The 54,898-nt window shown below is 60.8% G+C and carries 57 protein-coding genes, 3 tRNA genes and 6 pseudogenes (1 of these 66 cut by a window edge); 36 read left to right on the forward strand and 30 right to left on the reverse strand.

All coding sequences use genetic code 11. The annotated features are described in order from the left end of the window. Window positions 1-165: 165 nt before the first annotated feature. The 6 genes from SLW74_RS20675 to SLW74_RS20700 all read right to left on the reverse strand — a co-directional run bounded on the left by SLW74_RS20675 (window position 166) and on the right by SLW74_RS20700 (window position 6,798). A complete protein-coding gene (locus SLW74_RS20675; RefSeq protein ID WP_065990568.1) occupies window positions 166-870 on the reverse strand; it encodes a YebC/PmpR family DNA-binding transcriptional regulator in 705 nt (234 codons plus the stop codon). A gap of 192 nt (window positions 871-1,062) precedes the next feature. After that, on the reverse strand, window positions 1,063-1,836 hold the full coding sequence (locus SLW74_RS20680; protein WP_369319051.1) for an enoyl-CoA hydratase: 774 nt from the start codon (window positions 1,834-1,836) through the stop codon (window positions 1,063-1,065). An 85-nt stretch (window positions 1,837-1,921) separates the two neighbouring features. Then, on the reverse strand, window positions 1,922-3,133 hold the full coding sequence (locus SLW74_RS20685; RefSeq protein WP_410929938.1) for an acetyl-CoA C-acyltransferase: 1,212 nt from the start codon (window positions 3,131-3,133) through the stop codon (window positions 1,922-1,924). 16 nt (window positions 3,134-3,149) lie between these two features. Next, window positions 3,150-3,917, reverse strand: coding sequence for a 3-hydroxyacyl-CoA dehydrogenase (locus tag SLW74_RS20690; protein WP_410929939.1), 768 nt, complete (start codon window positions 3,915-3,917; stop codon window positions 3,150-3,152). A 135-nt stretch (window positions 3,918-4,052) separates the two neighbouring features. Then, window positions 4,053-4,766, reverse strand: a complete 714-nt coding sequence (locus SLW74_RS20695; protein WP_410929940.1) for a TetR/AcrR family transcriptional regulator — start codon at window positions 4,764-4,766, stop codon at window positions 4,053-4,055. Window positions 4,767-4,854: 88 nt separating this feature from the next. Next, window positions 4,855-6,798, reverse strand: a complete 1,944-nt coding sequence (locus SLW74_RS20700) for a bifunctional sugar phosphate isomerase/epimerase/4-hydroxyphenylpyruvate dioxygenase family protein (RefSeq protein WP_410929941.1) — start codon at window positions 6,796-6,798, stop codon at window positions 4,855-4,857. A 265-nt stretch (window positions 6,799-7,063) separates the two neighbouring features. Here SLW74_RS20700 and SLW74_RS20705 point away from each other — a divergent pair, with 265 nt between their 5' ends. Continuing rightward, window positions 7,064-8,341: an MFS transporter gene (locus SLW74_RS20705; RefSeq protein ID WP_410930012.1), complete on the forward strand. Its 1,278-nt coding sequence runs from the start codon at window positions 7,064-7,066 to the stop codon at window positions 8,339-8,341. A gap of 11 nt (window positions 8,342-8,352) precedes the next feature. On the opposite strand, the gene SLW74_RS20710 is transcribed toward SLW74_RS20705, so the two are convergent. Further along, window positions 8,353-9,240, reverse strand: coding sequence for a DMT family transporter (locus tag SLW74_RS20710; protein WP_065990546.1), 888 nt, complete (start codon window positions 9,238-9,240; stop codon window positions 8,353-8,355). Between the two features lie 222 nt (window positions 9,241-9,462). On the opposite strand from SLW74_RS20710, the gene SLW74_RS20715 reads away from it, so the two are divergent. Together SLW74_RS20715 and SLW74_RS20720 are read left to right on the forward strand one after the other, a co-directional pair. Then, a complete protein-coding gene (locus SLW74_RS20715; protein WP_410929942.1) occupies window positions 9,463-10,374 on the forward strand; it encodes a LysR family transcriptional regulator in 912 nt (303 codons plus the stop codon). A 139-nt stretch (window positions 10,375-10,513) separates the two neighbouring features. Next, window positions 10,514-11,278 carry a 2-keto-4-pentenoate hydratase gene (locus SLW74_RS20720; protein ID WP_192131810.1) on the forward strand — a complete coding sequence of 255 codons (765 nt, stop codon included), beginning with the start codon at window positions 10,514-10,516 and terminating at the stop codon, window positions 11,276-11,278. Window positions 11,279-11,485: 207 nt separating this feature from the next. On the opposite strand, the gene SLW74_RS20725 is transcribed toward SLW74_RS20720, so the two are convergent. Beyond that, entirely contained in the window at window positions 11,486-12,394 is a 909-nt protein-coding gene (locus SLW74_RS20725) for a LysR family transcriptional regulator (RefSeq protein WP_410929943.1), read from the reverse strand. Window positions 12,395-12,502: 108 nt separating this feature from the next. On the opposite strand from SLW74_RS20725, the gene gcl reads away from it, so the two are divergent. The 3 genes from gcl to SLW74_RS20740 all read left to right on the forward strand — a co-directional run bounded on the left by gcl (window position 12,503) and on the right by SLW74_RS20740 (window position 16,144). Further along, window positions 12,503-14,278: a glyoxylate carboligase gene (gene gcl / locus SLW74_RS20730; protein ID WP_410929944.1), complete on the forward strand. Its 1,776-nt coding sequence runs from the start codon at window positions 12,503-12,505 to the stop codon at window positions 14,276-14,278. A gap of 50 nt (window positions 14,279-14,328) precedes the next feature. Further along, on the forward strand, window positions 14,329-15,111 hold the full coding sequence (hyi, locus tag SLW74_RS20735; protein WP_410929945.1) for a hydroxypyruvate isomerase: 783 nt from the start codon (window positions 14,329-14,331) through the stop codon (window positions 15,109-15,111). A 130-nt stretch (window positions 15,112-15,241) separates the two neighbouring features. Beyond that, window positions 15,242-16,144, forward strand: coding sequence for a 2-hydroxy-3-oxopropionate reductase (locus SLW74_RS20740; protein WP_192131818.1), 903 nt, complete (start codon window positions 15,242-15,244; stop codon window positions 16,142-16,144). 220 nt (window positions 16,145-16,364) lie between these two features. Here SLW74_RS20740 and SLW74_RS20745 read toward each other — a convergent pair whose 3' ends face one another. After that, window positions 16,365-17,687, reverse strand: coding sequence for an OprD family porin (locus SLW74_RS20745; RefSeq protein WP_410929946.1), 1,323 nt, complete (start codon window positions 17,685-17,687; stop codon window positions 16,365-16,367). A 635-nt stretch (window positions 17,688-18,322) separates the two neighbouring features. Between SLW74_RS20745 and SLW74_RS20750 the strand changes: the two are divergent. The 5 genes and pseudogenes from SLW74_RS20750 to ada all read left to right on the forward strand — a co-directional run. Then, window positions 18,323-18,832: pseudogene (locus SLW74_RS20750) on the forward strand (MCP four helix bundle domain-containing protein); the annotation flags it as partial. Window positions 18,833-19,255: 423 nt separating this feature from the next. Then, the gene (locus SLW74_RS20755) at window positions 19,256-19,960 is read left to right on the forward strand and encodes a methyl-accepting chemotaxis protein (RefSeq protein WP_410930013.1); all 705 of its coding nucleotides are present in this window, start codon (window positions 19,256-19,258) and stop codon (window positions 19,958-19,960) included. Window positions 19,961-20,191: 231 nt separating this feature from the next. After that, the gene (gene copC, locus SLW74_RS20760) at window positions 20,192-20,578 is read left to right on the forward strand and encodes a copper homeostasis periplasmic binding protein CopC (RefSeq protein WP_065990527.1); all 387 of its coding nucleotides are present in this window, start codon (window positions 20,192-20,194) and stop codon (window positions 20,576-20,578) included. Between the two features lie 4 nt (window positions 20,579-20,582). Continuing rightward, a complete protein-coding gene (copD, locus tag SLW74_RS20765) occupies window positions 20,583-21,446 on the forward strand; it encodes a copper homeostasis membrane protein CopD (RefSeq protein WP_410929947.1) in 864 nt (287 codons plus the stop codon). Between the two features lie 107 nt (window positions 21,447-21,553). Further along, window positions 21,554-22,651: a bifunctional DNA-binding transcriptional regulator/O6-methylguanine-DNA methyltransferase Ada gene (gene ada / locus SLW74_RS20770; protein WP_410929948.1), complete on the forward strand. Its 1,098-nt coding sequence runs from the start codon at window positions 21,554-21,556 to the stop codon at window positions 22,649-22,651. A gap of 56 nt (window positions 22,652-22,707) precedes the next feature. Here ada and SLW74_RS20775 read toward each other — a convergent pair whose 3' ends face one another. Together SLW74_RS20775 and SLW74_RS20780 are read right to left on the reverse strand one after the other, a co-directional pair. Next, the gene (locus SLW74_RS20775) at window positions 22,708-22,983 is read right to left on the reverse strand and encodes a type II toxin-antitoxin system RelE/ParE family toxin (RefSeq protein WP_065990514.1); all 276 of its coding nucleotides are present in this window, start codon (window positions 22,981-22,983) and stop codon (window positions 22,708-22,710) included. After that, window positions 22,983-23,255 carry a CopG family ribbon-helix-helix protein gene (locus tag SLW74_RS20780; protein WP_065990867.1) on the reverse strand — a complete coding sequence of 91 codons (273 nt, stop codon included), beginning with the start codon at window positions 23,253-23,255 and terminating at the stop codon, window positions 22,983-22,985. The genes SLW74_RS20775 and SLW74_RS20780 overlap by 1 nt, the downstream gene beginning before the upstream one ends. A gap of 235 nt (window positions 23,256-23,490) precedes the next feature. Between SLW74_RS20780 and SLW74_RS20785 the strand changes: the two genes are divergently transcribed. Beyond that, the gene (locus SLW74_RS20785; RefSeq protein ID WP_410929949.1) at window positions 23,491-23,940 is read left to right on the forward strand and encodes an antitoxin Xre/MbcA/ParS toxin-binding domain-containing protein; all 450 of its coding nucleotides are present in this window, start codon (window positions 23,491-23,493) and stop codon (window positions 23,938-23,940) included. Next, window positions 23,940-24,383, forward strand: coding sequence for an RES family NAD+ phosphorylase (locus SLW74_RS20790; RefSeq protein WP_192131828.1), 444 nt, complete (start codon window positions 23,940-23,942; stop codon window positions 24,381-24,383). The genes SLW74_RS20785 and SLW74_RS20790 overlap by 1 nt, the downstream gene beginning before the upstream one ends. Here the strand turns inward: SLW74_RS20790 and SLW74_RS20795 are convergent, their stop codons facing one another. Next, window positions 24,384-25,367, reverse strand: coding sequence for an MDR family oxidoreductase (locus SLW74_RS20795; RefSeq protein WP_410929950.1), 984 nt, complete (start codon window positions 25,365-25,367; stop codon window positions 24,384-24,386). Window positions 25,368-25,416: 49 nt separating this feature from the next. After that, a complete protein-coding gene (locus tag SLW74_RS20800; RefSeq protein ID WP_410929951.1) occupies window positions 25,417-26,055 on the reverse strand; it encodes a TetR/AcrR family transcriptional regulator in 639 nt (212 codons plus the stop codon). A 92-nt stretch (window positions 26,056-26,147) separates the two neighbouring features. Here SLW74_RS20800 and SLW74_RS20805 point away from each other — a divergent pair, with 92 nt between their 5' ends. The 8 genes from SLW74_RS20805 to SLW74_RS20840 all read left to right on the forward strand — a co-directional run bounded on the left by SLW74_RS20805 (window position 26,148) and on the right by SLW74_RS20840 (window position 35,331). Further along, entirely contained in the window at window positions 26,148-27,224 is a 1,077-nt protein-coding gene (locus tag SLW74_RS20805) for an NAD(P)H-dependent flavin oxidoreductase (protein WP_410929952.1), read from the forward strand. 149 nt (window positions 27,225-27,373) lie between these two features. Beyond that, window positions 27,374-28,141 carry a molybdate ABC transporter substrate-binding protein gene (gene modA / locus SLW74_RS20810; RefSeq protein WP_065990503.1) on the forward strand — a complete coding sequence of 256 codons (768 nt, stop codon included), beginning with the start codon at window positions 27,374-27,376 and terminating at the stop codon, window positions 28,139-28,141. Next, window positions 28,142-28,828, forward strand: coding sequence for a molybdate ABC transporter permease subunit (modB, locus tag SLW74_RS20815; RefSeq protein ID WP_065990502.1), 687 nt, complete (start codon window positions 28,142-28,144; stop codon window positions 28,826-28,828). Continuing rightward, window positions 28,825-29,913 carry a molybdenum ABC transporter ATP-binding protein gene (gene modC, locus SLW74_RS20820; RefSeq protein ID WP_410929953.1) on the forward strand — a complete coding sequence of 363 codons (1,089 nt, stop codon included), beginning with the start codon at window positions 28,825-28,827 and terminating at the stop codon, window positions 29,911-29,913. Before modB ends, modC begins: the two co-directional genes overlap by 4 nt. A 101-nt stretch (window positions 29,914-30,014) precedes the next feature. Beyond that, entirely contained in the window at window positions 30,015-31,085 is a 1,071-nt protein-coding gene (locus tag SLW74_RS20825; protein WP_410929954.1) for a DNA topoisomerase IB, read from the forward strand. Then, window positions 31,082-31,255, forward strand: coding sequence for a hypothetical protein (locus tag SLW74_RS20830; RefSeq protein WP_167355806.1), 174 nt, complete (start codon window positions 31,082-31,084; stop codon window positions 31,253-31,255). Before SLW74_RS20825 ends, SLW74_RS20830 begins: the two co-directional genes overlap by 4 nt. 36 nt (window positions 31,256-31,291) lie before the next feature. Continuing rightward, window positions 31,292-33,958: an excinuclease ABC subunit A gene (locus SLW74_RS20835; RefSeq protein WP_410929955.1), complete on the forward strand. Its 2,667-nt coding sequence runs from the start codon at window positions 31,292-31,294 to the stop codon at window positions 33,956-33,958. A gap of 1,034 nt (window positions 33,959-34,992) precedes the next feature. Continuing rightward, complete coding sequence (locus SLW74_RS20840; RefSeq protein ID WP_410929956.1) at window positions 34,993-35,331, forward strand: hypothetical protein; 339 nt, start codon at window positions 34,993-34,995, stop codon at window positions 35,329-35,331. Window positions 35,332-35,401: 70 nt separating this feature from the next. Here the strand turns inward: SLW74_RS20840 and rz1 are convergent. Further along, a pseudogene (rz1, locus tag SLW74_RS20845) lies at window positions 35,402-35,548 on the reverse strand (lysis system o-spanin lipoprotein Rz1); the annotation flags it as partial. Next, window positions 35,517-35,621 (reverse strand): annotated as a pseudogene (locus SLW74_RS20850) (hypothetical protein); the annotation flags it as partial. The pseudogenes rz1 and SLW74_RS20850, both read right to left, overlap by 32 nt. A 140-nt stretch (window positions 35,622-35,761) precedes the next feature. Here SLW74_RS20850 and SLW74_RS20855 point away from each other — a divergent pair. Beyond that, entirely contained in the window at window positions 35,762-35,944 is a 183-nt protein-coding gene (locus SLW74_RS20855) for a hypothetical protein (RefSeq protein WP_410930021.1), read from the forward strand. Between the two features lie 95 nt (window positions 35,945-36,039). Then, window positions 36,040-36,243 (forward strand): LexA family protein, encoded by a 204-nt coding sequence (locus SLW74_RS20860; RefSeq protein ID WP_410929957.1) that lies wholly within the window; start codon window positions 36,040-36,042, stop codon window positions 36,241-36,243. Window positions 36,244-36,297: 54 nt separating this feature from the next. On the opposite strand, the gene SLW74_RS20865 is transcribed toward SLW74_RS20860, so the two are convergent. Together SLW74_RS20865 and SLW74_RS20870 are read right to left on the reverse strand one after the other, a co-directional pair. Continuing rightward, window positions 36,298-36,519, reverse strand: coding sequence for a hypothetical protein (locus SLW74_RS20865; RefSeq protein ID WP_410929958.1), 222 nt, complete (start codon window positions 36,517-36,519; stop codon window positions 36,298-36,300). Between the two features lie 325 nt (window positions 36,520-36,844). Then, a complete protein-coding gene (locus tag SLW74_RS20870) occupies window positions 36,845-37,582 on the reverse strand; it encodes a hypothetical protein (protein ID WP_410929959.1) in 738 nt (245 codons plus the stop codon). Between the two features lie 112 nt (window positions 37,583-37,694). Between SLW74_RS20870 and SLW74_RS20875 the strand changes: the two genes are divergently transcribed. Next, on the forward strand, window positions 37,695-37,904 hold the full coding sequence (locus tag SLW74_RS20875; RefSeq protein WP_410929960.1) for a hypothetical protein: 210 nt from the start codon (window positions 37,695-37,697) through the stop codon (window positions 37,902-37,904). 386 nt (window positions 37,905-38,290) lie between these two features. On the opposite strand, the gene SLW74_RS20880 is transcribed toward SLW74_RS20875, so the two are convergent. After that, a complete protein-coding gene (locus tag SLW74_RS20880; protein WP_410929961.1) occupies window positions 38,291-38,962 on the reverse strand; it encodes a hypothetical protein in 672 nt (223 codons plus the stop codon). Between SLW74_RS20880 and SLW74_RS20885 the strand changes: the two genes are divergently transcribed. Further along, on the forward strand, window positions 38,956-39,093 hold the full coding sequence (locus tag SLW74_RS20885) for a hypothetical protein (RefSeq protein ID WP_410929962.1): 138 nt from the start codon (window positions 38,956-38,958) through the stop codon (window positions 39,091-39,093). The genes SLW74_RS20880 and SLW74_RS20885 overlap by 7 nt on opposite strands. 196 nt (window positions 39,094-39,289) lie before the next feature. Continuing rightward, entirely contained in the window at window positions 39,290-39,778 is a 489-nt protein-coding gene (locus tag SLW74_RS20890; protein ID WP_410929963.1) for a hypothetical protein, read from the forward strand. Here SLW74_RS20890 and SLW74_RS20895 read toward each other — a convergent pair. After that, the gene (locus SLW74_RS20895; protein ID WP_410929964.1) at window positions 39,717-40,625 is read right to left on the reverse strand and encodes a hypothetical protein; all 909 of its coding nucleotides are present in this window, start codon (window positions 40,623-40,625) and stop codon (window positions 39,717-39,719) included. The two genes, SLW74_RS20890 and SLW74_RS20895, sit on opposite strands and share 62 nt — an antisense overlap. Before the next feature lie 437 nt (window positions 40,626-41,062). Between SLW74_RS20895 and SLW74_RS20900 the strand changes: the two are divergent. Both SLW74_RS20900 and SLW74_RS20905 read left to right on the forward strand, forming a co-directional pair. Further along, window positions 41,063-41,741 (forward strand): annotated as a pseudogene (locus SLW74_RS20900) (DNA cytosine methyltransferase); the annotation flags it as partial. A 561-nt stretch (window positions 41,742-42,302) separates the two neighbouring features. Further along, window positions 42,303-42,600, forward strand: a pseudogene (locus SLW74_RS20905) (hypothetical protein). A 469-nt stretch (window positions 42,601-43,069) separates the two neighbouring features. Here the strand turns inward: SLW74_RS20905 and SLW74_RS20910 are convergent. Further along, entirely contained in the window at window positions 43,070-44,557 is a 1,488-nt protein-coding gene (locus SLW74_RS20910; RefSeq protein ID WP_410929965.1) for a glycosyl hydrolase family 28-related protein, read from the reverse strand. A gap of 291 nt (window positions 44,558-44,848) precedes the next feature. On the opposite strand from SLW74_RS20910, the gene SLW74_RS20915 reads away from it, so the two are divergent. From SLW74_RS20915 to SLW74_RS20925, 3 genes are all read left to right on the forward strand, one after another. Next, entirely contained in the window at window positions 44,849-45,037 is a 189-nt protein-coding gene (locus SLW74_RS20915; RefSeq protein ID WP_410929966.1) for a hypothetical protein, read from the forward strand. A 54-nt stretch (window positions 45,038-45,091) separates the two neighbouring features. Then, complete coding sequence (locus SLW74_RS20920; RefSeq protein ID WP_410929967.1) at window positions 45,092-45,244, forward strand: hypothetical protein; 153 nt, start codon at window positions 45,092-45,094, stop codon at window positions 45,242-45,244. Between the two features lie 172 nt (window positions 45,245-45,416). Then, window positions 45,417-45,632, forward strand: a complete 216-nt coding sequence (locus SLW74_RS20925; protein WP_410929968.1) for a helix-turn-helix transcriptional regulator — start codon at window positions 45,417-45,419, stop codon at window positions 45,630-45,632. Here the strand turns inward: SLW74_RS20925 and SLW74_RS20930 are convergent. From SLW74_RS20930 to SLW74_RS20945, 4 genes and pseudogenes are all read right to left on the reverse strand, one after another. After that, window positions 45,629-46,135 carry a tyrosine-type recombinase/integrase gene (locus tag SLW74_RS20930; RefSeq protein ID WP_410929969.1) on the reverse strand — a complete coding sequence of 169 codons (507 nt, stop codon included), beginning with the start codon at window positions 46,133-46,135 and terminating at the stop codon, window positions 45,629-45,631. The genes SLW74_RS20925 and SLW74_RS20930 overlap by 4 nt on opposite strands. An 11-nt stretch (window positions 46,136-46,146) precedes the next feature. Then, window positions 46,147-46,551: a tyrosine-type recombinase/integrase gene (locus SLW74_RS20935; RefSeq protein WP_410929970.1), complete on the reverse strand. Its 405-nt coding sequence runs from the start codon at window positions 46,549-46,551 to the stop codon at window positions 46,147-46,149. A gap of 84 nt (window positions 46,552-46,635) precedes the next feature. After that, window positions 46,636-46,698 (reverse strand): annotated as a pseudogene (locus SLW74_RS20940) (integrase); the annotation flags it as partial. Window positions 46,699-46,929: 231 nt separating this feature from the next. Further along, window positions 46,930-47,016: transfer RNA gene (locus SLW74_RS20945), tRNA-Leu, on the reverse strand. 231 nt (window positions 47,017-47,247) lie between these two features. Here SLW74_RS20945 and sodC point away from each other — a divergent pair. After that, entirely contained in the window at window positions 47,248-47,766 is a 519-nt protein-coding gene (sodC, locus tag SLW74_RS20950) for a superoxide dismutase [Cu-Zn] SodC (RefSeq protein ID WP_410929971.1), read from the forward strand. Between the two features lie 174 nt (window positions 47,767-47,940). Here sodC and SLW74_RS20955 read toward each other — a convergent pair. The 6 genes from SLW74_RS20955 to SLW74_RS20980 form a co-directional block, all read right to left on the reverse strand. Continuing rightward, window positions 47,941-48,014 (reverse strand) — tRNA-Cys (locus tag SLW74_RS20955). Between the two features lie 45 nt (window positions 48,015-48,059). Further along, window positions 48,060-48,135, reverse strand: a tRNA-Gly gene (locus tag SLW74_RS20960). A gap of 61 nt (window positions 48,136-48,196) precedes the next feature. Further along, the gene (pgsA, locus tag SLW74_RS20965; protein ID WP_065990459.1) at window positions 48,197-48,757 is read right to left on the reverse strand and encodes a CDP-diacylglycerol--glycerol-3-phosphate 3-phosphatidyltransferase; all 561 of its coding nucleotides are present in this window, start codon (window positions 48,755-48,757) and stop codon (window positions 48,197-48,199) included. Between the two features lie 32 nt (window positions 48,758-48,789). After that, window positions 48,790-50,613: an excinuclease ABC subunit UvrC gene (gene uvrC / locus SLW74_RS20970; protein ID WP_296309801.1), complete on the reverse strand. Its 1,824-nt coding sequence runs from the start codon at window positions 50,611-50,613 to the stop codon at window positions 48,790-48,792. Further along, window positions 50,614-51,258, reverse strand: coding sequence for a UvrY/SirA/GacA family response regulator transcription factor (gene uvrY, locus SLW74_RS20975; protein WP_065990451.1), 645 nt, complete (start codon window positions 51,256-51,258; stop codon window positions 50,614-50,616). A gap of 192 nt (window positions 51,259-51,450) precedes the next feature. Next, the gene (locus SLW74_RS20980; RefSeq protein ID WP_065990449.1) at window positions 51,451-51,801 is read right to left on the reverse strand and encodes a helix-turn-helix domain-containing protein; all 351 of its coding nucleotides are present in this window, start codon (window positions 51,799-51,801) and stop codon (window positions 51,451-51,453) included. An 81-nt stretch (window positions 51,802-51,882) separates the two neighbouring features. On the opposite strand from SLW74_RS20980, the gene SLW74_RS20985 reads away from it, so the two are divergent. From SLW74_RS20985 to SLW74_RS21000, 4 genes are all read left to right on the forward strand, one after another. Further along, complete coding sequence (locus tag SLW74_RS20985) at window positions 51,883-52,110, forward strand: DNA-binding protein (RefSeq protein ID WP_192131880.1); 228 nt, start codon at window positions 51,883-51,885, stop codon at window positions 52,108-52,110. Between the two features lie 399 nt (window positions 52,111-52,509). Beyond that, window positions 52,510-52,659 carry a hypothetical protein gene (locus SLW74_RS20990; RefSeq protein WP_410929972.1) on the forward strand — a complete coding sequence of 50 codons (150 nt, stop codon included), beginning with the start codon at window positions 52,510-52,512 and terminating at the stop codon, window positions 52,657-52,659. A gap of 38 nt (window positions 52,660-52,697) precedes the next feature. Next, entirely contained in the window at window positions 52,698-53,783 is a 1,086-nt protein-coding gene (locus SLW74_RS20995; RefSeq protein ID WP_410929973.1) for a 3-deoxy-7-phosphoheptulonate synthase, read from the forward strand. A gap of 301 nt (window positions 53,784-54,084) precedes the next feature. After that, on the forward strand, window positions 54,085-54,898 hold the 5' portion of the coding sequence (locus SLW74_RS21000) for an esterase/lipase family protein (RefSeq protein ID WP_410929974.1). 68 nt of this gene lie beyond the right edge of the window; the window shows 814 of its 882 coding nt (coding positions 1-814); its start codon is at window positions 54,085-54,087; its stop codon lies beyond the right edge, outside the window.

Raw genomic sequence — 54,898 nt, forward strand, 5'->3', positions numbered from 1 at the left:
CTTTTGATCGTATGCTTTTTCATGGGCTCGCCCTCGCTGTCGTTGGCTTCTTAAGAATGCCACCGTGGCGCTACTGACGCCTCGGCTTGGGCGAGTCCATCCAATTACGAAGCGTGCGCGGTGGATCAGCAGGACCGGCTTCAGCCGGAAATAGAGCTGAAAACCTTACCCCGCCAAACCCACGTACACGTTTTGCACGTCATCGTGGCTGTCGATCGCTTCGAGGAAGGCTTCGACCTCGGCCATCTGCTCTTCGCTCAGGCCTTCAACCGGGTTTTTCGGGCGGTAGCCGATCTTGGCGGACTCGACGGTGAAGCCGAACTCAGGCAGCGCCTTGCACACGGCGTCGAGGTCGGTGGTGTCGGTGTAAAACGTTGCAACGCCTTCGTCGCCCTGTTCAACGTCTTGAGCACCGGCTTCGATGGCGGCTTCGTCGGCGTCTGCATCGTCTTTGGCGGCGACGGCGTCAATCATGCCCAGGTGGTCGAAATCCCAAGTGATCGAACCCTCGGCACCCAGCTGGCCCTTGCGGAACAGCACGCGGATCTCGGACACGGTACGGTTGATGTTGTCAGTCAGGCACTCGACGATGACCGGGACTTTGTGCGGGGCGAAGCCTTCGTAGGTCAATTTTTCGAAGTGCACGTGCTCGCCGAGCAAACCGGCGCCTTTCTTGATGGCGCGTTCCAGTGTCTCGCGGGGCATGGAGGCTTTCTTGGCCTGCTCGACCACCAGTCGCAGGCGCGCGTTCATGTCGGGGTCAGGGCCGGAGCGCGCGGCAATCATGATTTCCTTGGACAGCTTGCCGAAAATACGCCCCTTGGCGTTGGCTGCCGCTTCTTTGTGTTTGACCTTCCACTGTGCGCCCATGATTGCTCTCTTGTTCCGGTGGCGATGAATCGCTCGGATCCGACGTGTCTTGCACGCCGGGCCCATGACGATAAACGCTGAAAATAGGGTGATCGATAATGACAGGCCGGGGGTGAACCGCGGCGACCGGCGCATTTTATACACGCTGGCGCCAGAAGACACCCCTGAGACGCGCCGGCGCCCTGACCTGGATCAGCGATGCTTGAACACCGGCTCGCGCTTCTCGATGAACGCCGCCATGCCTTCCTTCTGGTCCTCGCTGGCAAACGCCGCATGGAACACCCGGCGTTCGAAACGAATCCCTTCGGCCAGGCTGACTTCAAAGGCGCGGTTCACGCTTTCCTTGACCATCATGGCTGCCGGCAGCGACTTCGCCGCGATACCGGCCGCGACGTTCATTGCCTCATCCAGCAGTTGGTCCTGCGGCACGATGCGCGCCACCAACCCGGCCCGCTCCGCTTCGACGGCGTCGATCAGGCGCCCGGTCAGACACATTTCCATGGCCTTGGCCTTGCCCACCGCCCGGGTCAGACGCTGGGTGCCGCCCATGCCGGGCAGCACGCCCAGCTTGATTTCCGGCTGACCGAAGCGCGCGTTGTCGGCCGCCAGAATGAAGTCGCACATCAGCGCCAGTTCGCAGCCGCCACCGAGGGCAAACCCCGAGACGGCGGCGATGATCGGTTTGCGGCGATTGGCCACCCGATCGCTGTCGCTGAACAGGTCATCCAGATAGATCTGCGGGTATTTCAGCTCGGCCATTTCCTTGATGTCAGCCCCGGCGGCGAACGCTTTTGCCGAGCCGGTCAGCACAATGCAGCCGATGCCGTGATCGCCCTCCAGCTCGTCGAGGGCGTGGTTGAGTTCGCTGATGAGCTGCGCATTCAAGGCGTTAAGCGCCTCTGGGCGATTGAGGGTCAAGAGTGCAACCCGACCTCGAACCTCTTTGAGGATAGTCATGTAATTCATTGTTTTATATACCTTTTATTATCGCGGAAGGCAGTCAGCCGCTATCGTAGATTTAACATGCGAAACACAGCACAAGACATTGATATTAAAGAATAAGCTCAACGGCCATCGCGGTCGCTTCGCCGCCGCCGATGCAAATGGCTGCGACCCCTCGCTTAAGACCCCGCTGCTTCAACGCCGACAGCAACGTCACCAGAATTCTCGCCCCTGATGCGCCAATGGGATGGCCCAATGCGCAGGCGCCGCCATGCACGTTGACCTTGTGATGGGGCAGTTCCAAGCGGGCCATGGTGACAAGCGCGACGACCGCGAACGCTTCGTTGATCTCGAACAGGTCCACGTCTGCCAGGGACCAGCCGGTCTTGCTCATCAGCTTGTCGATGGCGCCTACCGGTGCGGTCGGAAACAACCCCGGCTCATTGGCATAAGCGGCGTGGCCATGGATGACCGCCAACGGCGTGATCCCACGTCGTTGTGCTTCGGACTGGCGCATCAGGGTCAGGGCTGCAGCGCCGTCGGAGATCGAGCTTGAGTTGGCTGCTGTCACGGTGCCGCCTTCGCGGAACGCCGGTTTGAGCAGCGGGATCTTGTCCAACTTCGCTTTGGGTGGCTGCTCGTCCTGGCGAATGGTCTTGCGCGCCTTGCCCACCGTGGCCTCCACCGGGACAATTTCAGCGTCGAACCAGCCGCGCGTCATGGCTTCCTGCGCCCGGGTCAGCGAGGCGACCGCAAAACCGTCCTGGGCTTCCCGACTGAAATTTTCCAGCCCGGCGCACTCCTCGGCGAAGGTGCCCATCAGTCGACCACGGTCGTAGGCATCTTCAAGGCCGTCGAGAAACATGTGGTCGATGATCTGGCCGTGGCCCACGCGGTAACCGCTGCGGGCCTTCTCCAGCAAATACGGCGCGTTGGACATGCTCTCCATGCCACCGGCGATGACCACGTCGGCGCTGCCGGCCAGCAGCATGTCGTGGCCGAGGATGGCCGCCTGCATGCCCGACCCGCACATCTTGTTCAAGGTGGTGCAGGTGGTGGCGTCGCTGAGCCCGGCGCCCAATGCCGCCTGACGCGCAGGCGCCTGGCCCAGCCCGGCCGGCAACACACAACCGAACAGCACTTCATCGACCTGCGCTGGATCAATGCCCGCGCGCTCAACCGCGGCGCGTATGGCAGCGGCGCCCAATTGCGGCGCAGTCAGGCTTTTGAGATCACCCTGAAAGGCGCCCATGGGCGTGCGCGCAGCACTCACGATTACCACAGGGTCGTCGTTCAACGTCTGACGTTTGTTCAAAGACATGATGGAATTTCCTCGATTAGCGAGCCGCCATGCGCAAGGCGCCGTCCAGACGGATCACCTCGCCGTTGAGCATGCTGTTTTCGATGATGTGGCGTGCCAGCGCGGCGTATTCCTCGGGCTTGCCCAGGCGTGGCGGGAATGGCACGCCGGCGGACAGGCTCTCGCGCACCTGGGGGGTCATGCCGGCCATCATCGGCGTTTCGAAAATGCCCGGGGCGATGGTCATGACGCGGATGCCGTAACGCGCCAGTTCACGGGCGGCGGGCAGGGTCAGGCTGACAATGGCGCCCTTGGAGGCCGCATACGCCGCCTGGCCGATCTGGCCGTCATAGGCGGCGACCGATGCGGTGTTGATGATGACGCCACGCTCGCCGCCGGCGTCGGCCGTGCTTTCGGCGATGGCCACGGCAGCGAGGCGCAGCAGGTTGAAGCTGCCGATGAGGTTGACGTTGATCACCCGGCTGAAACTGTCGAGGCCGTGAGGGCCTTCTTTGCCAAGGATTTTCTCGGCGCCGACGATGCCGGCGCAGTTGATGACGCCATTGATCTGGCCAAACGCACTCAGCGCCGCATCCACTGCGGCCTGAACGTCGCTCTCCCGGGTGATGTCGCTGACGCTGGCCCGGGCCTTGCCGCCCAGTTTTTCCACGTGCGCCGCGAGCGCCTCGGCGTTGACGTCCACCAGCATCACGCTGGCCCCGGCGTCGATGAGCATCTGTGCGCTGGCCGCACCCAGCCCGGACGCGCCGCCACTGACCAGGAATACCTTGCCGCCGATCTGCATGATTGTGTCGTCCTTACACTTTTATTGTTGGGGGGCGAAATACTCCGCTCTGCCGCGTGGATGGGCAATAGTCAAAGCGCGCAGAACGCGTGGTGGTTTTGGCCAGTGGCGATCGTCGCGGCATCGTTCGGGTCTTCAGGCCGGCGTGGCGTTGAACTCGCCCGGTGACGGCAGCAGGTAACGCATCACCGAATCACAGATCATCGCTTTCTGCCGCGCCTTGACCCCTTCGTCCTCCAGGTCGATCTGGAAAATCTCGGCAAACGTGTGACGGTTGGACACGCGGTAGAAACAGAACGAGCTCATCAGCATGTGCAGGTCAACGGCCTGCACGCTTGGCCGGAAAACGCCGGCCTGCTCACCGCGCCGCAAGGTTTCGTCCAGCGCCTGCAGGACGTTCCGGCTCAGCTCGCGGATGGTCGCGGACTGTTTGACGTTGGCGCCGTTGTGGATGTTTTCGATGCAGACGATGCGCACGAAATCGACGTTGCGGTCGTGGTGATCGAAGGTGAATTCCACCAGCCGCCTGATCGCTGCTTCCGGTGCGAGCACGTCCAGGTCAAGGCTGCTTTCCGTGGTGCGGATGTCGCCGTAAAGTTTCTCCAGCACCTCGGTGTACAGCTGCTCTTTGCTGTTGAAGTAGTAATAGATCATCCGCTTGGAGGTTTGCGTGCGCTCGGCAATCGCATCGACGCGTGCGCCGGAGAGGCCCTGGGCGACGAACTCGGCGACGGCCGCCTGAAGGATGCCGTCACGGGTTTTTTCCGGATTGTTCTTGCGGGACTTGCGCGGCGACTGAGCGCGTTCATCTGGGCGCGCTTCGGCGAGGCTGTCGTCAACGGTTTTCATGCGGGGCTCACGACCACGGTGGAATCGCGGGATTATGGGCCGCACCGGTGCGTTACGGAAGCGGCTCGTCACCAGGCGCCATGGGCGATCACGCCCGTCCCGAGCCGCTGCGGGCCCGGGCCATCGCCGCCAGGCGTACCGCGGCGTTCGCCTCGCCATTACCCGCATAGCCGTTGCTGCGCTGGAGGATTTCAAAGAAAAAACGCTCGTCGAACGCTTGGGTGTAGGCGTGAAACAGCTCGCCACCGTGGGCGTCACGGTCATACAGCACGTGGTGCTGCGCCAGTTTGTCGAGGAACCCGTCGTCGAAACCGAAGCGCGCTCCCAAGTCGTCGTAGTAGTTCTGGGGAATATCCAGCCACTGCACGCCTGCCGCTTCGGCGCGGGCGACCTGGACAAAGATGTCGTCGCAGGCAAAGGCGACGTGATCAACGCCTGCGCCGCCGTGGCTCGCCAACCCGCGGGCGATGGCCGTGTCGCCATGATCCGGGGTGTTCAGCGACAGGCGCACGGTGCCGCAACGGCTGCGCAGCGCCCGGGTTTTCACCAGCCCGTAAGGGTCGGGCAGCAGCGCATCGGCATCGGCCTCGAAATCCAGCACGGCTTTGTAGAACAGCTCCGCGCTGTCGAGCCTGTCGGCAGGCAAGGCCATGGCAACGTGATCGATGCGCTGCAAACCGCTTGGCGTGAAGGGTGGCGGGCTCAGGGTGAAGTCGCTGTCCCAGCTCGATTGCCCCGGTGCGGCGGCCTCGATCAGATACATCAGGCTGCCGTCCGGCGCGCGCACTGCCGGGACCGCTCGAGCATCAGGGCCCACCGGGCCGCGATGGGTTTCGGCATTGAGCTGACTCGCCCGCTCCAGCGCAGCAGCGCTGTCGTTCACCCGCAACGCCATGGCGCGCAGCGACGGGGCGGGAGTTTCGAGGGCGGAGTTCATGAAAGAAGGGGCAGCGAAAGAAGCCGCAGCGGAAGACATCGGAGGTGAGGAGAAGCGCTCGGCGTTCAACAGTATCTTGATATCGCCCTGCCCCAGCAGGGTCACGGCTTTGCTGCGGTGCTGACCCAAGGTGTCGAGCCCCAGGCCATGCAGCCAGCTGCCCAGCCGTGCACCCTGGGCATCGTCCACGGCGAACTCGATAAACGCCGCGCCGTTGCAGGCGCTGGGCGCCGGCGGATGGAACAACATTGACGGTGCAGCGGGTTGAGACTGCTGCTCCAGCAGCGCGCGGGTTTGCTCCTCCAGGTGCAGCAACGAACGCAGGCCATCGGCGGCGTTGGCCCGAGTGGGTGCGGCGCGAAACACGTCATTGAAAATCTCCAGCGACAGCGGGCCGGTGTAACCGCTGCGCAGGACCGCCGCGAGGAAACCCGCGCAATCGAATTCGCCCTGCCCCGGGAAACACCGGAAATGCCGACTCCACTCCAGCACGCCCATGTTCAGCAGCGGCGCGTCGGCCATTTGCACGAAGAAGATCTTGTCGCCGGGAATCTGCGCAATCCCGCTCGGATCCCCCTTGAGCGACAGCGTGTGGAAACTGTCGAGCAGCACGCCGAGGGCCGGATGGTCGACCTGCCGGACCAAATCCCAGACCTGCTGCCAGGTGTTGACGTGACGTCCCCATGCCAGGCCCTCATAGCCCACCCGCAGTTGACGCGCACCTGCCCGCTCGGCGATCGACCCAAGGTCATCGAGCAGAACGTTTCGCTCACCCAGTGAGTCGCTGGCGGTGTTGCTGCAGACCAGCATCAGGTCGGTGCCGAGTGCCTGCATCAGGTCGAATTTGCGTTCGGCGCGGTCGAGGTTGCGCTGCAGGTGCTCGCGGCGACAGCCTTCGAAGTCACTGAACGGTTGAAACAGGGTGATAGCGATGCCCAGATCCGCGCACAGCTGCCGCACCTGACGCGGGCTGCCGTTGTGATTGAGCAAGTCGTTTTCAAAGATTTCTACGCCATCGAAACCTGCTGCAGCAATGGCTTCGAGCTTTTCCGGCAGGGTGCCGCTCAAGGAAACAGTGGCGATCGAGCGCTGCATGCGGGGGGAATCTCCTGAATAATCACATGGCCACCTGGCGTCGATGAGGCTCGAACCTGGCGGGCGTTCGTGGGATTATTCGCGCCGTTGGACACGACATCAAATGAAATGAACCATACGGTTAGTTGTATGACGCTTTGCAGGGCCACTGCCCTGGCCGCGCGGACACCACCATAACAATTTCAAAACAGGCTTGATGCTTATGCGTTCCCCTTCTGCTTCGCCTGCCCCGGTCGCCTCCCGCCCTGCGCCGCCCCATGCCGGCATGAACGACAAGATTCGCGGCGCACTGGCCGTCGGCAAAACCCGTTGGGGCATGCTGGCACTGGTGTTCTTCGCCACCACCCTGAACTACATCGACCGCGCGGCACTGGGCGTCATGCAGCCGATTCTCGCAGAGCAGATGAGCTGGACGGCGATGGATTACGCCAACATCAACTTCTGGTTTCAGGTCGGTTACGCCATCGGTTTTCTGCTGCAGGGGCGTTTCATTGATCGGGTCGGCGTCAAGCGCGCGTTCTTCCTCGCGGTGCTGCTGTGGAGTCTCGCCACGGGCGCCCACGGTCTGGCGACATCAGCGGCGGGCTTCATGGTCTGCCGGTTTATTCTGGGCCTGACCGAAGCCGCCAATTACCCGGCCTGCGTCAAGGTCACCCGTGTGTGGTTCCCGGCCGGAGAACGCGCCGTGGCCACCGGCATTTTCAACGCCGGCACCAACGTCGGCGCGATGGTCACGCCTGCGTTGTTGCCGCTGATCCTGACCGTGTGGGGCTGGCAGGCGGCGTTTATCTGCATGGGCTCGCTGGGGCTGGTCTGGGTCATCACCTGGCGGCTGACGTATTTCAATCCCCACGACCATCCGACGGTACGTGCCAGTGAGCGCGCCTACATCGACAGCGATGCCGACCCTGAAACGGAGCCTGAAGGGGAAAAGGTACCGCTCTCGCGCATCCTGAAAATGCGCGGCACGTGGGCCTTTGCCCTCGCCTACGCCCTCACCGCGCCGGTGTTCTGGTTTTACCTGTACTGGCTGCCGCCGTTTCTGAATCAGCAATACAACCTCGGCATCAGCGTGACGCAGATGGGCATCCCGCTGATGCTGATCTGGCTGACCGCCGACTTCGGCAGTGTCGGGGGCGGGATCCTGTCTTCGTGGCTGATCGGCCGGGGCATGCGGCCGATGACCGCACGCTTTCTGTCGATGCTGGTGTTCGCGCTGACGATCATTGGCGTGGTGTTCGCCGCCAACGCCAGCGGTCTGTGGGTGGCCGTCACGGCGATCGCCCTGGCGGTGGGTGCCCATCAGGCCTGGACGGCGAACATCTGGAGCCTGGTCATGGATTACACGCCCCGGCACATGATCAGCACGGTGTTCGGCTTCGGCGGCATGTGCGCGGCCATCGGCGGCATGTTCATGACGCAGATCGTCGGCGCGGTCCTCACCGCGACGCAGAATAACTACAGCGTGCTGTTCACCCTGATCCCGGTGATGTACTTCATTGCGTTGATCTGGATGTATTTCATGGCGCCGCGCAGGTCATGAACCCGCCGTCGTCAACCGCCCTTCTTGCGCTGCTGCCACGCCGCCGCCAGGCCGCTGAGGCAGATGATCGCGATGCCGGCCTGGGCGACAAGGGATGGCGAATGGTTGAACACGATGTAGCCCCACAAGCCGGCGAAGACGATCTGACAGTACCCGAACGGCGCCAGCATGGCCGGTGCAGCGAAGCGGAAGGCCTGGGTCAGCATCAGGTGCGCAACCATGCCGCAGGTGCCCAGCGCCAGCATGAACGGAATGTGCTTCCACTCCGGTGACTGCCAGAAGAACGGCACGATGGCGCTCATCAGCAGGCTGTTGAACAGACCGGCGAAGAAGTTACTGGTGGTCGGGCTGTCGTGGGCCGCGACCAGACGGGTCAGCAACTGGTAGCAGGCGAAGCAGAACGCCGAGCCCAGCGGCAGTAACACCGCCGGCCGAAACAGCTCGCCGCCGGGGTGCACGATCACCAGTACCCCGCTAAAACCCACCAGCACCGCGATCCATTGACCGCGACTGACCGTCTCTTTGAGCAGCGGCACCGACAAGGCCGTCACCAGCAGCGGCGCGAGAAAGTTGACCGCCGTCGCTTCGGCGATCGGGATGAACATCAGGCCACTGGTGAACAACAAGCTTGTGCCCAGCAGGCACACCGCGCGCAACGCCTGCAGCCCCGGGCGCTTGGTGCGCAGCACACGCAGGCCCGCCGAGGGCATGAAAATGCACGCCATCAGCCCGGTGTGCACCACATAGCGCACCCAGACCACCATCATGATCGGGTAGATGCCGGAGAGGTATTTGGACAGCGTGTCATGACTGGAAAACAGAAAGGTCGCAAACAGAATCAGTGCGATGCCCTTCAATGGCTGGTTGACGCCGGAGAGCGGCGTGCTGGTGGTGCTCATCTGCGTTCCTTTGGCCGTGCGTGAATGCGGGTCTGTCCCCTGCCGAGTCGAGCGCCGGCTTTCGTTCGAGGCGTCCAGCGTCAGCAAGAATATAGAAGGCGTCGCCGGAGCACCAAGCAAACATGACCGCCCGGGTGTTTTTCTGACCGTCTGGATCAGGCCTTTCCGCTTGCCCGGATTTGCCGCAGACTGCCGCTCTCGTTGACTCGGAACGGACGCTCAGTGGACCGCATTCAGGAAATGACCCTTTTCGCCGCCGTTGCCGAAGGCCCCAGCTTCGCGGCGGTGTCGCGCAAACTGAACGTGTCCACGGCCACCGTCACCCGGGCCGTCGCGCAGCTGGAAGCACGGCTCGGCACCTTGCTGATCGTGCGCACCACCCGGCAGCTGCGCCTGACCGAAGCCGGCGTGCGTTTCGCCGACGACTGCCGGCGCTTGCTGGCCGATCTGCAGGAGGCCGAGAGCGCCGCCGCCGGCATTCATGGGACGCCGCGTGGGTTGCTGACCGTTACCGCGCCGCAAGTGTTCGGCGACCTGCACGTCACGCCGGTCATGACCGAGTACCTGAACCAGCATCCCCAAGTGCAGATCCGCGGCCTGTTAATGGACCGAATCGCCGGGCAGCTGGAAGAAGGCATCGACGTCTCGGTGCGCATCGGCGAGTTGCCCGATTCGTCGATGACCGCCATTCAGGTCGGCAGCGTCCGGCGCATGGTCTGCGCCTCCCCCGCTTACCTCAAGGCCCATGGCACTCCCCGGCATCCCCACGAGCTCATCGAGCGCGAAACCGTTTCCGTGATGATTACCGGCCGCAGCCCCGCGTGGACCTTCCGCATCGACGGCCAGCACCAGGACGTGAAGGTGCAATCGCGGTTGGCAATGACCTCGTTCACGGCGTCCACTCATGCCGCCCTTGATGGCTGGGGCCTGACTCAGGTGCCGTCCTACCAGATTCGCCGACACCTGCAGGCGGGCACGTTGCGCGCCGTGCTCGAAGACTTCGAGGTCACGCCGATGCCGGTTTACGTGGTCTACGTCGAAGGCCGAAGAGGCTCATCCAAAGTGCGCTCGTTCGTTGATTTCTGCGTTCAGCGTCTGCGCGCGGACCTGGCGTACAGCGCCGGGCGAGTTTGAGTGCGGGCACGGGTCCGCAGCCCAGCCTCGGCCCACCGGCCGAAATAGGGTTAGAGTAGTCACGCTGGCTCCGCCGTCCCTCGCCTGACCGGCAACGGAATCGGGGCGCTTTCCATCAATTGTCTGAAGGAAGATCCGCGTGAATCCATCGTCTCACCCAGCGAACATTGCCCAATTGATCGTCGACGCCATGGGCGCCGGTCAGAAAATCACCGACATCCGCCCTGAGTACGTGCCCGCCGATGCGGCCAGTGCCTACGCGCTGCAACGCGAGATTCTGCGCCTGCGCGAGACCTCAGTGGGCGGCTGGAAGGTCGGCGCCAAATCGCCGACCGGGCCTATCAATGGCGCGCTCCTGCCGGACGACGGTATTTTTGCCAGCGGCAGCCAGGTGGAGTGCATCGACTATCCGTCGCCGATTCTGGAACTGGAGATCGCCTTTCGGCTGGGTCGCGAATTCGCCCCTCGCGATGAGGCATATTCGGATGACGAAGTGCTGGGCAGCATCCAGACGATGGGCGCGACCATTGAAGTGGTGTCGAGCCGCTTTGCCGCCTGGCCGAAGATCGAACCGCTGCTGGCGTTGGGCGACCTGCTCAACCACGGCGCGCTGATTGTTGGCGAATTTGTTGATTACGATGCCAGCTTCCCGTTCGTCGAGCCTGCGCTGAGCTTTACCTATGGCGACGAAGACATCGTGCCGGGGGACGGGGCGAATCCGGCGGGTGACCCTCGGCGCTTGCTGCCGTGGCTGGTCAATCACCACACCCAGAACGGGCTGAGCGTGACGCCGGAGATGGTGATCACGACCGGTTCCTATACCGGGATGTACAAGACCCGCGGGCCGGGCCTGGCGGTTGGCGAGATTCGCGGGCTGCCGGTTGTGTCGGTGGAGTTGATTTAGGTTCCTGGGTCGCCAATGGCAGGACCGGCTTCGGACGGGAAGACGTCTGTGCATTCAACCTGGCTTTAGCGCCGGTTACGGCCCCTTCCCGGCTGAAGCCGGGCCCACCAGGAATGTGCGTTACGGCACATCGTCGCGTCGGGCGCGGAGGTGTAGGACCGGCTTCAGCCGGGAAGCGTTTGATTGAGGCGCCCAGGGAATCACGGCTCACCCCTGCCGCCAATACCCCGGTCGGTTGTACACCTCTTTCAGAAACGCGATGAAAAACCGCACTTTCGCCGGCAGGTAATGCTGCTGCGGGTAAACGCCCTGGATGTCGTAACTGGGCAAGGCGAATTCATCCAGCACGGTGACCAGCGCGCCGCTCTCCACTGCGTTCTGAATCTCCCACGTCGAGCGCCAGCTCAGGCCCAGCCCGCGCTTGGCCCAGTCATACAACAGCTCGCCATCGTTGCAGTACAGATTGCCCGCGACCTTGATCGCCACCGGCCTGCCCTCGCGCTGGAAGGTCCAGCCGCGATGCTGCCCGCCCTGCAGGTTGAACGACAGGCAATTGTGCTGCGCCAGGTCCTCAAGCACCCGGGGGAATCCGTGCTCCGCGAAATAGGCCGGTGAGCCACAGACCACGCGTTTGTTGGCGTACAGCTTGATGGCGACGTAGTTGGGGTCGAGCACCTCGCCGATGCGGATGCTCATGTCATAACCCTCACGCACCAGATCCACCACGTTGTCAGTCAGGTTGAAGGACAGCTGCAAATCCGGAAACCGCGCCTGAAATTCCGGCGCATGGGGCGCGACGTGCTGGCGGCCAAACCCCGCCGGTGCCGAGACCACCAGATGGCCCCGCACGCTGCTTTCGTTCTCGCTGATGCTGGCGTCCAGTTCCTCGAATGATTGGAGCACCAGCTTGGCGTTCTCCAGGTACGACTCGCCCGCATCGGTCAGGGTCAGGCCCCGGGTCGAGCGATGAATCAGCTTCACGCCCAGCCGTTCCTCCAGCGCACTCAGCCGCCGGCCCATGATCACCGGCGTCACACCCTCCACCAGTGCAGCGGCGGCGAAACTGCCACGGGTGGCCACCAGGACGTAGCTGCGCAATTCCGTGTAGCGATCCATTCGATACTCCAGATACCGATAGAGCGGATAAAAACAGCCATTCACAAAGCATCGGATTCAAATCAGGCTGCTTACGTACAAAAACTACCGAGTTCAGGAGACTAACAAATGACCGTCATGAGAGCCATCGAAGCCGCCGTTCTGGTGATGCGTCGCGAAGGCGTCGACACCGCCTTCGGAATTCCCGGCGCCGCGATCAACCCGCTGTACGCCGCCTTCAAGAAACTCGGCAGCATTGACCACGTGCTGGCGCGCCACGTCGAAGGCGCTTCGCACATGGCCGAGGGTTACACCCGTGCCATCGCCGGCAACATCGGCGTGTGCATCGGTACGTCGGGCCCGGCCGGCACCGACATGATCACCGGTCTCTATTCAGCCTCCGCCGACTCGATTCCGATTCTCTGCATCACCGGCCAGGCACCCCGTGCACGGATGCACAAGGAAGACTTCCAGGCCGTGGACATCGCCAGCATCGCAGCCCCGGTGGCCAAATGGGCAACCACCGTCATGGAACCCGGCCAGGTGCCGTATGTGTTCCAGAAAGCCTTCCAGTTGATGCGCAGCGGCCGGCCCGGCCCGGTATTGATCGACCTGCCCTTCGATGTGCAGATGGCCGAGATCGAATTCGACATCGACGCTTACGAACCGCTGCCGGTCGTCAAACCCCAGGCCAGCCGCAAGCAGATCGAAAAAGCCCTGGCGATGCTCAACGCGTCGGAGCGTCCGCTGATCGTCGCCGGTGGCGGCATCATTAACGCCGATGCGTCAGACGCGCTGGTGGAATTCGCCGAGCTGACCGGCATTCCGGTGATCCCGACGCTGATGGGCTGGGGCACGATCCCCGACGATCACCCGCAGATGGCCGGCATGGTCGGGCTGCAGACCTCCCACCGCTATGGCAACGCGACGCTGCTGGCGTCCGATCTGGTCCTGGGCATCGGCAACCGCTGGGCCAACCGCCACACCGGCACCGTGTCGGTGTACAGCGAAGGGCGTACCTTCATCCACGTTGACATCGAGCCGACGCAGATCGGCCGCGTGCTGACGCCGGATCTGGGCATCGTTTCCGACGCCGGCGCAGCGCTGGCAATGTTCATCGAAGTGGCGCGCGAGTGGCACACCGCCGGCAAACTGAAGGACCGCAGCCACTGGCTCGCCAGCTGCCAGCAACGCAAGCGCACGCTGCAGCGCAAGACCCATTACGAGAACATCCCGGTCAAGCCCCAGCGCGTGTACGAGGAGATGAATCAGTACTTCGGCAAGGACACCTGCTACATCAGCACCATCGGCCTGTCGCAGATTGCCGGCGCGCAATTCCTCCACGTCTACAAGCCGCGTCACTGGATCAATTGCGGACAAGCCGGCCCCCTGGGCTGGACCCTTCCGGCGGCGCTGGGCGTGGTCAAGGCTGACCCGAGCCGCCAGGTTGTCGCGCTGTCAGGGGACTACGACTTTCAGTTCATGATCGAAGAACTGGCCGTGGGTGCGCAGTTCAAGCTGCCGTACATCCATGTGGTGGTGAACAACTCCTACCTGGGCCTCATTCGTCAGGCCCAGCGCAACTTCGACATCGACTACTGCGTTCAGCTGGCGTTCGACAACATCAACGCGCCTGAGCTGGAAGGCTATGGCGTCGATCATGTTGCGGTTGCCGAAGGCCTGGGCTGCAAGGCGATCCGCGTGCTTGACCCGGCGCACCTGCAGGCCGCCTTCGCCGAAGCGTCGAGCCTGATGCAGCAGCACCGCGTGCCGGTGGTGGTGGAGATCATTCTCGAGCGCGTCACCAACATTGCGATGGGCACCGAGATCAACGCCATCAACGAATTCGAGTCCCTGGCCGAAACCCGCGCCGACGCCCCTACCGCTGTCAGCCTGCTGGATTGATTGCACCCGGTTATTCAAGAAACAGAGCCCAGCACAAGAAGGAGTACGTCATGCCACGTTTATGCGCCAACCTGTCGATGCTGTTCACCGAACTTGAGTTTCTGCACCGCTTCGAAGCCGCCGCCGACGCCGGTTTCAGCGGTGTCGAATACCTGTTCCCCTATGACTTCAGCTCTGCGCAGATCAAGGCCGAGCTGGACCGCAACCGACTCACCCAAGTGCTGTTCAACCTGCCGGCCGGGGACTGGGCCAAGGGTGAGCGCGGCATCGCCTGTCACCCCGATCGGGTCGAGGAGTTTTACGCCGGCGTTGACCTGGCCATCGCCTACGCCAAGGTCCTCGGCAACACCCAGATCAACTGCCTGGCGGGGATCAAGCCCCAGGGTTTCGACGACGGGCTGATCGAGAAGACTTTCGTCGACAACCTCAAGTACGCCGCCGACCGCCTGCAAGCCCAGGGCATCGATTTGGTCATGGAAATGATTAACACCCTGGACATTCCGGGGTTCTACCTGAACACCACCGCCCAGGCCCTGGCGATTCGCGAGAAGGTCGGCAGCCGCAATCTGTCGCTGCAATATGACATCTACCACATGCAAATCATGGAGGGCGACCTGGCCCGCACCCTCGAAAACCACCTGCCGGCGATCCGCCACGTGCAACTGGCGGACAACCCCGGCCGGCATGAACCGGGCACCGGCGAAATCAACTACGGCTTTCTGTTCAAGCACCTGGACCGGCTCGGCTATCGCGGCTGGATCGGCTGTGAATACACGCCGCTGACCACCACCGCAGCGGGGCTTAGGTGGCTGAAAACCCATAATTTGATCTGAAGTCAGCGGCAAGCTTCAAGCTTCAAGCTTCACCCGTTGCCAGCCGGACGAACGCAGTCAGGCTTCTAGCTTGCGGCTTGAAGCTTGCCGCTTGCCGCTTGCTCCCCAACAACAACCAGAGGCACCTTCTATGGCTAACATCGGATTCATCGGCACCGGCATCATGGGCCTGCCCATGGCAGAAAACCTGCAGAAGGCAGGTCATCAATTGATCCTTTCCCGGCATTTCAGTGCCCCGCCCGCGTCACTGGTGGACGGCGGCGCCACGGTGCTGGCCAACCCGCGGGAAGTGGCGCAAGAGGCGGAGTTCGTCATCGTCATGCTGCCGGACACGCCGCAGGTGAATGACGTGCTGTTCGGCGAAAACGGTCTGAGCGAAGGCACCGGAGCCGGCAAGGTGGTCATCGACATGAGTTCGATCTCACCTTCAGCGACCAAAGCGTTTGCCGAGAAAATCAACGCCACCGGCGCGCAGTACCTCGACGCGCCGGTGTCCGGCGGCGAAGTCGGCGCCAGGGCGGCCACGCTGAGTATCATGGTCGGCGGCGAGCAGGCGACCTTCGAACGCGCCCTGCCCCTGTTTCAGGCCATGGGCAAGAACATCACCCTGGTCGGTGGCAACGGTGACGGTCAGACCGCCAAGGTCGCCAACCAGATCATCGTCGCGCTGAACATTCAGGCGGTGGCTGAAGCCCTGCTCTTTGCCTCGAAAAACGGCGCTGATCCGGCCAAGGTGCGCGACGCATTGATGGGGGGCTTTGCCTCGTCGAAGATTCTGGAAGTCCATGGCGAGCGGATGATCAAAGGCACGTTCAACCCGGGTTTCAGGATTGCGCTGCATCAGAAGGACCTGAACCTGGCCCTGGAAGGCGCGCGGGAATTGGGGCTGAACCTGCCCAACACTGCCAATGCCCAGCAAGTGTTCAGCACCTGCGCGGCGCTGGGTGGGAGTGGCTGGGATCACTCGGGGCTGATCAAGGGCCTGGAGCACATGGCGAATTTTTCGATTCGCGGGGATCACAGGCCTGACTGACTGGCATCGAGAGGTGTGTTGGCCATACCGGCCCCTCCCCGGCTAAAGCCGGTCCTACGACGCACACGCCGCTGATTCTCGTAGGACCGGCTTTAGCCGGGAAGAGGCCCGCCCTGCCGACACCTCTCTCGGCGAATGACACCACCAAAAAAGCCAGGCGTCCTCTCGGACAGCCTGGCTTTCTTCATATAGCGGAGATTCGAATCACCCCGCCACCCGATCAGAAAATATTGATCGGATAATCCGCAATCAAACGAAATTCCTTCACGTCGCCATCGGGCTGATCGCCGTTGGCGGTGTGCCAGGCCTGACGCATGCGCAAGGACAAGTCCTTGGCCGGGCCGGACTGCACGACATACTTCGCCTCCAGGTTGGTTTCGTGGTGGTCGCCGTCATCGCCATAACCGGTGTACGTGCTGTTCGACGGAATGTGGGACCCATCGATGTCATCACCGTGGATATAACGAACCATGAAGCTCAAACCCGGCGCACCGTAACTTGCCATGTTCAGGTCGTAGCGCGCCTGCCAGGACTTTTCACCCGGCCCGTTGAAGTCCGAGTACTGCACGGAGTTGGCCAACAGTATCGAATCGCCAGTGTCGCCCCCGCCGTTATTACCAAAGGCCACATAATCGAATGGTGTGTCGCCATGCACTTTCTGATACGCCAGCGTCACGGTATGAGCGGTCAGGAATGAATAAGCAGCCGCCAGCGACCAGGTCGTGTTGTTGATATCCCCGGCCTTGGCGGCACCGCTGTCGTTGGTGCGGTAGATATTGAAATCGACGTTCAACGACTGCTGATCAGAGATCGGCAAGGTGTAGTTGGCATTAGCGTAGTACTGATGCCAGACGTCCTTGAGGTCCGAACCGTAAAGGCTGACCGAAAGATTATCGCTGAGCGCATATTTACCGCCCGCGTAATCAATGCTGCTGGCTTCAACGTTGGCATACGCCGCCCAGATGCCGTGATCATTGTTGGTCGTGACCGGGCCGTTGCTGCTGGTGAAATGACCGGCATCGAGGTCCAGATTCGCGATGTCACTGCTCAGCAGGTTAAAACCGGTCGCGGTCTGCGGGAACAGGCGTGACCCCCCTGCGGCAAACACCGGCGCCTCGGGCTGCAGGTTGCCGTAGCGCAATTCGGTCTTCGAGATGCGCATCTTCAGCGCACCACCGGCGGTGCCGAATTCATCCTGCGGATTGCCGTGGCTGTCCACGGGCAGGTTGCCGGTGCCGGTGGTCCCGCCACCGCCATCGAGCTTCAGGCCCCAATAACCGTAGGCATCAACGCCAAAACCAACGGTGCCCTGGGTGAAGCCGGAACTGAAATTACCCAGCACGCCCTGGGTCCAGTCCTTGCTGTCGTCCTTGCCGTTCTTGTTGTCCCGATTGAAATAGTAGTTCTTGAGATGAACAGTCAGACTGCTGTCGTCGACGAAGCCCTTGGCCTCCGATTGATCACTGACAACCCCTGCCGTTGCCAATTGACTGACACCCAGCGAAACCGCCAGCGTCATCAGATTCCATTTTACGAAAGTCATTGTTGTCCCCTGTCTCGATTAAAGCCCAGCGCGGGCGCCGCCTGGATGCGGGTCGCTGTTTGAAATTCATACGGTTCAGCGCTGGAGCGGGCGTTGCGGCAGATGGAAACGAAACACACATGCCAGTGACTGGACGGCTGTTCCAGCCAAAGGAGCACATTGATTATTGTTGATGCACATTCTACACACGGTAAAACACGCACTTGAAGGCCGAAAATCTTGTAGCACTATCCAACCGGCGGGGTTCCCAACCATTCTTGATAGTCACTATCAACCTTCGTAATAGTCGAAAACTTTGAACGGATGTTACCGTCGTCGGCGATGAAGAACACGACTCGATTGCCGGATGACTCCGCAGCGTCAGGCAATCGAATCATGCTCCGCTTCATCATTCCTTTGGTAAGACTTTTAGCCACCTCACGCCAGTGCGGTGGCTTTTTTTATTCCTGGCGGGTCGAGCGTTCAACAATTCGCCGGGAACATGAAGCGGTCGAAAAATTCCCTCTGAAAGTACCAACGGACACTATTGATTCGATAGGTAAATTCTCTAGGCAACGTCGTAGAAAGTCCGATATAAAGCGCACCAAGTAATGGCGTTCCAATATCATTAACGCCCCCCATTTCAGGTGCCTTTTATGTTCAAAAATCTTTCGATCGCCAAGCGCCTGGGATTGGGCTTCGGGCTTGTTCTCGCGCTGATGATTCTGGTCACGCTGGTTGGCGTTAACCGGGTCCGGCTAATGGAATCCGCACTGACCGACGTCAGTGAGGACGCCACCATCAAACAGCGCTACGCGATCAATTTCCGGGGCAGCGTCCATGACCGCGCCATTGCCCTGCGCGACGCCGTGCTGGTGCGCAACGACGCCGGGCTGGCCACGCATTTGCGTGACATCGAGCGCCTCGACGGCCTTTATCAGGCCTCCGCGGCGCCCATGGACCGCATCTACCAGACCAAAGGCGCGTCGCCCCGTGAGCAAGAGCTGCTGGCCAACATCAAAGCGGCCGAACGCACCTCCCTGAGCGCCACCGAAAAACTGCTGAAGCTGCGCCAGCAAGGTGAAATCGACCAGGCCCAGACGCTGCTGATGGAGCAAGTGTCGGGCGCCTACAAGGACTGGCTCGCCCGCATCAACGCACTGATTGACCTCGAAGAAGCGGCCATCAGTGGACACATCACTTCGGTACGGGCCACCGCCTCGCAATTCGCTTCGCTGATGTTGCTGGCGACCGGCATCGCCGTGGTGTTGGGCATCATTGCCTCGCTGCTGATCATCCGCAGCCTCAAATCGACCCTGGGCGCTGAACCCCATCAAGTGGCGGCTTCGATCCGTCGTCTGGCGGCCGGCGAACTGACCGACAAGATCGAAACGGCCTATCCCGACAGCGTCATGGGCGCGCTCAAGGCGACCAATGTGCACCTGTCGGCCACCATCACCGAAGTGCGTTCGGCTGCGGCGGCGTTGACCCACTCTTCCGCACAGCTGCTGTCCAGTTCCGACAGCAACAGCGACCAGATGCGCCTCCAGGCCAGCGAAACCCAGCATATGGCCGCTGCAGTCAATCAGATGGCGACCACTGTAAAAGAAGTGGCGAGCTACGCCAATCAGGCCGCCAGTGCCACCCAGACCGCCGACGACGAAGTCGAGAACGGCAAGCGCGTGGTCGAAGGCACCGCCCAGGCGATGGACCAACTGGCGCGCAAGCTGGAGAGCGCCGCTGACTCGGTCGGCCAGGTGTCCAGCGACAGCCGCGCCATCGAGAACGTGGTGGCGGTGATCAACTCCATCGCCGAACGCACCAACCTGCTGGCGCTTAACGCTGCCATCGAGGCCGCCCGCGCCGGTGAGGCAGGCCGCGGGTTTGCAGTGGTCGCCGACGAGGTTCGCTCCCTGGCCAACCGCACCCAGGAATCGACCCAGGAAATCCGCGACATGGTCGGCCAATTGCAAAACGGGGCGGTGAAGACCGCCGACCTGATGCGCGAAAGCCGCGAGATGGCCCAGCGCACGGTCGAGCAGACTCACGAAGCGCAAACCGCGCTGGTCAGGATCCGCCACGAAGTCGGAGCGCTCAACGACATGAACGCGCAGATCGCCAGCGCCGCCGCGCAGCAACAGGCGGTGGCCGACGACGTCAGCGTCAACATCAACCGCATCCACGATGCGGCGCTGGAAACCGCCGTCGGCTCCAATCAGGTGGCCCGCTCCAGCCGCGAGCTGTCGACCCTGGCCGACGTGCTCACCGACCGCGTGAGCTTCTTCAAGGTCTGACCGCCCAGGGCTGCGTCGCGCAGGCGGCGCAGCCATTTGCTGCATGATCAGTGCATCACTCGGCTCCCTTGCCTGCCCCCCTACAGCGTCTCGATCCTGACGGCGCACCCGGCTTAATCGCTGGAGTCCTTCTGCACTTTCTGGTCTAGTAGCGATCCGGTCATCCCGAGTCGACCGTCGTCGATTCCGTCAACCATTCGCTGCAACTGCCACCAAGCAAAGGTCCCGCCGATGTCTGCCCAACGTTTCAAACACGCCCTCTCCTGCCTGTCCCTGCTGGCCTGTCTGACCTCCACTGCAGCCTTCGCCCACGCCCATCTTGAAAGCCAGCAGCCCGCTGCCGACAGCGAAGTGAGCGCGCCCAAAGAGCTGCGCCTGGTCTTCTCCGAAGGCGTCGAAGCCACATTCACCAAAGTGGTCATCAGCCTGGACGCCCCCGATACGCCGACTGAAATCATCCAGACGCGTAACGTCGAAACCGATCCCAATAACCAGAAAGTTCTGATCGTGACCCCCGCCGTGCCGATGGTCCCGGGCAAATACAAGGTGGAATGGCACGCCGTGTCGGTGGACACCCACAAGAGCGAAGGCACCTACCGCTTTCAGGTGACGCCATAACCCCATGCACGAAGGACTGATCCTGTGCCGGTTCATCCACTTCGGCGCAGTGCTGTTGCTATTCGGGGCCGGCGCGTTCCGCTGCCTGTTGTTTGGCCGGCATTTGCTGCCTTTTGAGGCCAGCCGGGCGGAACCTCGCCTGAGTCGACTGCTCGGCTGGCTCGCGGCCATCGCGCTGGTGAGCGCGATGGCCTGGTTGATGCTGACGGCTGCTTACCTGAGCAGCGACTGGAGCGGCGCGATCAATCCGTCCACCGTCGGGCTGGTGCTGGGCAATACCTGGTTCGGTCATGTGTGGGTCGTTCATCTGCTGCTGAACGTGCTGGTTGTCAGCCTCAATCGCCGGGTGAACCCGGGCGCGCTGCTGGTCCTCAACACGCTGTTGCTGCTGACCCTGGCGCCGGTGGGTCACGGCGCCATGTTCGACGGTCTGAAAGGCCAGCTGCTGATCCTCAACCAAATGCTGCACCTGCTCGGCGTCGGCACCTGGCTCGGCGGTCTGTTGATGCTGGCCCTGCTGCTGAGGGCTGATGGTGGTGTCGATCTGGCCTTGGTGTTGCGGCGTTTCAGCGGCATCAGCTACGGGCTGGTGACGGTGATCATCGCCACGGGCCTGATCAACGTTCGTGCCCTCAGCGGCGGGTTCTGGCCTGAGCCGGCGTTTGCCGGGTTCGGCCTGGTGCTGGCCGTTAAAGTCACGATGGTTGCGGGGATGCTGGTGCTGGCAGCGCTGAACCGGCAGTTGGCCCAGGCCGCTGATTTGCCGATGGCGCGCCTGCGGCTGAGCGTATTGCTGGAAGGCCTGTTTGGAGCGGGTGCGCTGGGGGCGGTGTCGTTGCTCGGCACATTGCCGCCGATGCTGGGCTGATTGAACAGGTTGGCCTGAAGGCAAAAGTTTGAACGCAAGACTCGGAGTGTCGCCTTCCATCACTGCGGCTAACGTACAGTCCAGTGAACCGTCAGAGAGCAGCAGAAATGAGCCGCCAGCCGAGTAATCCGTCCACCCAACCCGTCGAGCTCGACCCGCGCTGGAACGCCGTGGTGTCCCGGGACGTCAGCGCCGACGGGCAGTTCGTCTACGGCGTGCGTACGACGGGGGTGTACTGCCGCCCGAGCAGCAGCGCACGCTTGCCGCGCCCGGAAAACGTGGTGTTCTTTGACAGTGCCACCGAGGCCGAAGCCGCCGGCTTTCGCCCCAGCAAACGCGCCGCCGCCGACCGCACCGGCCTGGCTGAGCAGCACGCCGCCGTGGTCGCTGGCGCCTGTCGTCTGATCGCCGACGCGGAGTTGTTGCCGACCCTCGCCGAGCTCGCTGCCCACGCGTCCATGAGCCCCTGGCATTTCCATCGCGTCTTCAAAGCCGTCACCGGCCTGACACCCAAGGGCTACGCCAACGCCCACCGCGCCGACAAGGTACGCCACAAACTGACCGACAGCGGGCGTATCACCGACGCCCTGTACGATGCCGGTTTCAATTCCAACAGCCGTTTCTACGAGGCCAGCGCCGGACTGCTGGGCATGCGCCCCACCGACTACCGCAAGGGCGGCGCGGCGCTGGAGATCCGTTTTGCCGTCGGCGAGTGCTTTCTCGGCGCCATTCTGGTGGCCCGGAGCCCCCGGGGCGTGTGCGCCATTCTGCTCGGCGATGACCCCAATCGACTGGTGCAAGACCTGCAGGATCAGTTCCACAGCGCCACGCTGATCGGCGGCGACGCGGAGTTCGAGCGGCTGATGGCGGAGGTGGTGGGGTTTATCGAAGCACCGAAGCTGGGCCTGAACCTGCCGCTGGATTTGCAAGGCACCGCTTTTCAGCAGCGGGTCTGGCAGGCCCTGGCGCAAATCCCGCCGGGCACGACCGCCAGCTACGCGCAGATCGCCCAACGGATCGGTGCGCCGACCGCCAGCCGCGCGGTCGCCCTGGCCTGCGGGGCAAACCGCATTGCCGTGGCGATTCCCTGCCATCGTGTGGTGCGCAGTGATGGCGCGTTGTCGGGCTATCGTTGGGGAGTGGAGCGCAAGCAGGCGTTGCTCACTCGTGAGGGTCAAAAAACGGAATCACAGTATTCACGCTGAGCTGTTTTGATCGGTTTCAGCCCAGCTCAAACGTCAGTTTCGCTGCTTTCGTAATGCTATCGATCCTCGCGGGTGTGCCACAGACGCAGCAAATAGATTGTGGAATTCGCTATCTCGTAGCGCATCTCGTAACAGCCGATCTGGATTCTGCGCACATCCCTCGGCTCAAATTCTTCCAAGCGTTCGCCTATGCGTGGGTTGGCGAGTAACGTAGTCGGTGCTGTCGTGAGTTGCTGCACGGTTCGTGCGGCGGCTGGCTGATTGACCGCTGCAAGAAACTCATACAGTCGGGCAATGTCGGAAAGCGCTTTGCTCGTCCACTTCAATTCCATCAGCGCGGGACCGGCAACGGCGTGTCGGTGCCAAGGCTATCAGCCCAGGCCTGAACGGCTTGGTGATCAATTACGCGGCCAGCATCAACGTCAGCCAATGCCTCGCGAGTCAGGCGACTCCGCTCTTCTTCCTGATCTATCCAGGCGGAAAGAGCCTGTTTGACGATCCAGTTTTTGGAGCGTTCCAGACGCTCTGCCATCAAATCGACTTTCTGTGCCAACGCCTCAGGAACGTGAGCCGTCACCGATCGGGTCTTTGCGGGGTTTGCCATGATGGGAGGGTCCTGACTAAAGAGTGATTCAAAGTTAATCATAGTGAGTCATTAAAAGTCGTCAAGAGTAGAGTCAGGTGTCGGAATGCGCTGTACGCCATCCGCTAGAAGCTTCCCGGCTAAAGCCGGTCCTACCACTGAAGCCGGGCATGCAAACGCCGGTAACAGCTTCTCGCTTGAGAAACCCTGACAGCGGCGTAAGGTCCCTGCACCGGATCTCACAAGGAGCATGGACGTGCCTTCGACTCTTCAAGCAGCGATAACCGACAACGCCCCCTCATTCTGGTTGATCGCCGACCAGCTCAATGCACGCAACGAAACCGAACGACTGGACTACATCCGCTCGGGCTTCCCGCCCGGCTGGGTAAAGGTGCTGCGCAATGCCTTCCGCCTCAGCAACAGTCAGCTCGAAGCCTTGCTGGCGACCTCGGTCTCGACCCTGGAACGCCGCCAGCGTCAGCAACGACCGCTGGACATCGTCGGCTCCGAGCGCCTCGATCGGGTTGCCGCCCTCGCCACCCACGCCGCCGAACTCTTCGAAGACCAGAACACCGCCCGCCGCTGGATGGTTGCCTCCAACCGCGCACTCAACGGCCAGACACCCATCGCCCTCTGCGAAACCGAGATCGGCGCGCGCCAGGCACGTCGCCTGCTCAGCGCACTGCAGCATGGCGGGGTCGTCTGATGCAGGCCTGGAGGATCAGCAAGGACAGTGCCGCGAACGATCTGTCCGGCCTGGGCGCCGCGCAGTTCGGCGGGCGCTGGAATCACGCCGACCAGCCTGCCATTTACCTCGCGCTGAGCGCGTCAGGCTGCGCCCTGGACACGCTCATTCAATGTGCGAGCCTTCCGCAGCCGGGTTTCCAGCTCGTTCACCTGCAGTTGCCGGATGACCCGGGGCTGTATTGGCAACCGGCGCTGACTCAGTTACCGCCGGGTTGGGACGTCACACCGGCGGACCGCCCCAGCATGGATTTCGGCAGCGCCTGGCTGGAGCGGCGGGAGCAACTCGGGTTGATCGTGCCGTCCGCGACCATCACCCATACGCGCAACCTGCTGCTCAATCCTCGGCACCCCGCCATGGCGCAGGTCAGGGTGCTCGAGGTGCGCCCCTTCACCTGCGGCTGATCAGCGCTGGGTATCGACCACGATGCGCCCGCGCACCTGACCGTTCATGAGCCGGTGCGCGGTCTCAATCACCTCACCCAAGCCGATCTCGCGGCTGATCAGCGGCAGCAGCGACACATCAAGATCCCGGGCCAGACGCGCCCAGGCGTCAATGCGGTCCTGGCGCGGGCGCATGACGCTGTCGATGCCTGCGAGGGTCACGCCGCGCAGAATGAAGGGCGCCACCGACGCCGGAAAGTCCATCCCTTGGGCCAGACCGCAGGTCGCCACCGTGCCCCAATAGCGGGTGCTGGCGCAGATGTTGGCGAGGGTGTGGCTGCCCACCGAATCGATCGCCCCGGCCCAGCGCTCCTTCGCCAACGGGCGGCCGGGCTCGGCAAGGGTGGCGCGGTCGATGATTTCTGCGGCGCCGAGAGAGGTCAGGTAATCGCTCTCGCTCAAGCGGCCGGTAGAGGCCACGACGCGATAACCGAGTTTTGCCAGCAGCGCGATGGCGAAACTGCCGACACCGCCGTTGGCGCCAGTCACCAGCACATCGCCCTTGTCTGGCGTGACGCCGTTTTTCTCCAGCGCCATGATCGCCAGCATCGCCGTATAGCCCGCCGTGCCGATGGCCATGGCCTGTGCCGGCGTGAAGCCGCTTGGCAGCGGGATCAGCCATTTGCCCTGCAAGCGCGCCCTCTGCGCCAGCCCGCCCCAGTGCCCTTCGCCGACGCCCCAGCCATTGAGCAGCACCTGATCGCCCGGCTTGAAGTCCGGGTCGCTGCTGTCCTCGACCGTGCCGGCCAGATCCACCCCAGGCACCATCGGGAACTGCCGCACGATCGGCCCTTTGCCGGTGATCGCCAGGCCGTCTTTGTAATTCAGCGTGCTGTGACTGACGCGCACGGTGACGTCGCCTTCGGGCAACTGACTGTCGTCGATGTCCGTCAGCGCGGCGCGGTAGCCGTTGTCGTCTTTATTGATCAGGATGCCTTTAAACATACCGCACACTCCTATTTAGACCGCTCGTCTATAATCAGGCCCGAAGACATCAGCGCGGCAATCCGCGCAGAAATCCGATGATGAAGGTGTTGAGCGGCTGCTCGTTCTGCACCAGTCGAGCCCGCAGCACGGCGCCCTCCCAGCCGATCCAGAAATACGCCGCCAGCTCTGAACAATCGGTGCGCGCCGGCAGTTCGCCCGCCGCGATCGCCGCTTTGAAGCACCCTGTCAGGCGCGCCTGCCAGTCGAGGAAAACCTTTTCCAGCGCCTCACGGAAGCCCGCTGGCAGAACGCTCACTTCCTGGCCCATGTTGCCCACAAGGCAGCCCCGCCGAAAATCGTGGCGGGCGATATTGACCTTCGATTCCTGAACGAAGCCGGCCAGCCGTTCCAGCGGCGAGAGCGATTCATCCAGCAGCCAGCGGTCCAGGCGCCGGGCGAAGTAGCCGGCGTAGCTGTCGAGCACTGCGAGGCCGAACACCTCTTTGCTGGCGAAGTAATGATAGAAGGAGCCTTTGGGCACACCGACCCGCTTGAGGATGCCGTCGATGCCCGTGGCCATGAAGCCCTGCTCGGTCAGTACCTCAACGCCGCAACGGATCAGCGCCTCGCGGGTGTCGAAGTCATCGGGGCGTGCCACTTTGGGAGGGCGGCCGGGGCGTCTGGGTTTTGCAATGATGTCGTTCATGGGGTTGCATATTAGACCGAGCGTCTATTAAATCAACCGCAACTTTGCATGCGCCGCTGTTCAGCGGCCTTTTCGCTACGGAGACTCTGCCGATGATCGCCTGGCCCGACACCCGCCTGCTCAAACTGCTGGACATCGAACTGCCCATCCTGCAAGCGCCCATGGCCGGTGCATCCGGCTCGGCGATGGCCGTCGCGGTGGGCAAAGCCGGCGGCCTGCCCTCGCTGCCCTGCGCCATGCTCACCCGCGCGCAGATTAGAGAGGAAGTCGCGCGGATACGCGCGGGCACCCATGCGCCGCTCAACCTGAATTTCTTCTGCCACTCGGCCCCGCCCGCCGATCCGCAGGCCGATGCAGACTGGAAACACCTGCTCAAGCCCTACTACGACGAACTGGGCGCCGACTTCGATGCGCCAACGCCCACGTCCAACCGGGCACCCTTCGACGAGGCCGCTTGCGCGCTGGTGGAGGAATTGAAACCTGAAGTGGTCAGCTTCCACTTCGGTCTGCCCGATCCCGCCTTGCTGGCGCGGGTAAAGGCCACCGGTGCGAAGGTGCTCTCCTCGGCGACCACCGTGGAAGAAGCCGAGTGGCTCGAGGCACGGGGTTGCGACGCGGTCATCGCCATGGGCTACGAGGCCGGCGGCCATCGCGGGATGTTCCTCAGCGATCAGTTGCACACTCAGGTCGGCACGATGGCGCTGGTGCCGCAGATCGTCGATGCCGTGACGGTTCCGGTCATCGCCGCCGGCGGCATTGCCGACAGTCGCGGGATTGCCGCCGCGTTCATGCTCGGCGCCTCCGCCGTGCTAGTGGGCACCGCGTACCTGTTCACCCCGGAAGCCAAGGCCTCGGCGCTGCATCAGGCGGCATTGAGCCGCGCCCAGGACAGCCAGACCGCCATCACCAACATTTTCACCGGTCGCCCGGCCCGGGGCATCGTCAATCGCATCATGAACGAGATCGGACCCATGGCCGCTGCCGCGCCGGCCTTCCCCACTGCGGGCGGCGCACTGATGCCCCTGCGCAGCAAAGCCGAAGCCCGTGGCGACGACGGCTTCATGAATCTTTGGGCGGGTCAGGCGGTGGGCATCAAGCACTCGCTGTCCGCAGAAGAACTCACCCGGACGCTGGCCATCGGCGCCCTTGAGCGGCTGGCCGGGCGCTGAGCCGATGATGCAGCCGTCGATTTAAAACGGAGCACGGCAAGATCCGGCTTCCGCGCGGAGGAGACTCGCTATATATTTCGCTGCATAGCGTTTGACCGGCGTCCGGTTGGCGTTCTTCCTCATTCCGTTTGCTAGCCCGGAGCCGTTCCATGCGCGCCGTTTCAAACCGCTTCACCCTCACCTTGCTGGTCATCGCCTGTGCCGCGCTGTCGTCGGGCACTGCGTTTGCCGATGAGGTCCAAGTGGCCGTTGCCGCCAACTTCACGGCGCCGATCCAGGCCATCGCCCAGGACTTCGAAAAAGACACCGGTCACAAGTTGGTCGCTTCTTTCGGCGCGACCGGCCAGTTCTACACCCAGATCAAAAATGGCGCGCCGTTCGAAGTGTTTCTCGCCGCCGATGACACCACCCCGGCCAAGCTGGAGAGCGAAAACGAGACGGTGAAAGGCTCGCGCTTTACCTACGCGGTGGGCACTTTGGCGCTGTGGTCGGCCAAAGACGGCTATGTGGACGACAAGGGTCAAGTGCTCAAGGACGGCAAATTCGAACACCTGTCCATTGCCAACCCGAAAGCCGCGCCCTATGGTCTCGCTGCCACCCAGACCCTGGACAAACTGGGCCTGACCGACGCGACTAAAAGCAAGGTCGTCGAAGGCCAGAGCATCGCCCAGGCCTATCAGTTCGTGCAGACCGGCAACGCCGAGCTGGGTTTCGTCGCCCTCTCCCAGGTGTTCAAGGACGGCAAGCTGACCGGTGGCTCGGCGTGGATCGTGCCGGCCAATCTGCATGAGCCGATCAAGCAGGACGCGGTGATCCTCAACAAGGGCAAAGACAACGCCGCCGCCAAGGCGCTGATGGACTACCTCAAAGGCCCGAAAGCCGCCGCCATCATCAAATCCTACGGGTACCAGCTGTAAATGCTGCTGGGCAGTGCAGACCTCGCGGCCATCTGGCTGACGCTGAAACTGGCGTCCCTGACCACTGTGATTCTGCTGATCGTCGGCACGCCCATCGCGCTGTGGTTGTCGCGCACCCGCTCCTGGTTGAAAGGCCCCATCGGCGCGATCGTGGCCTTGCCTCTGGTGCTGCCACCCACGGTGATCGGCTTTTATCTGCTGCTGTTGCTCGGGCCGAACGGCGCGGTCGGGGAGCTGACCCAGAGCCTGGGGCTCGGCACGCTGACCTTCAGTTTCAGCGGGTTGGTGATCGGCTCGGTGCTGTACTCCCTGCCGTTCGTGGTGCAGCCCTTGCAGAACGCCTTCGTCGCCATCGGTCCTCGCCCCCTTGAAGTGGCGGCCACGCTGCGCGCCGGTCCTTGGGACACGTTCTTCTCAGTGATCCTGCCGCTGGCACGCCCCGGCTTTATCACCGGGGCGATTCTGGGATTCGCCCACACCGTGGGTGAGTTTGGCGTGGTGCTGATGATTGGCGGCAACATCCCGGAGAGAACCCGCGTCGTGTCCACGCAGATCTACAACCACGTCGAAGCCATGGAGTACGCCCAGGCCCATTGGCTGGCCGGGGCGATGCTGGTGTTTTCCTTTGTGGTATTGCTGGCGCTGTATTCCAGCGGCAAGGCCCGGTCGGCGTGGAGCGGCGCATGAGTGCGAAGATTGAAGTGCGGCTGCAGGTGAATTACGCCGAGTTCGTTCTCGACGTCGACCTCCACTTGCCCGGTCGCGGCGTCTCGGCGCTGTATGGCCATTCCGGCTCCGGCAAAACCACCTGCCTGCGCTGCATCGCCGGGCTGGAAAAGGCGGCCGACGGCTATATCCGCGTCAACGGCGAGGTCTGGCAGGACAGCGCCAACAACATCTTTCTGCCCCCGCACAAACGTCCATTGGGCTACGTGTTTCAGGAAGCCAGCCTTTTTCCGCACCTCGACGTCGAGGGCAATCTGCGCTTCGGGCTGAAGCGCATTCCCGAGCGCGACAGGCGTATCACGTTGCAGCAGGCGACTTCGCTGCTGGGCATCGATCATTTGCTCCAACGCGCGCCCGATAAGCTGTCCGGCGGCGAACGTCAGCGGGTCGGCATCGCCCGCGTGTTGCTGACCAGCCCGCGCCTGCTGCTGATGGACGAACCCCTGGCGGCACTGGATGCCCAACGCAAAAGCGAAATCCTGCCGTACCTAGAGCGCCTCCACGACGAGCTGGATATTCCGCTGATTTACGTAAGTCACGCCCAGGACGAGGTGGCTCGACTGGCCGATCATCTGGTATTGCTCAGCGACGGTAAAGCGCTGGCCAGCGGCCCCATCGGCGAAACACTGGCGCGGCTGGATCTGCCGCTGGCGATGGGCGACGACGCGGGCGTGGTGATCGAGGGAAGCGTGCAGGCGTACGATGCGGCCTATCAACTCATCACCGTCCGTTTGCCGCGCAGCGAACTGAGTATCCGCGTCGCCCATTCCGCGTTGCTGCCCGGCAAACCCCTGCGCCTTAAAGTACAGGCGCGGGATGTGAGCCTGAGCCTGCAACCCGATGCTCAAAGCAGCATTCTCAATCGCCTGCCGGTGACCGTCATCGAAGAGATCGCCGCCGACAACACCGCCCATGTGCTGGTCCGCCTGGATGCCGACGGCTCGCCGCTGCTGGCGCGGATCACCCGCTACTCCAGGGATCAGCTGCAGCTGGCGCCCGGGCAGACGCTGTGGGCGCAGATCAAATCAGTCGCGCTGCTGGCGTAGGCGAGCAATCACCCGTCCCATTCATCAGGTATGCAATTAGTCGGCACGACTGCGCAGCGCCACGGTCAATGCAAAAAGACCCGCATTCAGGACTGCCTTTCATGCCGGACACAATCCACAGCGAAGACCTGCCCAAAGATCTGCATTACGTCGACGACAGCCAGCCCGGATTTACCCGCAAGATTCTGCGCGGCAAGTTCGCCTACTTCGACACCGACGGCCAACGCATCCGCGACGAGGACGTGATCAAACGCATCAACGCGCTGGTGATCCCGCCGGCGTACACCGACGTGTGGATTTGCGCTGACCGCCAGGGCCACCTGCAAGCGACCGGCCGCGACGCTCGCGGGCGCAAGCAGTACCGCTACCACCCGCGCTGGCGCGAGATCCGCGACGAGAACAAATACTCGCGGATGATTGCCTTCGGCCAGGCGCTGCCCAAGGTGCGCAAACAGTTGGAAACGCAGCTGGCCAAACCCGGCATGGGCCGCGAAAAGGTTATGGCCGCAGTGCTGTCGCTGCTGGACCAGACGCTGATCCGGATCGGCAACAGTCAGTACGCCCGGGATAACCGCTCCTACGGCCTGACCACGCTGCGCAACAAACACGTCGACGTGAAGGGCAGCAAGATTTACTTCGAGTTTCGTGGCAAGAGCGGCGTCGAGCACCGGCTCAGCGTCACTGACCGACGCTTGGCGAACATCATCAAGCGCTGCATGGAATTGCCCGGCCAGAACCTGTTCCAGTACCTGGATGACGACGGCCAGCGGCATACCGTTTCCTCACACGACATCAACCAGTACCTGCACACACTGACCGGCGCCGATTTCACCGCCAAGGACTACCGCACCTGGGCCGGCAGCGCGATGGCACTGGCGACCCTGCGCAAGCTGCACTGGGAGCCGGAGGCGGACGCGAAGAAACACGTCGTGTCCATGGTCAAGGAGGTCGCGCGGCTGCTGGGCAATACCCCGGCGGTCTGCCGCAAGTGCTACATCCACCCGGCCGTGCTCGAAGCCTTCGCGATGGGCGAACTGTCCAAGCTGCCGCGCATCCGCCAGCGCAAAGGCCTGCGTCTGGAGGAAGTGGCGCTGGCCGGCTTCCTCCAAGGCCTGCAGGCTGCCGAGGTCATTCGTGAAGCATCCGAAGAACTGACAGGAGAAACAGCATGACCACCCACAACGCGCATATACCCGGCGAAAAACTCAACGACCCGGACGCACGTCCGGCTGACGTCGCCGATGACCGCGAGCGCACCGATGACGTGCGTGAAGACGAGCCGCTGACCGGCGGTGATCACGACGACGCCGGGCACACCCCCAAAGTGCCCCTCGCCGAGTAAACCGCTCCCGCTTTCCAGGATTCAAAGGCCTCACCCATGACCACACCGCCGCACCTGCCAGACGACGCCCGCCCTTCTTCCTTCACCGTCGCTGCCGACCGCCCCGGATTCGTCCGGGTGCGCGGCACCCGAGAGCACAACCTCAAGAACGTGGACGTCGACATCCCCCGCGACGCACTGGTGGTGTTCACCGGCGTGTCGGGCTCGGGCAAATCCTCACTGGCCTTCTCCACCCTCTACGCCGAAGCCCAACGCCGCTATTTCGAATCCGTCGCGCCCTACGCCCGACGCCTCATCGATCAGGTGGGCGTGCCCGACGTTGACTCCATCGAAGGCCTACCGCCTGCCGTCGCGCTGCAGCAGCAACGAGGGACGCCGAGCACGCGCTCATCGGTCGGCAGCGTGACCACCCTGTCCAGCCTGATCCGCATGCTCTATTCCCGCGCCGGCACCTATCCGCCGGGGCAACCGATGCTCTATGCCGAAGATTTTTCGCCGAACCTGCCCCAGGGCGCCTGCCCCGAGTGTCACGGTCTGGGCCGGGTCTATGAGATTCCTGAAGAGCTGATGGTCCCGGACGACTCTTTGACCATTCGCCAGCGCGCCATCGCCGCCTGGCCTCTGGCGTGGGGCGGCCAGAACCAGCGCGACATCCTCGTCACCCTGGGTTACGACGTCGACACCCCGTGGCGCGACCTGCCGAAAAAGGACCGCGACTGGATTCTGTTCACTGATGAGCAGCCTAACGTGCCGGTCTACGGAGGGCTGACCCCGGAAGAAACCCGTCTGGCGATCAAGCGCAAACTCGAACCCAGTTATCAGGGCACCTTCACCGGTGCCCGCCGCTACGTGCAGCACACCTTTGCCACCACCCAGAGCGCGTTGATGAAAAAGCGCGTGTCGCGTTTCATGCGCGGCAGCCCCTGCCCGTTGTGCGATGGCAAACGCCTGAAGCGCGAGGCCCTGTCGGTGACGTTTGCCGGCCTCGATATCGGCGAATTGGCGCAGATGCCGCTGCTGCGGCTGGCTGAAGTGTTGCGTCCGGTGGCTGCGGGCGTTTTTGAAAATGAAGATCGCGGCAGCGCTGTGCTGGATCGCGAGCAGATGGCCAAGGCGAAAAAGAAGCGGGTCACTGCAGGCGGTTCGGCCCACGACGCAGCCCCCGATGTGCGCGCGACACCGAACCTGTCTGTCGAGAAGCGCCTCGCCGCCCAACGCATCGCCCAGGACTTGCTGGCGCGGGTCAGCACCCTCACCGAACTGGGGCTCGGCTACCTGGCGCTGGATCGCAGCACGCCGTCGCTGTCATCCGGTGAACTGCAGCGCCTGCGCCTGGCGACGCAATTGGGCTCGCAGCTGTTTGGTGTGATCTACGTGCTGGACGAGCCTTCTGCAGGCCTGCACCCGGCCGACAGCGAAGCGCTGTTCACGGCGTTGCAGCAGCTGAAGGCTTCCGGCAACTCGCTGTTCGTCGTCGAGCATGACCTGGAAACCATGCGCCGCGCCGACTGGCTGATCGACGTCGGCCCTGCTGCCGGCGAGCATGGCGGGCACGTGCTGTACAGCGGCCCTCCCGCAGGTTTGGCCGAGATCGAATCCTCGCAAACGGGCCGTCATCTGTTCGCCGAGCATTCCGCACTGAGTTCGGCAAGAAGGCAGCCGACCGACTGGCTGCGCCTGGAAGGCATTACCCGCAACAACCTCAATTCACTGAGCGCTGAATTTCCGCTGGGCTGCTTCACCTCGGTGACCGGCATCTCCGGTTCGGGCAAATCCAGCCTGGTCAGCCAGGCGTTGCTGGAACTGGTGGGCGCCGAATTGGGACGCCCGGTTGCGGAGGCCGAGGCGGAAGAATCCAGCCTGGAAGACGATGCGCCGCAACCCACCGGCGGGCACATTGCGGGCGGAATGAGCGCGATCAAGCGTCTGGTGCAGGTTGACCAGAAACCCATCGGCCGCACCCCGCGTTCCAACCTGGCGACCTACACCGGGCTGTTCGACAACGTGCGCAAATTGTTCGCCGCGACGCCCGACGCGCAGAAGGCCGGCTACGACGCCGGGCAGTTCTCGTTCAACGTCGCCAAGGGCCGCTGCCAGGTGTGCGAAGGCGAAGGGTTCGTCAGCGTTGAATTGCTGTTCATGCCCAGCGTCTACGCGCCCTGCCCGACCTGCCATGGTGCGCGCTACAACCAGGACACGTTGGCGATCAAATGGAATGGCTTGAGTATCGCCGACGTGTTGCAGCTGACGGTTGAACAGGCGGTGGATGTATTCGTCGATCAGCCAGGGGTTCTACGCTCGCTGACGGTGCTGCGTGATATTGGTCTGGGCTATTTGCGTCTGGGTCAGCCTGCGACTGAGTTGTCCGGCGGTGAGGCTCAGCGCATCAAACTGGCGACGGAGCTACAGCGCAGTCAACGCGGCGCCACCTTGTATGTGCTCGATGAGCCGACCACGGGCCTGCACCCCACCGATGTGGATCGGCTGCTGACGCAGTTGAATGCGTTGGTGGATGCAGGGCACAGCGTGGTGGTGGTTGAGCATGAAATGCGCGTGGTGGCGCAGAGTGACTGGGTGATCGACATCGGCCCGGGCGCTGGGGACAAGGGTGGCAATGTTGTGGCGTGTGGGACGCCTGAGGTGGTTGCCGACGTGGAAGAGAGCCGGACGGCGCCGTTTTTGCGGAGGGTTTTGCGGGGGTAGAGACAAAAAAGGCACTTGAGGTTGCCCTCAAGTGCCTTTTTTCTGAATGGTGCCCCGAGCCGGAGTCGAACTGATCGACCAAAGCCCAGTATTAGCAAGACCCTATCGGATATCTAGGGTTTTGCTGTACTGATGGATGTACTGTTTCGCTTTTGCTGGACTATTTGCCCCCCTCCCCGGCGTCCCGCAGATGTTCACTGCCCCCATTTTTTCCCGCTTCACCAATCCCCAGCCAATTCCGGTAGGCGAGATCCCCCGAAACATTGAAAGGACCCCGCATCGGCATACTCGAGCGTTCCCGTAACTCCTACTCGTCGATGAATCCGAGCCGCTGCAACGCTTTGGCATGGCCGGCCGTCTCGCCATTCCGGTGGTCGACTGCGTACTCGCGTCGCGCCTAATGCTCGAGCGGGTTATTCCTGATTTTCAGTTCATGCTCTTTGACGCACATGCTCAATTCTTCGCATGGTCCTGAATGCTGTGCGTGACTACTCCCCAGATACCGAACTCGTCACCTTCCATGATGAAGCGATCGGGTTTTTTTGGACTGGCCGAGCGCAGCACCGGGTGACGCCCCACGTATGCAGGGTATTTGACCAGCGTTGCTCGTTAACGACCTCGATGATGACCAGCCCGGCTGTTGCTTCGAGCCCCTTGTCCACAATCAACAGATCGCCGCAGACAATACCCGCCCCTATCAAGCTGTCGCCTACAATCCCCACCAAGCAAGTGCCCGGCGCACGGATATTCAGGACCTTGTCAAGTGATAGCCAGGTGGTCGGGAGCCATATCCTCCTCCAAGGCGGCACCACCACGACTGAAAGTAGAGCGCCTCGCCAGCCGGCTCGACGCCGGAGATGTTCATTTTCCGCGTGCGGATGCCCCATCGCACTGGCACCAGCCGCCGGCGCAAGATGTTCGGCGAATTCTCGGCGCAGCTCCCAAGAAAGTCGTGAATCAGTATTCCTGGTCACGCGCTATGATATCGTCGACGAATTTACCGCGCGGGGCGGTTTATGTTCAGGGAGATTTTTATGAGTGACGAGCAAAAGGTTGTTGAGAAGCTTATCGAATACGGGTCGCTTGACAACGAAGATCAGAAAGTCCTCGGAATAGCTCGACTAGCTGCGGATCAGGGTTACGACAAGCTGTCTTCACTCCAACAAAAAGTTCTCAAGCCTTTTTTATCAAAGGGGTGTGATGGAGTTGAAAACCCAGGTGGACACCACAACGATTGCAGCGTGGTGTTGGAAGGGCTGCCCCTGGCCGAAGCGCTCGATCAGCAATCCTACTACGGGGCGTTGCTCTGCCGAGACTGCGTAGATGAAACCGAGCAGTACGCGCGCGAATGGGCAAAGATCCAAGCTGAGTAGGTAATGAACGTCCGCTCCGGCCGTCCCAAATCTTATGAGCAGATATCCTGAATATGTTGCTTAGCGGCGCTTAGGGCTGCTTGATCATCAATGATCCCGGCGCGGATATCGAAAACAGATCATCCAGTTTCTGCAGCGAGTTCGACGGTGCCTGCATCGCCCACGCCGGTGGTGCTGGCGGCACCGGGCACGTTCCCGCCACCGGCACTACAACTTCCCGCGATGCGCAGCCGGCGATTACCGTCAACAATTGCGCGGCGCAGAGTTTTGTTTTCAGCATTGGCTTTCACCTTCTCGTCGGTTGCGGTCTGGTCCAAGAAGGCAAGGCGGCAAGGCGCTGCTCGGCATCCCGCTGTTTGGCGAGCGCCTTGCGAGCCTGGTCTGCTCAAGCGTTGGCGATTGAGGCAAGATCAGCCAGACGGCTGAGGGATTGACCGAGCAGCAGATCACGCTGCGCATTTCAGAGATTACCAGAGGAGCGGTGCCGGTGCTGAAACTGCGCTGGGTAGGCGAAGGAGCACAACGCGAGGCGATCGGACAGGAGTTCAACTCAGTGTTGGAAGACAAGATTGGCTCGTCGGCGAAACTCGCACTCGGCAGTTTCTCAGCTTGATATTTAACGCAAGCGTGGCATCGTACGGTCGATCTCACGCATGCATAACTCCGATGCCGCTGAGTGCCCCTACACGCCAAGCGGAGGAAACCAAGATGCAGAAATGTGCACTCAACCAGATGCAGGCAATAACAGTCGCCTTCATCGGCAGCTACATTACCCAGAATGGCCACTCGCCGACCATCACAGAGATGGCTAAGGACGCCAACGTGGATGGCAATACGATAAGCACTCCGCTCAATGCACTGCTGAAGAAAGGCGCGATTACTAAAGTGCCAAGCATTGCCCACAGCATCTGACCTGGTACGCATCCATGACATCTCGAACCAAATGGAGCGTGAACGTAACTGAACCTATGGCGTAGTTTTGGTATAGGTGAAGTTGTCGATGTTTTGATTAAGGAATTCGGCTATCTCCTCCGCCTTTTTGAACGTCGTACCATCAGGCAAATCGAAACCAAATAGGTCAGTCGGCATGCCGTCATCGCTGTTCCAGTACGCAATTTCTATCCACGGAGTGTGCTCAGCATCACCGTGTTGATGAACTCTGAATAACGGTTTGGCGCGCAACGTCATTTTTCACTCCTTAAACCGGCCCCATGCCGTTTACCCCGTATGGCCCACTAGCAACCTGCTCGCCCCCGGGCCTGCGGAGGATGGTGCATGTCTGTTACGTCGCTATCGACCACAATATACCAATCCTCGAAGCCTAAACGACCGCTCCAGGAAACGCCGGGGCGGCCTGCTGTAAGGGAAATATATCGAACTATAGCGGGTGATTACGTTATTAGAGTATGTCTACCCGTTAAGTAGGGCGATCCACCCACCATAGGGGGCAAGTAGATTTTGCTAAATTCGATAATCGCCATGCCCCGGCTGTAGGAAGTCTGAGGGCGCGACCCTATTTCTGAGGTTGTAAGGCACTAGGTGCTGGCGCATCTGCGGGGGGATACAGTGGTTTGGAGCCGATGAAAGCATGCACGCCGATTGCAATTAGCAGTACCAGCATTGAAACACAGAACCAGACAGACCATCTCTTTGTTTTTTGGTATGCAGACTCGCCTTTTTTAACCTTTTCCCACTCAGCCTTTAACAAAGACCTAGAAAACACCGTCATTTCGGACGTCGCATTGAATACTTGTTCGCGTAGGACGTCCCATTTTTTATCATCGTCCTGATCTAAAAGCTCTTCGATTTTATGAGCACAGTAGTCATACTTGTGTTCCAGCGGAGTAAACTCAGGATCATTGATTTTGAAATGCAGCCGAGCAGAGGCATAAGCTTGCTGCACCTGAGGATACAAGGCCACTGCTCGAGCGCGTGCTGCATGGTGCTGCTCAAACTGTTGATCAACGACATTTCCCAGCAACTTGCTTTCTTGCTCACCTTCAGTATTGTGAAGCCTCTTCAGGTTATCGAACAGACCCTTGCCAATATCCTTGGAGCTTACAACTGCGGACACATATGAATTTATAGAGGCTATCAACTCTGCCAATGAAGCCCGTGCAGACAAAGTCCACGCCTGCCGGAATTCCGTAGTTTTACTCTCTTTCTCATTAACCAACTTCACGATGCTGAGTGCAGCTGTAATAAAGCCCGCTAACGCGGTGAGAAATGCTGTGAGCAATATCTTGTCCATTTTGCTTCCTTTCATAGGGTTTAAGCGTGACTGAATACCCTAAATCCGCCCTAAACGCCAGCAGCTGCAGAAGGAGCCAAGCATCCATCCTCTTTTTGAAGGATAACGGAGCATGTTGATAGGCGACAGCATTGGGACGATGCGCACGCTGCCGGGCCAGTCAGCTCACACCTGCGTGACCAGCCCGCCATACTTCGGCCCGCGAGATTACGGCGTCCATGGCCAGATCGGCCTAGAAGAAACGCCCGCCGAATTGATCTCGCGCCTGGTTAGCGTTTTCCGCAAATTGCGTCGAGTACTACTGAACGACGGCACAATCTGACGAGCGTAAGCACGCTAGGGTCAAAGATAACGAGTCGATGAATCCGGTTCTCGCCATCATCCCGACCGAGCGGAACAAATGCTCTGTTTGGATGGCGGCCACACATAGCTTCAACGGCGCCCCCACTTCGGGACCTTCCCCCCCGACCTGATTAGGCCCTGCATGATGGCCGGAGCGCCGCGCGGGGGTGTAGTCCTGGACCCCATTCAGCGGCGCCGGCACCACGTGGCTTGTTACAATGCAGGAGGGGCGCCGGCCTATCATCTGCGAGCTGACCCTTGATTAGGCAGCCGTAGCGCGAGTTCGTATTAATGCTGCCTGGATGGCGCCGCGCAGATGGACGTCTTTCGCGACGCGAAGCCCTGCATGAAAAAAATGATCTGACCCTAGGGGTCGATCGTAGCTAACGAATAAAGACCGCTTATGGTTGTTAGAAAAGGGTATTTACCCTGCCCCGCGGCATCATGCAGCTCATTGATCAGAGCCTCGACTGCGGCCATTCCTTCCTCGGCATATTCGCAAGTTACGAATGCGCGCCATCCCAGTGCGCTTTGGCCGATGGCTATTGGGATAGTTTTGTCTGCGATCTCCATAGCGATCAAATTATTCTCGGTCCTGCCGTGGGCCATTGTGTTTCGGAACTCCAGCAATTGACCAACTGATGGGTACGCGTCTGGGATGCCAAGTATAGGAAGCGAGCAAGACCTTCGTAGCTGCCTGTATTTTGCCCAAACGTTTGATTTCTCAAACTTATCAAACTTTGAACCGTACTGAATGTGTCCGAGATGATTCATGTACGCCTCAACCGTAAACGCGCCCATGACTAAGCAATTGAGAATTTCGTAAAAACTTCCTTCTTCGGACTCTCTGGCGGCTTTTAGAGATCTTCGAGCGCTCGCGAACAAGATGGAAAAGGTGGAAACGGTCTGACGCCCACGCAGCATCGGCATTTGGATGATCCTTTTGCCTGAATCGAGAAGAGGGGAATCTCCCTCACATCCGTCCATGTTGTCACGATAACTTTCAATCACGCCACTGGCGGGAATCAGCCATGCCATCAGACAAACCGCGCATCGTCTGCCAGTTCAGCTGCGCCGACGCTTCGGCGGTGGCGACCAAGCTGGCGCTGGCCGACTACACCAGCACTCACGACGTGCAAATTATCAACGCATTTCTCGAACGAGCATGAAGACAACAGGCGCTTCATCGCTGACTGTGAAGCGTGGCTCGGCAGGCCGGTGACGGTTGTACGTGATACCAACTACCGTGCCGATATCATCGAGGTCTTCCGGCGCAAGCGATATGCGAAAAATGAATTTGGCGCCCCGTGCACCAAGCTGTTCAAGCGCCGGCTGCTCGACACATAGAAGCAGCCAGGTGACGTCATGGTTTTCGGCTACACCGCTGAGGAGCGGGATCGGCTAGAAAATTTTCAAGAACGAAACTCTGATCGCCCTGTCATCGCGCCGCTGATTGATCGCGGCCTGGGTAAGGAAGAATGTAAGGCGATGATCGAACGAGCCGGCATCAAACTGCCCTTCATGTATCGACTTGGCTACGACAACGCCAACTGCATCGGCTGTGTGAAAGGCGGAGAAGGCTATTTCCGAGCCATTCGCGAAGACTTCCCAGAACAGTTCGAATCGCTCTGTCACGTGCAGGACCTGCTAGGCCCAGGCTGGTACCTTCACAGGAACCGCGCCACCAACGAGCGTTTCTTGTTGAGGGACTTAGGGGACGGCCCGGTGCGGCGGAACGAGAAGATCCCTGCCTGTTGGTTCTTCTGCGAGTTGGCTGAGGACGACTATCGTGTCAAGGCTCCCGGTTTGCCGAAGTTGCAGCAATCTTGCGATGCAGTACGCGATGGCAATTAGCGCAAAGACACTGCAGCTGGCCTAGCTTGGTCATTTGGCCAGGCTTCATGTGAGCAACGTGGATGGAATTGTGATGGACCTCGATACAGGCTTCTGCATCGGGACCATACTTCTCGGATGGCTCAAACTGACAGCTTTCGCAAAAAAGCCGGCCATGCTGAGTGCGGAACTGTGCTTTTTTTGCTTTGGCTAGGCCGGGGGCACGCTCTCGACGGAAATGCTTGACTAGCTTAGGGGCGCCTTCTGCCCACTCTAATTCCTCTTGCTCCGGGGGCAGATCAAGCGGCTCGAAGTGCCCGCCTTTAGCCACAATTCTATAGCCCGCCCTTTCAAGGAGCTTGAAACAAACGGTGTTGGCACCTGCTGTGAAGTGAAACGACTTAACGGTAAAGCCAAGGGCATCCGATGCAGCAAGCCCGAACACTTGCTTTGGGGCTAGCCGTACCCCTCCATCAACCACCAAATCATAATCCACGGACGCACCGAACTCTTCAGCCTTAGTGCCACCGAGCAGGCTTTGGACGGCCTTCCAGATAAACTCGGCAGTCACTCGTTGCAGCTCTTGGGCGCTTAACTTTTCCGGGATTTGACGGTCTGCGCTTTTTTGAGGCTTAGCCTCTGTATTTGGTGCTAAAAAGATGTGGTAGCCCAAGTCGGTCAACTCTCGTTTTGCGATATATGTATGAGTGTTGAGCGAATCCATTTCCGCGGCCATGGCGTAAACGTACTTGAGCGGATACGGCTCACCATCAGCCGCGGTAAAAAACCACACAGGGCGGCGATAGCCAAAGGGCCGTTCGCCGTTACGGAACCTAGCAACTGCTTTTTCTAGCTTCTTACTGTCCATAGTCATCCTTTTTAAACAATTTACTTGAACCGCACCCATCATTAAATGACCGTAGTAGATGGTAGCACCTCGGCCGTTGTAGCTTGGCCACCTCTTTCACGGCCGGACGGCGTTGAGAATTGTGCAATCGCATGGAAAGCTATGTTCGTCAAGCAGTGATGAATAATTCAAGCTGACCTTGGGTAAAAAATTGCATCCCACCGAACCTCATCCGGGTCCTGCATCTCAACAAAGCGTTCCCAGTTCTGACTGCATGTTCGACACTTATACCCGGTCTTCAGAAAAACGCCTTGCTCGATGGTTTCGCCGCAATAAACCCGTCCGTCACGCCCTCAAGATCAACTTCGTTCATAGCGGTAACACAGCAGTCTTCAGGTCGCATGAGCATTCCAATCCCTCCTTTAATTGAGCGCCGAATATAGCGGTGAGGACCACATATGTCTGCAATTCAAAAAAGCCCTCCCTTAGACTTCAAAACGCAGTACGCCCTCGGCTCCCACCCACAAGACGACGAGATAGTCGTGGACTTCTTCTGCGGCGGTGGCGGCGCCGGTACCGGGCTGGAAATGGGCCTCGGCCGTAAGGTCAACGTGGCGAAAAACCACAGCGCCAAAGCGATCAGCATGCACACCATCAACCACCCTGGCGCCGGGCACTTCACCACCGACGTGTTCGATGGTGATCCGGACGCCGAGTGCGGCGGCAAGGCAGTGGGCTGGTTCCACATGTCGCCGGACTTCACCCATCACAGCCAGGCCGCTGGCGGCCAGCCGCGCAAGCACGAGATCTGTAACCTCTCGTGGATCGGTTTGAAGTGGGCCGGCAAGAAGCGGCCTCGAGTCATCAGCCTGGAAAATGTGAAGCAGATCCTGCAATGGGGTCCGCTGATCGCCAAGCGCGACAAAGCGACCGGCCGCATCATCAAGCTGGTGCCAGGCGTGAACAAAAAAGGAAAAGAGGTCTTGGTGAAAGTGGTCGCCGCGCCCGGCGAGATCGTTCCTGTCGGCGAGCAGTTCCTCGTCCCTAACCCCAAGCGCAAAGGCAGCACCTGGAAACGTTTTGTTGATTTGCTGGAGCAGCACAGTTACGTCGTCGAATGGCGAGTGATCAAGGGCACGCCCTACGTGATCGTCGACATCCGACTGCGGATGCTGCAACCGGCCGAGTTGTACCGGGTGCAGGGCTTTCCGCCGGACTACATCATCACCCACGGCGCTGACGGCAAGCCGTTCACGAAGACCGAGCAGGTCCATATGTGCGGCAACAGTGTCAGCCCGCCGCCGATGGCCGCCCTCGCTCGGGCGAATGATCCTTGGCGAGTGGCGGCAGAGCAGGCAGCCGCAGCGTAACTTGCTCACAGCCAGCCCAAACGCACAAGCGACTCGATGACGGCTAGCACGGCAACAAGCAGATTGACCAGATTGGTGAGTCGCTTCATGAATTCCTCGGTTGGCTGATTTGCTAATCCGAGTCGACGATGCGCTGACGGTAATGCTCGATAGTCTGCGCGTTTAACACGCTGCGCTCGTCATGGCGCCCGACTCCCAAGAGAACTCGTTTCCGACCCCAATTGCCTGCTGCGTATGAGGCGAGGACAAAGCCATGCTCACAGAAAATGTAATTAAGGCTCTGCAAGCAGAAATCATCCGGCTCTGAGGGCGCTCCAGCTCAGTCCCTTTGATTGAACCAGCGCCAGTTGTTCGCGATAAAAACGGCTTCTTCCAGCATGACGATCTACACGATTTTGAGGAGGGCGACGGAGACAAGTGCAAGGCATGGATTGCTGAACAGGAACTGGAAGTCGCGATGGTCAGCATTGAATGTGCCGCCGAGTGGGTATCCGAATGCTACTTTGAAGCGGGCGATCCAGACTGCAGCTACTCGCCCAGACGGCGGAGACTGGTTCTGCCTGGCAATTCAGGACACTGACGATGGTCCGGTCTGCTGGTGGGCTCGCCCTGAGATTGCGCCATGAGTGAGACCAAAGAATTTTACTCTGCCGAGCAAGCTTTTCAGCGTGCTGCTGAGTGGTGCAAGCGCCATCCGGCATGGCGTCGGATCTGTGATATACCGGATCACTCCGATTTCATCAAAACCTACGGTGAGATTCCGAACCGCGAGCGCGTCTATTGGGACGAGAACGGCGGCGAGGAGTGTTGGCGAGAATTCGGGGTCGCAGGAAGCAAGGTGCCTAAGGGGTTCATCTCTGGAAAGGGTGAGTTCTTCGACGATGTGCTGAAAGTGCCTCTCCATCACAACATGATGATGGTGTTTCGAGTTGGCAGGAGTTGGATGCCATCACCCGTATCGTTTTCTTCCCGGCGCAGTGCGGGACGCCTGACCGCTGGATGCCCTGCACTATCGATGGGTTTGGAGTCTGGCGCTGCAATGCGATGTACATGCCAGCGCCAGAGCCACATCTCGTTTATTGAGAATGTTCCAGGCTATGAGATATCAGCCCACCAACTGAAGTTCGTCGCGCCCGCGTTTGCTGTCTGGGTAGCGACGACAAGGTTCGTGGCATCAACCGATGAGACATAGAGCGGTGTCATGGTCTGGCCATTCGACGAAATCTGAATGTTCTTCAGGGATGGTGTGGCTCCAAGGCCGTGCGGAACACTGACCGATGTCCGTGCTGCCGCCAGAGTGCCGTTGCCCTTGTTCTGAGTTGCATACCCAGCAACGCTGGTGACCTTCCGGCCTGCCGCCGCAACAGGCTCGCTGATAACTCCTGAGGCCCTTGGAGTGATGTTCACGTCTCGAACCTGATACGCCGTAACCCCTGATGCGATGAACAGCCCGTAGCGCGTTGGGCCAGCCTCGAACCCGATCAGAGGCCCGATGGTGAGGTTGTTACACGACGCATCAAAGAAAAGATCATCAATGGCGCTGGAGGCGCTGAGGTTGTTCAGCGCAAAGTCACCGGAAATTATGATGTGGTGGCAGTTCAGGAACAGCAGGCCTTGAAGCGAGTTGTTGTAGACCTTGGCGCCATTGATGGTCAGGGAATGGCAGTTGACGAACGTACCGCCCGCCGCACGGTTCGACCACCAGCAGTCGGTGAACGTGGTGTGATTCACGCCGGTGAAGAGCGGCGACGAGACGCCAGAGTCGAAATAGACCTTGTTGAATGAGCTGAACCGAAGCCCCTCGGCAGTCCCCGGGTCAGAAGTGAACGGGGTTGTGCTGCCAATAAAGTCTGCGGTGTCGACCACCAGCGCCTCGACCCGGCCAAGCACCCGCATCGCGCCCAGGCTGAAGTTCGTCAGGTCTGCGGTGATGATCAGGAAATTGCTGATGAACAGATCATTTGAGAACCCTGTGATGCTGTTACCGATCAGAAGACCGATCCGCTTGCAGTCCAGAATCTGGAAATCCTCACAGACCGTTGCCGATCCGGTGTGCCATTGGAAGCCAACATAGCCGGCGCTAACCATGAAGTCTTCGAGCGAGTTGTTGGAACCGGTGGAGAGCAGGCACGTCCCTTGTGTGGCTTGAAGGCCTGAGTACACAACCCCAACACCCTGGATTCCGCTGAACCCATTGGGCAGCGACACAATAGGGTCGACGACTGTACCTGCAACGGTGCAGCGGATCAGCGTTGAGGCCTTGCCGGCGCCCACCAGCCGCACATACGCGGGAATCGTGATTGTCCCGCTCACGTTATAGATACCGGCAGGCATGAAGACTGCCTTGCCTCTTGGCCCGGATGCCGCAGCAGCAGCCAGGGCGTTGCGGATTGCCGTGGTGTCGTCCGTGGAAAAGTCACCTTTCGCCCCGAAGTCTTTCACCGAAAGCATGTCGCTCAGTTTGCTCTGGGCCGAGCGCGAGACGGCGCCTGTTCCGGGTGCAACGTAGGGCAGTGCGTCAAGCGAGAAATCAGTCACAGTTCCGTCAAGCGTTTGCAGCTGGTTGGTGCGAAGAGTGCTCATGTGGATTCCTTATTTAGCTAATTCAGTTGATATCAGCACGTCATGTAACTGCAAGGGGATTTTTCGCTACAGCCGCGTTCGAGAAGATCTGAAATGTGGTCGCGCCTCAGCGGACCAAGATCGGAGGGTGTGCCTGTTCGGCGAGGCTCACGCAATCACCATTACCCTTGGGCACGCGAACATCTCAACTGCGCTCAAATGCCTGATCAGGGAGCGCGACCAACTCAGGGCCGTGCGGGACAACCTCCGCGAATATCGAGATGGTCTTCTGGAAGCTGGAGCTCACATCCTATGATCCCGAACACCGGCTTCGTCCGGCGTCGACTCGAGGCAGCGCTCATCCTTCTGGCGGCATGGCTGCTCGCCGGACGCAACGTCCAGCGCTCCGGTGCCGTCTGCCGCCGCGACAACGACGACATGCGGTACATGGCCGAAAAGCTGGAAGGCATCGCCGACCGCATCAAGCACCAGTACCCGTAACCTCTTCCACATTTATCCACCTGCCTGCCGGTGTACGGCGGGCGGGAGATTTCTGTGTCCAAAGAAAACCCGATTCACCAGCAAGACCAGGCCCTGATTGAAGGCATTCATTCACAGCACCTCGAAAGGATCGGCGTCCTGGGCGATGAAGCGATCCAGTTTCAAGACGCCTCTTACGCCGTCGGCAGGCAGCGCGTTTCGAAGTAAGCGAACGAAACGCTGCTCGCCTTGGTGATCCGAATGCGCAGCTACATGGATCAGGCGGACATCGACTCGAGGCCCGAGAGCATGAATCCTATGGAGAAGCTTGCTTAGGACATCGACATCGAGGCCTTCGGCCCACTCAACCCCGCATAGACCCCGGACGGAGATAACCCACATGAACACAGCTCAAAAAACCCACCCTATCGAGTGCATCCGCTTGCCGGAGGTGCGGCGCATCACCGGGCTCAGCACCGCAACCATCTACCGCATGGCCGTCGGCGGAAAATTCCCCCATCAGGGGAAAATCGGCGAACAGGCCGTGGCCTGGATACGTGCCGAAGTAGAGCAATGGGCCGCGAGCAAGGCTGAGGCGCGCAAGCGCCTGCCTTAACTGGCCTCGACCTTGTCCAGGTAATCCGCCCAGTTCTGCATCATCTCCCGCCTCTGCTCCACGTACTCGGCATGGTTGTACGTCTTCCGGATCTTGCTTGATCCGGCGTGCGACAGCTGCGCCTCGATCCAATCCTCGTTGTAACCCATCTCGTTCAGGGCAGTCGAAATCGTCGCGCGGATCCCGTGCCCGGTCAGTCGGCCCTCATATCCCATACGCTTCAACGCCATGTTGACAGTTCCGTCGCTTATCGGCTTTGCCGGGTCACTTCGGCCCGGCAGTAGCAGTGTGTAGGCGCCGGTCATTTCCATGACGTTGCGTATCTCCTCCACCGCCTGCCGCGACAGCGGCACCAGATAAGGCGGCACCTTTGCCTCATCTTTCCCTCGAATAAGCTTCTGCAACTGCTTCACGCCTGTCGGCGGGATCGTCCACAGACCGCCTTCCAGGTCGAACTGATCGCGGGTCGCGAACCTAAGCTCGCCAGTACGGACGCCGGTCAACAACAATATCCTCATTCGGCGCCGGTGAATGTCCGCAGCGAATTGAGAAGCTCTGGAAGCTCGGCCAGTCGAAGCATCGGGTTGTGTTTCTCGGGCGGTTCCTTCACCGCGACGATGTCCAGGTCGGACGCAGGGTTGTGCTCTATGTAGCCGGAAGCGATCGCGAACCGGAAGATCTCATTTAGCCATGAGCCGCACTTCCTCGCGACATTCAGCGCCCCCCGAGCCTCGACTCTACGGCTGGTAGGCAGCACATCGCTGCGACGGATATCGGATATTGGCAACTTGCCTAGCGAAGGAATGAGGTCTTTGTCCAAGTACATGCGCGATTGGGTTGCATCGCCTTTCCGGGCTGCGGTCATGCGCGGTGACTTGAAGGCATGCCATTCTTCAGCGACAACTTCGAAGGTTTTCACTGCACCGTTGCTGGCGGTCAGCTTTTCTTCACGCCGGGCGGATCGCGGATCCACTCCTTTTGATATGAGGGAGCGGGCCCGATCCCGGCGTTCGCGTGCTTGCTTGAGGCTGACTTCAGGGTAGGTGCCGAGGGATATGCGTGGTTGGCGGCCGTGCCAGGAGAATCTGAAATGCCACGACTTCGCGCCCTTGGCAGCAACGAAGAGCGTGGCATTAGTACATCACCAGATTAATCGAATTGAGTATGTGCTGGTAAATGTACTAAAAATTCTGAGCAGGTGTGAGAAGAGTTGCGGATGCCTAAGAACAGAAAACCCCGCGTGGGCTGGGCCAGCGGGTTTTTTTGAGCATGCCTGAGAGGGCATGAGAATCGAATATGGTGCCCCGAGCCGGAGTCGAACCGGCACATCCTTTCGGACGACGGATTTTAAGTCCGGTGTGTCTACCAATTTCACCATCAGGGCGGTAGCACATATCAACCGCGACCTTCGCGCGTAGTATCGCGAGGCCAGCTGACAAGAGTGGGGAATATATACACCCGCAGCCCTTGAGGCAAGTTCAAAGCTTTCGGATTCAATTGGTTACGTTTGTTTACCGTCGCAACCTCGATACCTTGTCTATGCTCTCTCCCTGCGAAGGGTGAAACGCTGGCGCAGCTGTCTTGCCCTTCTTTTGACAAACTGAATGAGGTGTCTATGAAATCCGCTTTGTGGCTGGCCCTGATTGGGGCATTTACGGTGAGCGCTCAAGCGGCGTCGCTTGATGTCCCCATGAACCTGGTGAGCGCTGATGGCGCCCCACAGCCCGTTGGCAACGTGACCATCAGCGAGACCGCTTACGGGCTGGTGTTCACCCCAGATCTGAAATCTTTACCCGCCGGGATTCACGGTTTTCATGTTCACGAAAAGGCGAGTTGCGATTCGGGCGTGAAAGACGGCAAAAAGGTCGCGGCATTGGCAGCAGGCGGCCACTTCGACCCAGCGAAAACTGGCAAGCATCTGGGGCCCTATGGCGAAGGCCACTTGGGTGACCTGCCAGCGGTCTACGTCAACGCCGATGGAGTGGCCAATTACCCTGTGCTCGCGCCACGCCTGAAGAACATTGCTGACATCAAAGGCCACGCGCTCATGATCCATGTGGGCGGCGACAACCATTCGGATATGCCCATGCCATTGGGCGGCGGCGGTGATCGGATGGCGTGCGGTGTTATCTGACGGCACGCAAACCTGCCCAGGCTCAGATGAACCGGTGACAGAGATAAGTGGCTTGGTATCTGAGCCCTCGCTTCATCGCGTGTTGCGGAAGCGATAGCCAGAATTGCGGAAGTGATTCATTAAATGCCACCCACAAAAAAGCCCGTAAGACGTTGATCTTACGGGCTTTAATAGTGGAGGCCGAGGTCGGAATCGAACCGGCGTAAGCGGATTTGCAATCCGCGGCATAACCATTTTGCTACTCGGCCTCAAACGCTCAACGATCCAACCACTACCGCTAAACGCATACAAACTGGAGCGGGAAACGAGACTCGAACTCGCGACCCCGACCTTGGCAAGGTCGTGCTCTACCAACTGAGCTATTCCCGCTTTGTGTGGGCGCCATTCTATACACTCAAATGACCCCGTCAACCCCTTGATTTAAAAAAACTTATTTTTCATCTGTGGTCGTGCGCAGATGCGGCCATGCGGCGCGAAGGTATTGCACCATCGACCACAGCGTAAGGCCCGCAGCGATCATCAACAGCACGTAACCCAACACCACCCAGAAGGTAAACGCAGGCGGGTTGGCCAGCAGGATGACCAGCGCGAGCATCTGCGCAGCGGTTTTCCATTTGCCCAGGTTCGAGACGGCGACTTGGGCTCGTGCCCCCAGCTCCGCCATCCACTCGCGCAGCGCCGAGATAACGATCTCTCGACCGATGATCACGGCGGCCGGCAAGGTCAGCCAGAGGTTGGCGTGGGCCTGCACCAGCAACACCAGCGCAACGGCCACCATCAGTTTGTCAGCCACCGGGTCGAGAAAGGCCCCGAACGGTGTGCTTTGCTCCAGGCGTCTTGCCAGATATCCATCCAGCCAGTCGGTCGCGGCTGCCAGGGCGAACACCGAACTGGCGGCCATGTAGCTCCAGTGGTACGGCAGATAGAACAACAGAATGAAGATCGGAATCAGCAGGACACGTAATACGGTGATCAGATTAGGGATATTCATCGGCACAACTGGCTACGAGGTGAGCGAGCATTCTACTCGCTGTGCAGGTTTGCATAAATCGACTCTGCGAGCTTTTTGCTGATTCCCGGCGCCTTGGCGATTTCTTCGATGCTGGCCCGGGACAATTCCTGAAGGCCGCCGAAGTGCTTGAGCAGGTCGCGACGCCGGGTCGGGCCCACCCCTGCGACGCCTTCCAGGGTTGACGTTCGACGGGTTTTACCGCGTCGCGCACGGTGCCCGGTGATGGCAAACCGGTGGGCTTCGTCGCGGATCTGCTGGATCAGGTGCAGCGCCGGCGAGTCGCCCTTGAGGGTGAACTCATGGGCCGCATCGTTCAAGTACAACGTCTCGAAACCGGCCTTGCGCGTAGCGCCCTTGGCGACGCCCAGCAAAATCAGGTCGGGAATCGCCAACTCGTTCATCACGTCGCGGGCCATGCTCAACTGGCCCTTGCCCCCGTCCACCAGCAAGATGTCCGGCAATTTGCCCTCGCCGTCCTTGATGCGGCTGAAGCGACGTGTCAGCGCCTGGTGCATCGCGGCGTAGTCGTCCCCTGCCGTGATGCCTTCGATGTTGTAGCGGCGGTAATCGGACTTGATCGGGCCCTCGGGACCGAACACCACGCAGGACGCCACCGTCGCTTCGCCACTGGAATGGCTGATGTCATAGCATTCCAGTCGCTGCGGCGGCTCATCGAGCTTGAGCACTTGCGCCAGCGCTTCAAAGCGCGCCGTAACGTGCTGACGGTTGGCGAGCCGCGCCATCAGTGCCTGCTCGGCATTGGTCACGGCCAGTTGCTGCCAGCGCGCACGGGTGCCACGCACCCGATGGCTGATGATGATTTCGCGGCCGCGTGAAGCATCGATCGCGTCGATCAGCGCGGGGAAATCCTCGCTGACCACGTTGACGATGACCTCCCCCGGCAGTTCGCGCTCGCCCCCGCCCAAAAAGTATTGGGCCAGGAAGGCCGACATGACTTCGCCCACCTCCTCCTCGATCCCGACCTGGGGGAAGAAATTCTTGCTGCCCAATACCCGCCCGCCACGCACGCTGATCAAGTGCACGCACGCGCCGCCCGGATTGACGAACGCGGCCACGACGTCGACGTCACCAGTGCCGCCGTCCATGCTCTGCTGGTCCTGCACGCGGCGCAGCAGGCCGATCTGATCACGCAGCTCGGCGGCGTGCTCGAAATCGAGGTTCATCGCCGACTTTTCCATCAGCGCGTTGAGCTCGTCAGTGAGGGCATTGCTGCGCCCCTCGAGGAACATCACCGAGTGACGCACATCCTCGTTGTAGATCTGCGGCTCGACCAAGTTCACACAGGGCGCCTTGCAGCGCTTGATCTGATACTGCAGGCAAGGCCGAGTGCGGTTTTTGTAGAAGCTGTCTTCACACTGACGAACGTGGAAGGTCTTCTGCAGGATGCTCAGGCTTTCGCGGATCGCACCGGCGCTGGGGTAAGGCCCGAAATAGCGGCCCTTGGCCTTCTTGGCGCCGCGATGAATGCTCAGTCGGGGAAATTCGCCGTCAGACAGGTGCACATACGGGTAGGACTTGTCGTCGCGCAACAGGATGTTGTACGGCGGACGCGACTCCTTGATCAGGGTTTGTTCCAGCAGCAGCGCCTCGGTTTCATTGGCGGTGATGGTGGTTTCAACCTGAGCGATCCGCGCGACCAGCGCACCGGTTTTCGGTGCATGGCCGGTCTTGCGGAAATAGCTGGCGAGGCGCTTCTTTAAATTCTTGGCCTTGCCGACGTACAGCAGCTTGCCGTCGATATCGAACATCCGATAGACGCCGGGGCGGCCACTGCAGGTGGACAGAAAAGCACTGGGATCAAACGGTTGGGTCATTTATGCGCTGGCGTCGACCATGCCATGACGGACGGCCAGCAGGGCCAGCTCCACGTCACTGCTAATCGACAGCTTCTCGAATATGCGGTACCGGTAGGTATTCACGGTTTTGGGGGACAGGCAAAGCTTGTCGGAAATCGTCTGCACTTTCTGGCAGCCGACAATCATAAGGGCAATCTGGATTTCCCGCTCGGACAAGAGGTCGAACGGCGAATTACTAGTCTGGGGCTGGAAGGATTTGAGCGCCAGTTGCTGGGCGATCTGCGGGCTGATGTAGCGCTGCCCGGCGAACACCAGGCGAATGGCCTGAACCATCTCGGTCAGACCGGCGCCTTTGGTCATGTATCCCGCCGCGCCCGCTTGCAGCAGGCGCGTCGGGAACGGGTCTTCTTCGCACACCGTGACCGCCACCACCTTCATGTCGGGATGGCTGCGGATGAGTTTGCGCGTGGCTTCCAGCCCGCCGATGCCAGGCATCTTGACGTCCATCAGCACGACGTCGGGTTTCAGCTCGCGGGCCTTCTGCAACGACTCTTCGCCGGACTCGGCCTGTCCCACCACCTGCAAGCCTTCGATGTCGGCCAACATGCGCGTGATACCTGTCCGAACCAGATCATGGTCATCGACAACCAGCACCCTAATCAAGCAGACACCTCACCGAACAATGCGTGGCGACGACCCGCCACGTTAGCGAAAAGAAAGTAAGCGACCTGCTCTGGAGCACTGCGAGTGCATGTGTACCAGATGATCTACAAAGAGGTTCACACGCTATCATCATCGACCGCAAAACTTGATAAAAATCTTCAAACGCCCGACCGCTGCATCGCCCGGATTGCCTTATAACTTCCTGTCCGGGGCGTAACTGCTCTGATATTCCGCCAGGGTCGTGGTTAACCGGCAGATGGCATCCTGTTCCTCCTTTCCCAGGCTGCGGTAACTCCCCACCATCCATTCTTCGTTTTCGCTCAGGCCGACAATGGGCACCGGAGTGCGGGAACCTGTCAGCACGTACAACACGTCGACACCGCGAGGGGCGACGCGGGCGAGATAATCGGCCTTGGGGGTGCGTTCACCGTTTTCGTACTTGCCCTGCGCGTTGGCTTCCACGCCACCGATCTCACCGAATGCGCGTTGTGAAAGCCCCAAGCGCTCGCGCTCTTCCCTAATTCGGGCACCTATTCCACTCATTTGGATGCATAGCCTTGTTGATATCACTCTTTTGAGTGATAGAATCGAAATAATTTGAACGAACTTGAACGGTTTTGAACTATGCCCGGAATCCGTACCGCCGCACAAGCCAAGGCTTGGCTGGAACAGCAAGGCAAATCGGTTCAAGAGTTTGCCAGGGAGCACAACGTGGACCCGGCGACGACCTATCAAGTGTTGTCCGGGCGAAAGAAGGGACGCCGGGGCGAGTCCCACAGAGTCGCGGTGCTGCTGGGAATGAAGATCGGCGTGATACCGACCGCCGGATCGTCGGAAGTACCCGAAGACTGATTCATTTTTTTGGCCGTGTTGTGGGTTGCTTAAAAGCGTGTTGTCCCCAATCAGCCTGATTGTAATTTCCAATTGAAGAACCCGATCGGTCTGAAGTAAGCTCGGCGGCATTCCACGGAGTCAGACCATGTTGCGTTCCCTTTCCTTACAGTTGTTCAGCGCCGCCGACGGTTCACGTCAGGCTGAGCGTGCGGCTGCCTGGAATGCGACGGCGTCTACCGCTCCTGCTTCTTATTTTTATGGGTATTGGTTTAGCCACTGGCGCGCCTGATACCCAAACGGCGCCCTGAACTTCGGGACGCCCACCAGAGATAACTCTCACCCCCGGTCGGCTTCCCGACCGGGGGTTTTGTTTTTCTGGGCCACACATTTCTGACTGATTGATTCAAGGAGCTGCACATGAACCACCACTATTACCGCCACGACACCGACTTCGCCTGGCGATTTAGCAACCTCCGTTCGGGACAGCCTGCCGCCTCCGATCGGTCACTGACAGGTGGCATCGCCCTGCTCACAGCCAACCCGGCCAATTGTCGAACACCCCAGTAGGTCCGCGCGGGCAAACCCGCCGACCAGGAAGCCAGCACATGAATTCGCCCGTCGTCAGCAACACCCTCATCGATTTGCCCTCCGGCGTCGTCACTCTGAATGACAGCCGCCCTGCCCCGACACGCTTGCCCACGCCCTTCCAGCTAAAACATCAGCTGCCGCTGGACGCTGCCCTGACCGCCCAGGTTGCCGCCCACCGCCAGTCGATTCGCGCCATTCTCAACGGTGAAGATTCGCGCCTGCTGGTCGTTGTCGGCCCGTGCTCGATCCACGATCCCCACGCCGCTGTGGAATACGCCGAACGCCTGGCGCATCTCGCCGCCGAAGTCAGCGACCAGATGCTGCTGGTGATGCGCGCCTACGTCGAGAAGCCGCGCACTACCGTCGGCTGGAAAGGCCTGGCGTACGATCCCGCGCTGGACGGCAGTGACGACATGGCCGAGGGCCTTGCCCTGTCGCGGCAGTTGATGCGTGAGATGGTCCGGCTCGGCTTGCCGATCGCCACGGAGTTGCTGCAGCCGATGGCGGCGGGTTACTTCGATGATGTGTTGAGCTGGGTGGCCATTGGCGCAAGAACCACCGAATCGCAGATCCATCGGGAGATGGCCAGCGGCCTCGGCGTGCCCACGGGTTTCAAGAACGGCACCGACGGCGGCATCTCCGTGGCCTGCGACGCCATTCGCTCGGCGGCCCACGCCCACCGGCATTTCGGTGTGGACCCTCAGGGCCACCCGGCGATTATTGAGACGTCGGGCAATCCCGACACCCACATCGTGCTGCGCGGCGGCCACGGCGGGCCCAACTATGACGCCGCCAGCGTTGCAGCGGTGAATGCCAGCCTGGCGAAGCACCGCATGGCGGCGCGCATCATGGTCGATTGCAGTCACGCCAACAGCGGCAAGGATCCGCTGCGTCAGCCCGCCGTTTTCAACGACGTACTGCAGCAACGGCTGGCCGGTGACCGGACACTGATCGGCATGATGCTGGAGAGTCACCTGTTCGAAGGCTGCCAGCCGTTGAGTGCTTCCCTCAAATACGGCGTGTCGGTGACGGACGCGTGCCTGGGCTGGGATTCAACGGAACGCCTGCTGCGCGATGGCGTGAACAAACTGCGCTACAGGTAACATTTGCAAACGGGAAGCCGGTCGCAGCCATGCGTCCGGCTTCCCGCAGAAGCGTCGTCGCCGTCAACTGCAGCCCGTGGCAGCGAAGACGCCCCTCGTGGGAAAGCGCCCCGCGCCCTCGGCGTATTTGCACCGCAACGCCAGCGTCTTTTCCTGCCTCTGCGGGACACAAGGTCTGGAGCGATGAAACGCTCGCCACGACCTGCACTAACCGGCGCATGGCCATACTCCGCTGCGCCCTCCGCCCATGACCTTCGCTGGTTAAGCTCAATCCTTCTTTTATATCGAAGGAATGATCGACATGTACAAGGAAGTCACCACCAAGTACCCCATTTTGCTGGTCCACGGGCTGTTTGGCTTTGACCGGATCGGCAAGGTCGAAATGTTCCACGCCATCCCCCAGGCGCTCGAGCAAGCCGGATGCAGGGTCCACGTGCCGGCGCTGTCCGGCGTCCACGACAACGAAATTCGCGGGGAGCAGTTGATTGATCAGATCGAACGCTTCCTGCGCCGCACCGGTTACCTGAAGGTCAACCTGATCGGGCACAGCCAGGGCGCGCTGACCTCCCGCTATGCCGCTGCGATGCGTCCGGATATCGTGGCGTCGGTCACTTCCGTGAGCGGCCCCAATCACGGATCGGAGGTGGCCGACCGGGTACGTCGGGCGCTGACGCCCGGACAGATGCCTGAAGCGGTGGCGTCGCGGCTGACCGCAGGTTTTGCCCACTTCCTGGCGCTGCTGAGCGGTAACTCGGACCTTCCCCAGGATCCGGTTCAGGCACTGGATGCGCTGACGACCGAGGGCGTCGCGGCCTTTAACCGCAGGTATTCCCAGGGACTGCCCGCAACATGGGGCGGCGAAGGCGCCGAACGGGTCAACGGCGTTCATTATTACTCGTGGAGCGGGTGCATCGATGGCTCGCTGTTTTCCGAGGGCCGCAATGCCCTGGACCCGCTGCACCTGGCGCTGCGCAGTTATGCACTGCTGTTCGAAAAGGAGGCTGCGTCCAATGACGGCCTGGTCGGCCGCTTCAGCTCTCACCTGGGCAAGGTGATCCGCTCCGACTATCCGATGGACCACGTGGATTCGATCAACCAGAGTGCCGGTCTGGTCC

Source organism: Pseudomonas sp. W5-36, assembly GCF_046540455.1.
GTDB lineage: Bacteria > Pseudomonadota > Gammaproteobacteria > Pseudomonadales > Pseudomonadaceae > Aquipseudomonas > Aquipseudomonas graminis_B.

Bases quoted from the DNA above. Each gene is read 5' to 3' on its own strand.
- ada (WP_410929948.1), top strand. From the start codon at position 21,554: ATGAGCCGCCAGCCGAGTAATCCGTCCACCCAACCCGTCGAGCTCGAC.
- SLW74_RS20725 (WP_410929943.1), bottom strand. From the start codon at position 12,394: ATGGATCGCTACACGGAATTGCGCAGCTACGTCCTGGTGGCCACCCGT.
- SLW74_RS20860 (WP_410929957.1), top strand. From the start codon at position 36,040: ATGCAGAAATGTGCACTCAACCAGATGCAGGCAATAACAGTCGCCTTC.
- SLW74_RS20895 (WP_410929964.1), bottom strand. From the start codon at position 40,625: ATGGACAGTAAGAAGCTAGAAAAAGCAGTTGCTAGGTTCCGTAACGGC.
- SLW74_RS20840 (WP_410929956.1), top strand. From the start codon at position 34,993: ATGAGTGACGAGCAAAAGGTTGTTGAGAAGCTTATCGAATACGGGTCG.
- SLW74_RS20680 (WP_369319051.1), bottom strand. From the start codon at position 1,836: ATGAATTACATGACTATCCTCAAAGAGGTTCGAGGTCGGGTTGCACTC.
- copD (WP_410929947.1), top strand. From the start codon at position 20,583: ATGCACGAAGGACTGATCCTGTGCCGGTTCATCCACTTCGGCGCAGTG.
- SLW74_RS20790 (WP_192131828.1), top strand. From the start codon at position 23,940: ATGCAGGCCTGGAGGATCAGCAAGGACAGTGCCGCGAACGATCTGTCC.
- SLW74_RS20910 (WP_410929965.1), bottom strand. From the start codon at position 44,557: ATGAGCACTCTTCGCACCAACCAGCTGCAAACGCTTGACGGAACTGTG.
- SLW74_RS20800 (WP_410929951.1), bottom strand. From the start codon at position 26,055: ATGAACGACATCATTGCAAAACCCAGACGCCCCGGCCGCCCTCCCAAA.
- gcl (WP_410929944.1), top strand. From the start codon at position 12,503: ATGACCGTCATGAGAGCCATCGAAGCCGCCGTTCTGGTGATGCGTCGC.
- SLW74_RS20740 (WP_192131818.1), top strand. From the start codon at position 15,242: ATGGCTAACATCGGATTCATCGGCACCGGCATCATGGGCCTGCCCATG.
- SLW74_RS20675 (WP_065990568.1), bottom strand. From the start codon at position 870: ATGGGCGCACAGTGGAAGGTCAAACACAAAGAAGCGGCAGCCAACGCC.
- sodC (WP_410929971.1), top strand. From the start codon at position 47,248: ATGAAATCCGCTTTGTGGCTGGCCCTGATTGGGGCATTTACGGTGAGC.
- SLW74_RS20745 (WP_410929946.1), bottom strand. From the start codon at position 17,687: ATGACTTTCGTAAAATGGAATCTGATGACGCTGGCGGTTTCGCTGGGT.
- SLW74_RS20925 (WP_410929968.1), top strand. From the start codon at position 45,417: ATGAACACAGCTCAAAAAACCCACCCTATCGAGTGCATCCGCTTGCCG.
- SLW74_RS20705 (WP_410930012.1), top strand. From the start codon at position 7,064: ATGAACGACAAGATTCGCGGCGCACTGGCCGTCGGCAAAACCCGTTGG.
- SLW74_RS20695 (WP_410929940.1), bottom strand. From the start codon at position 4,766: ATGAAAACCGTTGACGACAGCCTCGCCGAAGCGCGCCCAGATGAACGC.
- SLW74_RS20825 (WP_410929954.1), top strand. From the start codon at position 30,015: ATGCCGGACACAATCCACAGCGAAGACCTGCCCAAAGATCTGCATTAC.
- SLW74_RS20890 (WP_410929963.1), top strand. From the start codon at position 39,290: ATGGTTTTCGGCTACACCGCTGAGGAGCGGGATCGGCTAGAAAATTTT.
- SLW74_RS20990 (WP_410929972.1), top strand. From the start codon at position 52,510: ATGAACCACCACTATTACCGCCACGACACCGACTTCGCCTGGCGATTT.
- modC (WP_410929953.1), top strand. From the start codon at position 28,825: ATGAGTGCGAAGATTGAAGTGCGGCTGCAGGTGAATTACGCCGAGTTC.
- SLW74_RS20755 (WP_410930013.1), top strand. From the start codon at position 19,256: ATGGCGACCACTGTAAAAGAAGTGGCGAGCTACGCCAATCAGGCCGCC.
- SLW74_RS20835 (WP_410929955.1), top strand. From the start codon at position 31,292: ATGACCACACCGCCGCACCTGCCAGACGACGCCCGCCCTTCTTCCTTC.
- SLW74_RS20700 (WP_410929941.1), bottom strand. From the start codon at position 6,798: ATGCAGCGCTCGATCGCCACTGTTTCCTTGAGCGGCACCCTGCCGGAA.
- SLW74_RS20775 (WP_065990514.1), bottom strand. From the start codon at position 22,983: ATGGAATTGAAGTGGACGAGCAAAGCGCTTTCCGACATTGCCCGACTG.
- pgsA (WP_065990459.1), bottom strand. From the start codon at position 48,757: ATGAATATCCCTAATCTGATCACCGTATTACGTGTCCTGCTGATTCCG.
- copC (WP_065990527.1), top strand. From the start codon at position 20,192: ATGTCTGCCCAACGTTTCAAACACGCCCTCTCCTGCCTGTCCCTGCTG.
- SLW74_RS20780 (WP_065990867.1), bottom strand. From the start codon at position 23,255: ATGGCAAACCCCGCAAAGACCCGATCGGTGACGGCTCACGTTCCTGAG.
- SLW74_RS20690 (WP_410929939.1), bottom strand. From the start codon at position 3,917: ATGCAGATCGGCGGCAAGGTATTCCTGGTCAGTGGCGGCGCGTCCGGG.
- SLW74_RS20915 (WP_410929966.1), top strand. From the start codon at position 44,849: ATGATCCCGAACACCGGCTTCGTCCGGCGTCGACTCGAGGCAGCGCTC.
- SLW74_RS20985 (WP_192131880.1), top strand. From the start codon at position 51,883: ATGCCCGGAATCCGTACCGCCGCACAAGCCAAGGCTTGGCTGGAACAG.
- SLW74_RS20870 (WP_410929959.1), bottom strand. From the start codon at position 37,582: ATGGACAAGATATTGCTCACAGCATTTCTCACCGCGTTAGCGGGCTTT.
- SLW74_RS20710 (WP_065990546.1), bottom strand. From the start codon at position 9,240: ATGAGCACCACCAGCACGCCGCTCTCCGGCGTCAACCAGCCATTGAAG.
- SLW74_RS20865 (WP_410929958.1), bottom strand. From the start codon at position 36,519: ATGACGTTGCGCGCCAAACCGTTATTCAGAGTTCATCAACACGGTGAT.
- SLW74_RS20875 (WP_410929960.1), top strand. From the start codon at position 37,695: ATGTTGATAGGCGACAGCATTGGGACGATGCGCACGCTGCCGGGCCAG.
- SLW74_RS20830 (WP_167355806.1), top strand. From the start codon at position 31,082: ATGACCACCCACAACGCGCATATACCCGGCGAAAAACTCAACGACCCG.
- hyi (WP_410929945.1), top strand. From the start codon at position 14,329: ATGCCACGTTTATGCGCCAACCTGTCGATGCTGTTCACCGAACTTGAG.
- modB (WP_065990502.1), top strand. From the start codon at position 28,142: ATGCTGCTGGGCAGTGCAGACCTCGCGGCCATCTGGCTGACGCTGAAA.
- SLW74_RS20995 (WP_410929973.1), top strand. From the start codon at position 52,698: ATGAATTCGCCCGTCGTCAGCAACACCCTCATCGATTTGCCCTCCGGC.
- SLW74_RS20805 (WP_410929952.1), top strand. From the start codon at position 26,148: ATGATCGCCTGGCCCGACACCCGCCTGCTCAAACTGCTGGACATCGAA.
- uvrC (WP_296309801.1), bottom strand. From the start codon at position 50,613: ATGACCCAACCGTTTGATCCCAGTGCTTTTCTGTCCACCTGCAGTGGC.
- SLW74_RS20685 (WP_410929938.1), bottom strand. From the start codon at position 3,133: ATGTCTTTGAACAAACGTCAGACGTTGAACGACGACCCTGTGGTAATC.
- SLW74_RS20880 (WP_410929961.1), bottom strand. From the start codon at position 38,962: ATGGCATGGCTGATTCCCGCCAGTGGCGTGATTGAAAGTTATCGTGAC.
- SLW74_RS20885 (WP_410929962.1), top strand. From the start codon at position 38,956: ATGCCATCAGACAAACCGCGCATCGTCTGCCAGTTCAGCTGCGCCGAC.
- modA (WP_065990503.1), top strand. From the start codon at position 27,374: ATGCGCGCCGTTTCAAACCGCTTCACCCTCACCTTGCTGGTCATCGCC.
- SLW74_RS20795 (WP_410929950.1), bottom strand. From the start codon at position 25,367: ATGTTTAAAGGCATCCTGATCAATAAAGACGACAACGGCTACCGCGCC.
- SLW74_RS20980 (WP_065990449.1), bottom strand. From the start codon at position 51,801: ATGAGTGGAATAGGTGCCCGAATTAGGGAAGAGCGCGAGCGCTTGGGG.